We start from the raw sequence: 57671 nt of genomic DNA on the forward strand, positions 1-57671 counted from the left end.
AGATTCTAATACATTTTTCATGGGGATAACTATGATTTGTGCTGTGACATTCTTTATGGGCCGGAATATATGGGAGAAAAAAGAAATGAATAATGGAGTAACAGAATGAAATATACATGTCCGTGCTGCGGGTATAGAACAATAGAAGAAGAACCACCAGGTACATATGAAATTTGTAATATATGTTACTGGGAAGATGATGAGGTACAGTTTAACAATCCTGACTTTGAAGGCGGTGCAAATGAAGTCTCGTTAAGACAAGCACAGAAAAATTTTATTGTATTTGGTGCTTGCGAGGAATGTTTTATTGGATTAGTTAGAAAACCGACTAGTGAAGATGTGAAGGATGCTAGTTGGCAGCGAATTTGTTAAGTAAAATGTTATTACTCAATTCAATGGGAGTAATAACATTTTTTATTTAGTGCTGAAAGAATTACTGCCATCTTAAAGTAATAGGAAGGACTAAATCGGTAAATTTTATTAATGGATATATTAGGAATGAATATGAAAGTATAGATGTATAGTCAATGTTGTGTATTTGATGTTATCATATTGAATGATATGGAAATTTTTAATAGAATAAGTAACTAAAAATTCAAAGGTAATGAAGCTTTTGTTGTATAAAGAAAATACTTAGTAGTAATCAACAATATTAAAAATAAGATTCGTATTTATATAAATTTAGTAGAAATGGGGTTTTAAAAAGGAATGAGTATAAGCATAACGCGGCAAAAGATTTTGGCGGCCGCTTCTCAAATTGTGCAATGTAAAGGGGTTGCTAAATTAACCTTAGAAGCAGTGGCAAAAGAGGCGGGTGTAAGTAAAGGTGGATTATTGTATCACTTTTCAAATAAAGAAGCTTTAATAGAAGGTATGATAGTCAGAGGGGTAGAGGATTATGAGGGAGCCATTTACAATAAAGTAGCGGAAGACGCAGAGAAGAAAGGGAGATGGGTTCGCTCTTTTGTAGAGGAAAGATTAAATAATGAGAGAAGAACAGAAGAGTTATCTAGTAGTATGATGGCAGCATTCATGTTAAAACCTGAATTACTTGAGCCATTACAACAATCATTTCAGCAACTGCAAAAGAATATAGAAAACGATGAGATAGATGCAGTTTGTGCAACAATTATTAGATTAGCAGCAGATGGATTATGGTATTCGGAATATTTAGGGGTTGGAAGACTAAGCCCTGAGTTAAGAGAAAAAGTGATTCAAGCTCTTATTAGGAATTCATATAAATAGAATATACGAACTATATAATGTAAAAATAATTCACCGTTGCTTCTTTAATGTAGTGGTGAATTATTTTTTTTATTAGAAAAATAGAACAATTTTATAGAGTATTGAATTATAACCGTCCAGACGGTATAGTAATATTTGGTTTAAGAGGAAAATGAAACAAAAAAAGAATAAAAGATATTTTTAGCACACTATTCGAAAGGATAGGCCGCAAAGCTTAGAGTCTACGGTAATACATATTGGTTACTAAGATCGTCTGGTTGCACATTTTTGATGCAACCGGACGGTCTTTTTTTGTTATATAAATATAAAAAATAGGAGGGAACTATGCAAATGAAAAGTACTAAAAGACATATTTCAATGGTTTCATTAGTTTTTCTAGTATTATTTTCAGTGCTGAATGTGTGGGCTCCAGTTATTCAAGCTGCTGTGATGAAAAGTCCAGTGGACGAAATTAATATTTCCCGTACTGATGGCACGACATCTGAACCGTATCAAGCCTCAGATGGTATGAAAGTAGAAGTGAAGTGGTCAGCTAAAGAAAAAATAAAAAGTGGAGATCAATTCACAATTGATATGCCAAAAGAGTTTCGAAAAGACCTTATGAATATGAGTTTTCCTTTAAAAGATGCTGAAGGAAAAATAGTTGGTACATGTGAGATGAAAAAGGGTCTATTAACGTGTACTATGGGGGATTACGTAGAAGGAAAGAATAACATTAAAGGTTCTTTATTCGTAGAATTCTACTTTGGTCTAGAAGCATATGATGGTGTTAAAGAAATTCCATTAGAATTTAACGTTGATGGTCAAATCGTCAATAAAGAAGTAAATGTAAGTAATACGACAGAGAGACCGAAGCCACAGCCCAATACAGATAATCTATTGAAATGGGGTTCTTATAATCAAGAAGATCCTTCGATTGCTGATTGGCTTGTATATGTAAATGCAACTGGAACAGAAATGCAAGATCTTAAATTAACAGATACATTAGGACCTGGGCATGAGTTAATTACAGACAGCGTAGTATTAGAAGAGGCTGTATTTGAAGATGGTTATGCACCAACAAATATTAAGCCAGCAGATTTATCTAACATTAAAATTAATGCAACAAAGGCTGGATTTACAATTGAGTTTCCAGACAGTTCAAAAGGTTATATTTTAAGATATAAAACAAAGATTACTAATCCTTCTGCAAAGCCTCATAAAAATACTGTGAAATTAGAAGGTAAAAATATTAAAACTGAAGAAAAAGTAGGACAAGTATTCGTAAGTGGTGGAGGGGGAACCGGTTCAGGTGACGATAATCCACCTAGTATTGAAAAAAATATAGTTGATGAGAATGGCAAGCTTGTAGAGAATGAGCAGCTAACACAAATGGATCAAGTGATTCAATACCAAGTTGGTACACATATACCAAACGATCCTCCTAAATACACATCAATGGTAATTCGTGATGATTTAGAAGATGTTTTAGAAGTATTAGAGGCAAAAGTGTATGATCAAAATGGCCAAGATATTACTTCTAAAGGGACGTTAAAGATAGATAAGCAAAGAAGTGAAGTAACATTTACGTTTGGTGAGAATTTTGACTATAAGTCATATGAAGACCAGATAATTAATCTTAGTATTAAGGCGAAAATTAAAAATGATGCAGACTTATCTTCTTACGTAGATAAGAAGATTCCTAATAAAGCGGAATTACATTTTGATGATAAAACATTAACATCAAAAGAAGTAACTATTACGCCGCCTGAAGCTCCAAAAGATGGTACAGTATCGCTTCATAAAATAGATTCTGAGAATCCGAACAAAGGGTTAAAAGGTGCCGAATTTGAAGTCCGAAATAGTGCAAATGAAGTTGTTGCAAAACTGAAAACGGACGAAAAAGGTTTTTCAGTACCTCAACCTTTAGCTCCTGGGACGTATAAAGTATATGAAACAGTAGCACCAGAAGGATATCAAAAATTAACAAGTCCAGTAGAGGTTACACTTCAAGCTGGAGAAACAAAAACAATTGAAATTAAAAATACTATGCAAAAGGGTCAAATTGAAGTAAAGAAAATTGATTCGGAAAATGGTGAAAAACCATTAGCAAATGCAGAGTTTGATATAGTAAAAGACGGTGTAGTAGTCGAACATATTGTTACAGATAAAGATGGTAAGGCAATCTCTAAACCGTTAGCACCAGGGAAATATATTTTAAAAGAAACGAAAGCGCCTGAAGGCTACCAATTAAAAGAAGCAGAGTTCGAAGTAAATGTAACAGGGGACGGCATATTCCCAATACAAGTGGAAAATGCAATGGTAGACAAAGGTAATATAGAAATCACAAAAGTGGACAAAGAGAACGGGGCAGTATTAGCGGGTGTCGAATTTGAAGTCCAAGATGAGAAAGATGGAGTAGTAAGAAAAGTAGTAACAGATAAAGATGGAAAAGCAAACGTTTCAGATCTATCAGTAGGAAAGTACAAATTAGTAGAGACGAAAAGCTTACCAGGTTATAAAAAGCTAACAGAACCAGTACCATTTGAAATAAAAAAAGGTATGACAAAATCTTTAGCAATAAAAGTAGAAAATGAGCAGTTAGACAAAGGCTCAGTAGAAATTATAAAAATAGATAAAGATAGCCAAAAAGTACTAGAAGGCGTAGTCTTCGAAGTGCAAGATGAGCAAGGCAAAGTAGTAACAGAAGTAAAAACAGATAAAGATGGTAAAGCAAAAATCTCTGATTTATCAGTAGGGAAGTACAAATTAGTAGAGACGAAAAGTTTACCAGGCTACAAAAAGCTAACAGATTCAGTATCATTCGAAATTACAAAAGGTATGACAACAGTCCTATCGTTGAAAGTAGAAAATGAACAGTTAGATAAAGGTTCAGTAGAAATTACAAAAATAGATAAAGACAGCAAAAAAGCATTAAAAGGCGTAGTCTTTGAAGTGCAAGATGAAGCTGGAACAGTAGTAAAGGAAGTAAAAACAGATAAAGATGGTAAAGCAAAAATCTCAGATCTATCAGTAGGAAAGTACAAATTAGTAGAGAAAGAAAGTTTACCAGGCTATAAGAAATTAACAGAGCCAGTATCGTTTGAAATTACAAAAGGTATGACCGAGATCTTATCATTAAAAATAGAAAATGAAATGGTAGATACGGGAAATATAGAGATAACAAAGATAGATAAAGATAATAAAGCACCGTTAGCGGGAGTAACATTCATCGTACAAGATGAAAAGGGTAAGGAAGTTACGAAAGTAACGACAGATAAAGAAGGAAAAGCAAATGTTTCAGATTTACCTGTAGGAAAGTATGAATTAGTAGAGGTAGAAAGTTTACCTGGTTATAAAAAGTTAGAAAAACCAGTATCATTTGAAATTAAAAAAGGCATGACCGAGGTCCTATCATTGAAAGTAGAAAATGAAATGGTGGATACAGGGAATATAGAGATAACAAAAATAGATAAAGATAGTAAAGCTCCATTAGAAAATGTTGTATTTGAAGTACGTGATTCAAAAGGAAAAGTAGTTGCGAAAGTAAAAACGGATAAAGAAGGAAAAGCAAACGTTTCAGATTTATCTATTGGAAAGTATGAGTTGGTAGAAGTAGAAACACCGGCAGGATACAAACCACTAGAAAAGCCAATTTCATTCGAAATTGAAAAGGGTAGAGTAACAGCATTACAATTGACTGTAGAAAATGAATTAGTGGATACAGGAAATGTAGAAATTACAAAAGTAGATAAAGAAAATAAAGATGCTTTAGCTGATGCAGTCTTTGAAATTCAAGATGAAGCAGGACAAGTAGTCGCTAAAATAACGACAGATAAAAAAGGGCAAGCACAAGTTACTAATTTATCAGTCGGCACATACAAGGTAGTAGAAGTAAAAGCACCAAAAGGATATAAACAATTAGTAGATCCGATTACTTTCCAAATTGAAAAAGGTATGACAAAATCTCTTGCTTTAACAGTAGAAAACGAAATGTTAGACAAGGGAAATGTGGAAGTAACAAAAGTAGATAAAGATAGTCAAAAAGTATTAGAAGGCGTAGTCTTCGAAGTTCAAGATGAGCAAGGCAAAGTAGTAACAGAAGTAACGACAGATAAAGATGGAAAAGCAAACGTTTCAGATCTATCAGTAGGAAAATACAAATTAGTAGAGACGAAGAGTTTACCAGGTTACAAAAAATTAACGGAACCAGTATCATTCGAAATCAAAAAAGGTATGACGAAAGTTTTATCATTGAAAGTAGAGAACGAACTGTTAGATAAAGGTTCAGTAGAAATTACAAAAGTAGACAAAGAAAGTGGCGCAGTATTAGCGGGCGTAACATTCGAAGTGCAAGATGAAAAAGGCAAAGTAGTAACAAAAGTAACGACAGATAAAGAAGGAAAAGCAACAATTTCAGATTTATCAGTAGGAAAATATAAGCTAGTAGAGGTAGAAAGCCTACCAGGATATAAAAAACTAGCAAAACCAGTATCGTTTGAAATTAAAAAAGGCATGACAGAAGTTTTATCACTAAAAGTAGAGAACGAATTAGTAGATAAAGGCTCAGTAGAAATTACAAAAGTGGACAAAGAAAGTGGCGCGTTATTAAAAGGCGTAACATTCGAAGTGCAAGATGAGCAAGGCAAAGTAGTAACAAAAGTAACAACAGATAAAGAAGGAAAAGCGAAAATTTCAGATCTATCTGTAGGAAATTACAAACTAGTAGAAGTAGAAAGCTTACCAGGCTACAAAAAGCTAACAGAGCCAGTATCATTCGAAATCAAAAAAGGTATGACAGAAGTCTTATCATTAAAAGTAGAGAATGAACTAGTAGATAAAGGTTCAGTAGAAATTACAAAAGTAGATAAAGATAGTCAAAAAGTATTAGAAGGCGTAGTCTTCGAAGTACAAGACGACAAAGGAAAAGTAGTAACAGAAGTAAAAACAGATAAAAATGGTAAAGCAAAAATCTCAGACTTATCTGTAGGAAAGTACAAATTAGTAGAGAAAGAAAGTTTACCAGGTTACAAACAATTAACAGAACCAGTATCATTTGAAATTACAAAAGGTATGACAGAAGTTCTATCATTAAAAATAGAAAATGAAATGGTAGATACGGGAAATGTAGAAATTACAAAAATAGATAAAGATAATAAGGCACCCTTAGCAGGTGTAGTCTTTGAAGTACAAGACGACAAAGGCAAGGTAGTAACGAAAGTAACGACAGATAAAGCTGGAAAAGCAACAGTTTCAGATTTATCAGTAGGAAAGTACAAGCTAGTAGAAGTAGAGAGTTTACCAGGCTACAAAAAATTAGAAAAGCCTGTACCATTTGAAATTACAAAAGGTATGACAAAATCTTTAGCGTTCACTGTAGAAAATGAAATGGTAGATACGGGGAATGTAGAAATCACAAAAATAGATAAAGACAGTAAAGCACCATTAGAAAATGTTGTATTTGAAGTACGTGACTCAAAAGGCAAAGTAGTTGCGAAAGTAACGACGGATAAAGAAGGAAAAGCAAACGTTTCAGATCTATCAGTAGGAAAATACAAATTAGTAGAGACGAAGAGCTTACCAGGTTACAAAAAGTTAACGGAACCAGTATCATTCGAAATTACAAAAGGTATGACAAAAGTCTTATCATTGAAAGTAGAGAACGAACAGTTAGACAAAGGTTCAGTGGAGATTACAAAAATGGCCGCTGAAAGCAAGGAAGTCTTATCAGGAGCTGTGTTTGAAGTTCATGATGAAAAGGGAAAAGTAGTAGTGAAAGTAACAACAGATAAAGATGGAAAGGCAAAAATCACAGATCTATCTGTAGGTAACTACACACTAGTAGAAGTAGAAGCACCAAAAGGATATGAAAAATTAACTAATCCAATTCCATTTGAAATTACAAATGGAATGATAAATGCAGTTCAATTAGAAGTATTAAACAAATTGAATCATTTAGCACCACCAGGTCCAGAAACACCAGATCCAGAAAAGCCTGGAACACCAGATCCGGAGAAACCTGGAACACCGAATCCAGAAAAACCTGGAACACCAGATCCAGAAAAACCTGGAACACCGGATCCGGAGAAGCCTGGAACACCGAATCCAGAAAAACCTGGAACACCAGATCCAGAAAAACCTGGAACACCGAATCCAGAAAAACCTGGAACACCAGATCCAGAAAAGCCAGGGACACCGAATCCAGAGAAACCTGAAAAAGAATTACCGAAGACAGGGCAGAAAATGCCTGTGGAACCATATATGGGAGCACTTCTTGTAATGATGAGTTTTGGGTTACTCGTATTAGGTAGAAAACAGCAGAGATAATAAAGGTGAAAAGGTATCCTCAAAGTATTTGAGGATACCTTTTTTAGCATAAAAAAAGCATCTAGCAAAAGTACTAGATGCAAATAAAAACACAAGGGAAGACAAAATTCTTCCCTTTTCCCGTATGTAATTATATCAAAAAAATTATAAAAAACTAGCTATATTTAAAATATAATTTTTAAAAAAGTTATATACATAAATAATTGCAATACGCGCAGTTTTATCTTTCTGAAAAATCCATTTCTTTAATTTCGAATATTAAGACTAATGTTGATAAATCTTCAGATAATTAGAAAAAATAACCAAAAGGATATATAATATTGCTTAATAAATAATTTTAATGAATTACATATATTTCATTTGGTGTATTAATTGAATATCATAATTTAAAATTTTATTAAGCAAGAATCTCGGTTACTTATTGCATTTCTAACATAGGGTGAGATAGAAAAATACAATAGTGTGGAGGTTTTTATAATGACGTTTGTTCTTAGTAAAATGAATGGGTTTAGCATAGAAGAAAAGGTACATGAATTTGAATCTAAAGGATTCCTTGAAATCTCAAATGAAATCTTTTTACAAGAGGAAGAGAATCATCGTTTATTAACACAAGCACAGTTAGATTATTATAATTTGGAAGATGATGCGTACGGTGAATGCCGTGCTAGATCTTATTCAAGGTATATAAAGTATGTTGATTCACCAGATTATATTTTAGATAATAGTAATGATTACTTCCAATCTAAAGAATATAACTATGACGATGGCGGGAAAGTTAGACAGTTCAATGGCATAAATGATAGCTTTTTATGCAATCCTTTAATTCAGAATATCGTGCGTTTCGATACTGAATTTGCATTTAAAACAAATATAATAGATACAAGTAAAGACTTAATTATAGGTTTACATCAAGTAAGATATAAAGCTACTAAAGAAAGACCATCTTTTAGTTCACCTATTTGGTTACATAAAGATGATGAACCAGTAGTGTTTTTACACCTTATGAATTTAAGTAATACAGCTATTGGTGGAGATAATTTAATAGCTAATTCTCCTCGAGAAATTAATCAGTTTATAAGTTTGAAGGAGCCTTTAGAAACTTTAGTATTTGGACAAAAGGTCTTCCATGCCGTAACGCCACTTGGAACAGAATGTAGTACGGAGGCTTTTCGTGATATTTTATTAGTAACATTTTCTTATAAGGAGACAAAATGAGAGAGAATAAAATAATTATGATTTCTGGAGCCAATAGCGGTATAGGTCATGCTTGTATAAAATACTTTTTAGAAAAATCATTTCATGTAATAGCGCTTGATATTCATAATAATAATTTAATAGATTATATGAAAACAGATATGCCTTTGAAAGTAGTGCAAATTGATTTAAGTAATAGCGAAGCGATTCATAATCTTTTTACTCAATTAGATTTAGAAAAGCTTTCTCCTGATATATTAATAAATGCAGCTGGTATTCGAGAGATAACACCTGTTTTACATTTATCCGATGATATGTTTAAAAAAGTAATTGATGTAAATTTAGTAGCCCCATTTATCCTTTCTAGGGAAGTAGCTAAGCGATGGTGTGAATCGAAAATAAAAGGTTGTATTGTGAATATAGCATCGGTTTCTGGATTAATGGCTGAACCAGAGCGAGCTGCTTATGTTGCATCAAAGCATGCTTTAATCGGATTGACTAAACAGATGGCTATGGAATTTGGTAAGCAAAATATAAGGGTAAATAGTATTTCTCCCGGTGTTATTAGAACTGAACTTACAGAAGAATACTTTAGTAATAAAGCCTTGATGTCTATGATAAAAAGTAATCAATCTTTAGATACTTGGGGGTTGCCGCAGGATATTGTTTCATGTATTGATTACTTGATTTCTGATCAGGCCCGCTTTATTACTGGTTCTAATTTTGTAATTGATGGTGGTTGGACTGCTGGAAAAAATTTATAATTGAGTGTTTTTGAGGAAAAGCACCTGTCCTTTTTTTAGGCTGGTGTTTTTCTCACTATAAACCGAGTTTTTATTGGAGGGGGATTAATTTGCTTCAAAAGAGTTTTAAGCAAGAGAAAACGGTACCGGCCTTAAAGATGATAGCATCAATGGTTATCTTTGGATCAGTTGGCTTTTTTTCGGTTCAAACAAACTTACCTTCGTTTGAATTAGTGTTTGTAAGGTGTATTTTTGCGACAATATTTTTAAGTGTATGCTGGTTGCTTACAGGGCAATATAAACAAGATAAATGGGAACGAAAAGAAGTTATTCAAGTTTTAATATGTGGCTTTTTCTTAGTATTTAATTGGGTTTTCTTATTTAAAGCCTTTGAAAATATGTCAGTTACAATTGCTATCTCAGTTTATCATCTTGCACCAGTAATTGTACTGTTAATTGGAAGTATCGTCTTTAAAGAAAAATTAACATTCATATCTATCATTTCAATAATTGTGTGTTTTGCAGGAGCTTTATTAATTGCTGGTATCGATGGAAGCTTCTCTTTCGGTTCATTAATGTCTTCAGGTATGATATGGGGATTTCTTGCAGCTCTCTTTTATGCATTTACAACTTTATTTGGTAAAGGGATTAACAAAATGAGTGCGTATGCAATGACATTTTTACAAACATTCTTGGGGATATTTCTTTTAATACCATTTATAGATTTAGATGCTTTTAGTGGCCTCACTCAAAGTAATTGGACATATATTATAGCTACTGGTTTTATTCACACAGGGATAGTATATTATCTGTTTTTTGATAGTTTACGCTATTTATCTACAAAAACAATCTCAATATTAGTTTTTTTAGATCCGGCAGTGGCAATATTATTAGATACTGTACTTACTGGATTCCGTCCAACTTTAATGCAAATAACAGGAATTCTTTTTATTTTTATTGGCATGACTTTAACATTAAAAAAATCTAAAGATAAAAAACTGAGCCAAAAAGAAAAGCGAATTGAAAGCGATGCTAGTATATCTCAACAATAATGAAATATATTGTGTATAAAACGATAAACCTTACATGAATCATGTAAGGTTTATTTTAGTTCAATATAATTCATATTTATAATACATAATTTTCAAAACTGAGGTGTGTGTTTCTTTAATATGCTTTTGATTCAACTATTTTTATTTGACTATAAATTTACAAAAATGTATATGAAATCTTATTTTTTGATAATATATAAGTAATAAATTCATAGAATTGGAGTGATGAGATGCAGCCGTTAGAAAGGGAGATTCATTCTAATATGCTGAAAGTGTGGCGAATTCACGCTTTAATTGGGACGGCAGTTATACTAACAGTCGTAATTGCGTATTTCTTTTTTATGATTAACTTTAACTGGTGGGGCTGGTTGTTTGGACTATTAGTAACAGGAGCTATTACATTTATTCCACTTGATTATTTTGTGTTTCCAAATTTACGTCAGCGCTATTATAGTTACAGATTAAATGAAGAAGAGATTGAGATTCAAAAGGGAATGTTCGTTGTAAAACGCGTACTTATTCCGATGATCCGTGTGCAGCACGTAACGATTGAGCAAGGGCCGATCATGAGAAAGTATAATTTAGCAGAATTACATATTTCAACAGCCGCAACTTCTCATAGTATTCCAGGTTTAACGAAAGAAGAAGCAGAACAGCTGAAAAGACAAATTGGAGAACTTGCGAAAGTGAGTGATAAGGATGTATAAGAGGCAACATCCGATTACGATATTGTTAGGTATTAGGATTGCGAGTTTGTTGCCACTTATTATTCTTGTTTTATTTAAACCTGATGAACAAGTGGAACCTTGGTATTTATTTTATCTTTTTCTTCTGGTTGTTTTATTCATCATGGCTATTTTTTCAGCAATTAAATGGTATTTTAAAGTGTACTGGATTGAGAATAATATTTTACATATAAAGCACGGTGTTTTTGTAAAGAAGGAAAGCTATTTAAATAAAGAACGTGTGCAAAATATTAGTACGTCTTCTAACATCATTTATCAAATGCTCGGACTTATGAAGTTAAATATAGAAGTAGCCGGTGGTGGTAATGAACCAGAAGTGATGTTGGCTGGTATTAAAGAAGACGAGGCAAAACATTTAATTTCTTTATTACATAAGAAAGAAACTACTGTAAAAGAAGAAATAGAAGAGGAAGAAAGCAAGACGGTTTATCAGTTAACAGCGAAAGAGGTTTTAGCCGCAGCGATTACATCTGGTCGGTTCGGACTAGTGTTCTCTGGACTAGTACTTCTTTACACAAAGTTTGATTTTGTTCTTCCTGAAGGATTCACAAGTAAAGTAGAAGCGTATGTGATGGGAAACGGTGTTTATAAACTAATTGTAATTGCATTAATTTTAATGGGAATTTCGTGGATTATTTCCACGGCTGGATATGTGTTGAAATATGCAAACTTTAAAATTGAGCGAAAAGGGGAAGAGATTCGTATCGTTCAAGGATTATTTGAAAAGAAAGAGTTTGTCTTAAAATTGCACCGCATTCAAGCGATTACTGTAAAAGAAGGTATGCTTCGCCAGCCGTTTGGCTATTGTGCTGTTGAAGTGGAAGCAATTCAAAGTATTGGAGCAGCAAGTAACGAAGTAATGTTGCATCCATTTATGAAGAAAAAAGATGTACAGCACCTGATCACATATTTAGAGTTACCATATGAAATCGAAGCGGAGATCGTTCACTTACCAAAAACAGCGTTGCGTCGTTATTTCATTATGGGCTGGTTAATAAGTATCATACTCACAGTTCTAATTGCCAGCGTGAGTATATATTTTAAACAATATATTGCGTTGTTTTTTATTTTACCGTTATTTATCGTGTTTTCGTTATTTGCGTATGCTAGATATAAAAGTGGCGGTTATGAATTAAGAGAAAATCAACTAACGGTTGTATATCGTAATTTTTCGAAATATACAGGAATAATGCGAAGAAGACATGTTCAAGCAGTAGGTTATAATCAATCGTATTTTCAAAGAAAAGATGAATTATGTACAACTCTTGTAGCGGTAGCTGGGCGGGGTTATGAAGTAAAGCATATGAGAAAAAAAGATTCACTTCGTATATATAATTGGTACAAAGAAAAAGGAAACACCGGTGTGTAATGGTGTTTCCTTTTTGTCATTAAATTGATATCTTTAGTCGAATCGTTGATATATTTCAAGATATGATAGATATATTCGGAAAATCGTTGATATATTTCAAGATGTGATAGATATATTCGGAAAATCGTTGATATATTCAAAGATATGATAGATATATTCGGAAAATCGTTGATATATTTCAAGATATGATAGATATATTCGGAAAATCGTTAATATAATTTCACGTACTGTTAGTGTTGTATTATGTTTTAATTAAACTAACACATCAAAAGTAGTCACAAAAGATGGACGAGAGAAAATACTCTTTTGCTGTTCCGCATGTGGATGCGCTGGAGCTTGTCCTTCTGCTTGCGTGGGACGTTTTTTATGAGCGTTTTCGAATGAACGTGATTCTGTCCAGTCTTTAAAGTTTTGCTCTGTTTCCCACATCGTTAAGATGACGTATGTATCGTTACTTAATGGGCGTAGAACACGGATCGCTTGGAATCCTGGTTCGTTTTCAATAAGGCCTGCGCGGTTTTTAAAGCGGTTTTCGAATACTGGGCGACCTTCGTCTGTGACAGAAATGTTGTTACAAACGATATAGCCAGGTTGTCCTTTAAATTCACCGACAGCATCTAGTACGTCATACTGAAGTGAGCCTTCTATAGATTCTTCTGTATTTTCTTTATAAAACATATTTTTTTCATCATTTTTTGCAGTGAAATGTGCTTGTTCTAGAGGTGTTTCGTATGAAATAATAGCCTTCATTTTAATGCCCCCTTAATAGTTTGTTTCTATTATATCAACTCTCTTAAAAAACTTCGAAGATTATATACATAAAGATACTTCTTTTTCAAATAATAAATGTACCATCATTTGGAAAGAAGGACGATGTATGAAGAAAGTAAAGTGGACTTTATTAGGCGGCGTCGCAACGTTCGTAGTAGCGATTGTAATCTATAAACTTATCGTGTTAGCTGGTGGCTATATGATGGATGAAAAGCAGCTCGTTTTCCACTCTTCATCACGTATCGTTGACCAGAAAGGGAAAGAAATTACGAAATTATACGTAGAAAATAGAGAGCTCGTACCAATCGAGCAAATTCCGAAGTATGTGCAGCAGGCGTTTGTTGCGGTGGAAGATTCTCGTTTTTATGAGCATCAAGGGATTGATTATCCGTCTATATTCCGTGCTCTTTATAAAGATACGTTAGCTAGAGAGAAGGTAGAGGGCGGTAGTACCATTACGCAGCAACTCGCTAAAAACGTCTTTTTAACTCGTGAAAAAACATTTACGCGCAAATTGAAGGAAGTCGCAATTTCTCTTCAATTAGAGCAAAAATATACGAAGCAACAAATTCTTGAAATGTATATGAATCATATTTATTTTGGTCATGGGGCTTACGGCATTCAAGCGGCAGCAAAGTTGTATTTTAATAAAAATGTTGAGGATTTAACAGTAGAGGAAGGGGCAATGCTTGCAGGCCTTCCGAAGTCACCAAACGGATATTCACCGTACTATTCTGCAGAGAAGAGTAAGGAACGCCGTGATCTAGTGTTGTCACTTATGCATAAACAAGGCTATTTGACTGCAGAAGAAAGCGTTCGTTATCAAGGGAAGACAATTGCTCTATATAAAAATTTAGATGAGAATGAGCTTGCATATATGCCGTATATTGATATGGTCATAGATGAAGCCGCTCGTTTATACGGATTGTCTCATCAAGAAGTACTTCGCGGAGGATATACGTTTGTCGTACCTATGGATGAAAAGATTCAAAAGGTAGCATATAACCAGTTTCAAGATGCAAGGAATTTCCCTGGGAAAGAAGAGGGGGCGCAAGGTGCTTTCTTATTAATGGATAATCGTACGGGAGGGATTAAAGCGGCGATTGGGGGAAGAAAGTACGTCCCGAGAGGATTTAATCGTGTTTTTGCCAAAAGGCAGCCTGGATCTGTTTTAAAACCACTTATCGTTTATGCACCAGCACTAGAAACGAAAAAGTATAATCCGTATTCTTTATTAACGAATGAAAGAAATTCTTTTGAAGGGTATGAACCTCGAAATTATAATCATGAGTATTCAAAAGAAATGACGATGTATGATGCGATTTTAGAGTCGGCAAATGTACCGGCAGTTTCTTTATTAAATGAGTTAGGGGTAGAAGAAGGAAAGCAATATTTAGAAAAAGGAAATGTTCATATTGCAGATGCTGGTTTAAGTACAGCGCTTGGCGGATTGAAAAATGGCGTTTCAACATTTGATCTTGTAAAAATGTATCGTTCATTTTTAGCAAATGGAAATATTATCGAGCCGCACGTTATTGATAAAGTATTAAATAGACACGGTGCAGTCATTGGGGAATCTCCAAAAGTAGAGACAAAAATCTTCTCGAAGCAGACAGCATGGTATATGACGAAAATGTTAGAAGGAGTTGTGAAGGAAGGAACAGCGAGAGTTGGTGTATATAACGGTGCGTTAGCTGGAAAAACGGGTACAACTTCATTGCCAAATGACGATAAGGGAGCAAGAGATATGTGGTTCGTTGGTTATACACCGAACTTAGTAGGCGCTGTTTGGATTGGTTATGACCGTACGGATAAGGAGCATCAGTTGCAAGGAGAAAGTGCATCTGCGACAAAATTGTTTAAGAAAATTTTAACGAAGGCTAATGTAGAACATAAAGAGAAGTTTATGAAGCCTGAAGGTGTGGAAACAATCGGCGCTCCGATTCGGCTGCGCAAAATTGAAGATGTAAAAATGAAATTATCATTTAGCCCTTTCGGTTTATTTAAAGCAAAATTAAGCTGGACACCACTTCCAGATAACAGAATTATGTACCGAATCTATAGAGTGGAGAATGGAATTCATACGCATGTTAGCACTGTAAATGGTGCTGGGGAATATGAGGAAAAGTTCATTAACATATTTTCAAAACCGAGCTTTTACGTTGTACCATATAATACACAAACGAATCGTGAAGGAGAAAAGTCAAAAGTAGCTAAACCATAGTTTTTCTCTGTGTTATAATAAGAATGTTGTGAAAATAGTAAGCGTTTTTACGAATGTTTGTGTCAATTTAATGAACAACGTACATAATATTATGCATTTTGTTTTTACAAGCTGTATAGTAAAAAAAGATAAATATCGAACGTATTCGAAGCATTGGTAAGGAAGGGAGCAAGGGTCTTGGTAAGAACTATAAATGAGACATTTTTAAAAGCATGTAGGGGGGAACGTACTGATTATGTACCAGCATGGTATATGCGTCAGGCAGGTCGTTCGCAGCCGGAATATAGAAAGATAAAAGAAAAGTATTCTTTATTTGAAATTACACACAATCCAGAGTTGTGTGCTTACGTGACAAAGTTGCCGGTTGATCAATATAACGTAGACGCAGCAATTCTTTATAAAGATATTATGTCACCACTACCTGCAATTGGTGTGGATGTAGAAATTAAATCAGGTATTGGCCCAGTTATCGATAACCCAATCCGTTCTTTACAAGATGTAGAAAAACTAGGGGAAATCAATCCAGAAGATGACGTACCGTACATACTAGATACAATTCGTTTATTAACGACAGAAATGTTAGACGTACCGTTAATCGGTTTTTCAGGAGCTCCATTTACATTAGCGAGCTATATGATTGAAGGCGGTCCATCTCGTAACTACCATAATACGAAAGCGTTCATGTATGCAGAGCCAAAAGCTTGGTTTGCTTTAATGGATAAACTAGCAGATATGGTTATTACATATTTAAAAGCGCAAATTAACGCAGGAGCAAAAGCAGTTCAAATTTTCGATTCTTGGGTTGGAACAGTAAATGTAGCGGATTATCGCGTATTTATTAAACCAGCAATGGAGCGTATTTTTGCAGAAGTTCGTAAGATGGGTGTTCCAATGATTATGCACGGCGTAGGAGCTGCACACTTAGTGAATGAGTGGCACGACTTACCGCTTGATGTAGTCGGCTTAGACTGGCGCTTACCGATTGAAGAAGCACGTGCACGGGGCGTTCATAAGGCGGTACAAGGTAATATGGACCCTTCATTCTTACTTGCACCATGGTCTGTTATTGAAGAACATGTAAAAGGTATTTTAGATCAAGGGATGAAACAGCCGGGTTATATCTTTAACCTAGGTCACGGTGTATTCCCAGAAGTAAATCCAGATACATTAAAACGTTTAACTACATTTATTCATGAATACTCTAAAGGGCAGTTAGCGAAGTAAAGGAGCATTGCTGTATGAAAAAGAAAATTGGTTTGCTTGTAATGGCATACGGAACGCCATATAAAGAAGAAGATATTGAACGTTACTATACACATATTCGCAGAGGAAGAAAGCCAAGTCCTGAAATGCTGGAAGATTTAACAGAGCGTTACCGTGCAATTGGTGGTATTTCTCCTTTAGCTACTATTACATTAGAGCAAGCTAAGAAGTTAGAGAAGCGTTTAAATGAAGTACAAGATGAAGTAGAGTACCATATGTATCTTGGCTTAAAACATATTGAACCGTTTATTGAAGATGCGGTGAAAGATATGCATAACGACGGAATACAAGATGCAATCGCACTTGTTCTTGCACCTCACTATTCTACGTTTAGCGTGAAATCGTACGTTGGACGAGCACAAGAAGAAGCTGAGAAACTTGGAAACTTAACAATTCACGGCATTGATAGCTGGTATAAAGAGCCGAAATTCATCCAGTACTGGGTTGATGCAGTGAAAGGTATATATAACGGTATGTCAGATGCAGAGCGTGAAAAAGCAGTATTAATCGTATCTGCACATAGCTTACCAGAGAAAATTATTGCAATGGGCGATCCATATCCAGATCAATTAAATGAAACAGCGGATTATATCGCGCGCGGAGCTGAAGTAGCAAACTATGCAGTAGGCTGGCAAAGTGCAGGAAACACACCAGATCCTTGGATTGGTCCAGATGTACAAGATTTAACGAGAGAACTAAATGAAAAGCACGGTTATACTTCATTCGTATATGCACCAGTTGGATTTGTTGCGGAACATTTAGAAGTTTTATATGACAACGACTTTGAGTGTAAAGTTGTAACGGATGAAATTGGTGCAAAATATTATCGTCCAGAAATGCCAAATGCATCGGAGGCATTTATTGATTGTTTAACAGATGTTGTATTAAAGAAAAAAGAATCTGTACTGTAAGAAGAAAGGAGGAGCCTGCTTGAGGAAAAAAGTTGTGATCGTCGGCGGAGGCATCACTGGATTAACAGCAATGTATAACTTACAAAAAAATATTCATGAAAAAAACTTGCCGATTGATACATTACTTATAGAAGCATCGGGTAAACTTGGCGGAAAAATTCAAACCGTTCGAAAAGATGGATTTACAATTGAGCGCGGACCAGATTCTTTCTTAGCACGAAAAGAAAGTGCAGCTAGATTAGTGAAAGAATTAGGTCTTGGCGATGAACTTGTAAATAATCAAGCCGGTCAATCATTTATCCTTGTAAACAATCGGTTACATAAAATGCCGAATGGATCAATGATGGGAATTCCAACGCAAATTACGCCGTTTCTATTTTCCGGGCTGTTCTCCCCAATTGGTAAACTAAGAGCTGGCTTTGATCTATTAATGCCGAGGTCAAAGCCAGTATCTGACCAATCACTCGGACAATTTTTCAGACATCGTCTTGGAAACGAAGTGGTTGAAAACTTAATAGAGCCGTTACTATCGGGTATTTATGCAGGGGATATTGATGAAATGAGCTTAATGTCAACATTCCCGCAAATGTATCAAATTGAGCAGAAACATCGCAGTATTTCACTCGGTATGCGTACGCTCGCTCCGAAAGAAGAGAAAGCTGAACCGAAAAAGGGAATGTTCCAAACAGTGAAAACAGGTTTAGAATCTATCGTAAAATCTCTCGAAGCAAAGATGCATGAAGGTACGATAATAAAGGGAACTCGCATTGAAAAAGTTGCGAAACAGGGTGATGGTTATACGATTACTCTTAGTAACGGAAAAGAAATAGAAGCGGACGCCATCGTAGTGGCAACTTCGCATAAAGTATTGCCGTCCATGTTTGCTCAGTACAAGCAGTTTCGTTTCTTCCGTAATATTCCATCCACATCCGTTGCGAATGTGGCACTTGCTTTCCAAAAGTCTGCAATCCAGCGCGATATTAATGGTACAGGATTTGTCGTATCACGAAATAGCGATTACACCATTACAGCATGTACGTGGACGCATAAAAAATGGCCACATACAACGCCAGAAGGAAAAACACTCCTTCGCTGTTACGTTGGACGTGCTGGTGATGAAGCGGTTGTAGAACAAACTGAAGAAGAACTCGTTCAGCTCGTACTAGAAGATTTAAGGAAGACGATGGATATTACAGAGGATCCAGAGTTTACAATCGTAAGTCGCTGGAAAGAAGCGATGCCTCAATATACAGTGGGCCATAACGAGCGAATGAAAAAGCTCACAACATTTATGGAGAAAGAGTTGCCAGGTATATACTTGGCAGGTAGCTCCTATGCTGGTGCTGGACTTCCAGACTGTATGAATCAAGGTGAGGAAGCTGCAAAGCGTGTATTATCTCATTTGGAGAAAGTAATAGATGCTGAATTAATCGCACAATAAATTATAAGAAACGCCTTCAATCATATTGAAGGCGTTTCGTTTATTATATAAAATACTTATTCGCCAATAAACATATATAAGTTATTTGGCTTTATAACAGCATCTCCTGCATAAATAACCCAATCTGTTAAGTTATCAAAATCTAAATGATAACTATTTCCTTCACTCATATCTTCTATAAAATATGGTTCATTGATGAGTATTCCTTGAATGAAATCTTCCGTAATGTTTTGCATTTCAAACCACATATGTTCGCTTTTACCCTCTTCATAGGAAACACCAAACTTAGCGAGAAAACGAAACTCTTCATTTGATTTTTCAATTTGAAAAATGTTGCTGAAATACCCGAAAGTATTTTTCGCATTATAAGCCATACGATCGGTTTCACTATTTGTTTTATAGAACATGAGCCCTGTAGCTTCCTCGTTTTCTTTGAAAAAACTTTCAATATATTCTTCTGAAGTATTAAATTTGAATAAGAGAACGGATGGAGATTGATGGTATTCATCTCGGGCATCCATTCCGCCTAAGAATGTATTTTGTGCATCTATTGGCTGTAATTTCACTTCTTCATCCTCGATTGAAGATAATTGGTCCATACTCGTTTTATGCCCTATATAAGATAATCCTTTCTCCCACGGAACAGCGACTGTATGTATAGAACCTTGCTGACTATGCGCGATAACGATAGGCTCATTCATAGGGACTTGTCCATTCTCAACGGCATTATTAGCAAATGTTTGAAAGAGATCGCCAATGCCGTAGTAGGAAGAAATGCGATTTGGAATAATTAACTCTATTTCAGTTACGCCCGCTCTTAAAAGGCCGTGTGTATGAAACCAATATTGCGTAGGCTCACCTTCTTTATCGTCTTCATAAACGGAATGAATAACGTATAAGTCAGGAATGTCAGGTAATAATTCATTTTCAACGTGATATTCAATATAGTTTCTAGATATCACTTTCATTGCTGCACTTGAATCGATTACAAATAACAAATCTGGGGCGAGGTTCCATAAAAATTGTATTTGCTGGAAAAAGCAGTCGAGTACATCGCCTACAAATAGCGTACGAGTGAAAATTTCAGTACCGAAAGCCGCATCTTCAAAATTACGATCTACAATTGTAGAATCTTGTCTATTGTACATTTTATATTCTTCTGGGTCATTCGCCTCATCAATATGCAGTTCATACGGTATGATTGTTTCATCCATATGTAACTCAACAATAAGGCTTGTCTCATCACTATAAACAATTTTTAACTCATCAACTTTAGTAGCGATATTTTCTAGCCGTTGTTTTAACTGCTCAATTGTAATTCTAGTTGGTATAACAGCAATCATATCTGAAAAATGACGTTCTAATGTTCCATTCATAGCTGCGCGGTATGTTTCTGTTTGCACTTCCATCCAATCACTCCTATTCAAATGAATCCATTTTACATGCCAATCAAATGTCGATATTTTCTGTTTTCTCTCTCTAACATTATAGAGTGCATTTGTAGAAGGTGTAAAATTATTATTTTGTATTATAGTTTGAAAGCTTGTAAATTAAATAAATCTTTTGTAAAATTTGTCGAAAAATAGTTCTATATAACGAATCATTTGTTATGATAGAAATGCTGAGAAAATATGAAATAGGGAGAGGAAAATGGCTGTGAAGAAATTGTTAAGTGTCTTTTTATCATTCTTGCTATTGCTTTCATTTACTGGAACTTTAGCGCAAGCAGAAGAAACTGCTTCTATGTCAGTAGAAAAAGCAATTCAAGTATTTAAGCAGCAAGGGAAAACGAAGGGGATTGTGGAAGGATATATTGTCGGATATACGCAAAGTTCTTCTAAATATACGAAGGATCCAGCTAAGTTTGATGATACAAACGTAGCAATTGCAGATTCGCCAAACGAAACGAATCCAGACAAAATCATGCCCGTTCAGTTGCCAAAAGGTGATGTGAGAACGGCAGTGAATGTAAAAGATCACCCTGAAAATATCGGGAAGAAAGTTAGTTTGACTGGGACTCTTGAATTATATTTTAGTAACCCAGGTTTAAAATCAGTAACAGCTTATAAGTTTCAAGGTGAAGGACAAAACCGTGTTAGCGATGTAGTAGCTTCACCGAACGGTGGAGAAGTTGCTAAAGGAACAGCGGTAACATTAACGACGAATACAGAAGGTGCAACGATTTACTATACGTTAGATGGCTCTAATCCTACTAATAAAAGTGTTCTTTATAATGGACAAATTATAGTGAATGAAAATAGTGTAGTGAAAGCAATCGCAGAAAAAGAAGGACTTACTTCTTCAGCAATTTCGACATTTTCATTTATTATCGTAAATAATGAACCAGTTCGTATTCATGACATTCAAGGAAAATCACATATGTCTCCTTACAACGGGAAGAAAGTAAACAATGTGGAAGGCGTTGTCACAGCGCTTGATAAAAACGGCTTTTATATAGAAGACAATCAGCCAGATAATGATCCAGCTACTTCAGAAGGTATGTACGTATATAAAAAAGATGCGAATGTAGCAGTAGGAGATCTTATTCAAGTTGATGGAGTAGTAGAAGAATATGTTGGACCAGGATATGCAGAGCGATTTGAAACAGACTTAACGACGACAGAAATTAAGGCGAGTCGCGTTGCTGTAATCGCAAAAGATCAATCTTTGCCAGCACCGATTGTACTTGGGGAAAACGGTGTGAAAATCCCGGACCAGATTATTGATAATGATGCATTCGGTTTATTTGATCCAAATGAAGATGCAATCGACTTTTATGAAAGTATAGAAGGCATGCGTGTTACGATGCCAACACCAAAAATTATTGCACCTCAGAAAAATGGAAATTTATATGTAACAGTAAAAAATGGTGGAGATAAAATAGTAACACAATATGGCACACCTCTATTAGATGAAAACCAGTTAAACCCAGAGCGTCTTTCTGTAAAAGTACCTCGCGATTATGTAGCAAAAGTAGGAGATACTTTCACTGGAGATATAACAGGGGTAGTAGGATATGATTACGGTTCTTTCCGTATTTCGCCAATAACAGAACTGCCAGCTGTAGTGGATGGTGGATTTAAGCAAGTAGGCGCAAATATTCAGCCACGTCTTGATAAGTTAACGGTTGCTACATATAACATTGAAAACTTCTCAGCGAATAAAAAAGAAACAACAGATGAAAAGGTAAAAGCGTTAGCGTATTCTATTAAATACAACTTAAAAATGCCAGATATTATCGGTGTAGAGGAAATGCAAGATAATAACGGATCAATTAATGACGGTACAACAGATGCGTCATTAAGCGCAAAACGTATCATTGATGCAGTGCTAGAAATTCGTGGACCGAAGTATGAGTATGTAGAAATCGCTCCAAACAATAATCAAGACGGAGGAGCACCAGGAGCGAATATTCGCGTCGGCTTCTTCTACAATCCATCACGCGTGAAATTAGCGACGGTACCAAAGTTACTTGATAAAAATGTTGTTCGTATTGGAGACGAAAATCCATTATTTGAAAGTACACGTAAACCGTTAGCGGCAGAATTTACGTTCCAAGGACAAAACATTGTTGTCGTTGCAAATCACTTAAACTCAAAACTAGGAGATGCAACGCCATTTGGAAAAGTGCAGCCGCTCGTATTAAAAAGTGAAGACAAACGAATTCAGTTAGCACAAGAAGTAAATCATTTCGTGCAAGGAATTCAGAAAAAGAATACGAATGCACCAGTTGTCGTGTTAGGTGATATGAACGATTTCGAATTCTCTAAACCACTAAAAACACTAGAGGGAACAATCTTAAAAGATATGTTAAACACAGTGCCAAAAGAGAATCGTTACACGTACATTCACGAAGGAAATGCACAAGTGTTAGATCATATTTTAGTAACAAATAATATCGCACCACACACAATTGTAGATCCAGTGCACTTAAACTCAAATATAATGAAAGAGCACGGACGTGTAAGCGACCATGACCCAGTACTTGCTCAAATTGATTTGAAGAAAGCTTCTTAAAGAAAGGAACGCTTAGGTGACTAAGCGTTCTTTTTTTGCATCGTTATAGAATAGTATAAAGAGATGATTCCTTTTTTTGTAATCTAATGATAAAATTGATTGAATATTTAGTTTTTGAAAAGGAGGACAACAATGCAGTTACAAATAAATGGAAAGGTAATGAATCAGTTTGCAATTTTTTTTAGTACGATCGTCATGCTTCAGTTTGTAGCTGATATAACAGGACTTATAAGCAATCTAGATATTACGTATAACTTAATACATACAGCAGCTTCTTATATAACATTTAGTTTGGCGGTTATTTTCACTTTAATAGGTGCAAGAAGAGAATTAAGTAAATATGCAATTGTTTCATTATGTTTAGTAGTAGCGATTAAAGCGATTTATTTTGTAGCGGTTGTTATTTTATGGGGATTGGCAGGTACACCGTAAGTGAATAGTAAATAAAACCCTAATTTCCAATATAGTAAGGAAATTAGGGTTTTATTATACTTGAAACGCCTTTCTACACCGCTCTCTTTTTTGCAACCTTCTTCTATATTTTTTTCTATCACGTTTTACTCCTTGTATATACATGATTAAGCCAACGAGGAGGAAGAAGGCACATTGTATTGTCAAAATATATGGTGACATGCCATGCAGCGGCTGCCTTGGATCATATAAATGAATAGGCGCTCCACCTATTGTAGGGAGTACCGTATTTAGCAGGACGTAAGGAATAGAGGTAGTTGCAAATGGAAATAGAAGCGCCATATAGTCCTTTTGGGACCATGCAGATGCAGCAAGTCCTAAAAGAGCCATCAGACCTGCAAATAAAAAATTAATTCCGATATATACAGCAATGTAAGTGATGGGAGAAGTTTCATATAAGTTTGCGAACATTCCGTTATCATTTATAATGCCTGAACCAGCCGTTGGTACTCCGTCTGGAATGGTTAATTTGCAAAATAATAACGATAAGATGAATGGAAATGTATAAAGAAGTCCGCCGCAAAAAAATGTAACGATATATTTCGTTACTGAATAAGAAAATAAAGAAATTTCTTTACTGACAAACGGTTTAAAACCATCGGACTTATCCGAGTTATAACTTGTACTAAAGGGAAGACTTGCAATAACTGGCATTAATAATAAATAAACATCCATTTCATTTCCACGAAATCCAATCCATTTAATATCCGTCGATATAGGTCCATTCGCAGCGTCTCCTAAATAACGAATTACATAATAATAATGATAAATACAAATAAGAACAAATCCACTAAACATAATAATTAAAGAAACACGATTACAAAAAGCTTGCTTTATATTTAAACGAAGTGCACGCATCATGACTGAAAAAGCCTCCACTGTTTTGATAAACTTGTCTATTTTCTATATTACTATTAATTGTAAAGATTTTCTTGTTTTTTTATTTGATTATTTGAAAAAGAGGAATTTTGTTGTTGTGAAGTAAGGTTTAGTTGTATATCTCTAGAACATCTTTTCCTTTTCTCTTTTCTTCTGATAAACTATGGAAAGTATGATATAACTTGACTGAAATTTTTTTATACTGGAAATAATAAAAAGAGAACTTGTATAGAATGTAAGCGTGTGGTAATATCAAAGATGTACTGATTGACTATATTATCCAATTGGTCATTTTTGGAGGTGACAATGTGGCGATAGATCGAAAACGTTCTATTATTGAAGCTGCAACAAAGTCTTTTTCAGCGTTCGGTTATAAAGCAACAACGATGGATCAAGTAGCGAAGTTAGCGAATGTAGGAAAAGGAACGATTTATACTTTTTTCAAAAATAAAGAAGAGCTATTTGGTGAAATTATTTCTAATTTAATTACAGAAATGAAGCAAGTTGCAGAAAGTGCAATTCGTTCAGATGTTTCATTTTTTGAAAATGTACATAGAGCATTATATAGCATCTTGGAATTTAGAAAAGAACATCAGCTCATGATTAAATTAATTCAAGAAGAGCGCGATATGGGAACGAAAGAAGTACAAGAAGTTATGCAGCAAGTTGATGTGGAAATCGTTTCTGTTATTCAATCGTATTTAAAGATTGCGATTGAAAAAGGTGAAATTAGCAAATGTGATCCAGAAATTACAGCATTTATTATGCTTCGTCTATATGTATCGCTTATTTTTGATTGGGAAAAAAATCATGAACCGCTAGAAAAAGAAAAAATTGCAGAGTTATTTGAACTTTATTTACTAAAAGGATTGTCAAACTAAGATAATCCTTTTAATTTTATAAAAAAATGACCGAATGGACAATGTGGTCATATATTTAAGTTAAGGGGGGATATAGAAAAAATATAATCATAATGAGAAAAAGTTGCATAGTAATAAATTCGGGAATAAGGCATATGTATGAACAAGTATAGCCTTTTTGTTTGGGTAAAAATGACTATATGAACATTTTGGTCATTTTATAAAAGGGGGAGAAATTATGAAAGGGAATCAGTTACTTCGGAAAGAGTTCACGGAAATTATAAAAAGTAAAAAAATATTAATTCCAATTATTGCGGTCTTATTCGTACCGATTTTATATGCAGGGATGTTTTTGTGGGCCTTTTGGGATCCGTATAAACAGTTAGATGACTTACCAGTTGCAGTAGTCAATTTAGATAAAGGCGCAGTATTTGATGGGAAACCAATTGAGGTCGGAAAAGGGCTCGTTGATAATTTAAAAGATAATAAAAGTTTTAAATGGGAGTTCGTAAGTGAAAAAGAAGCAAAGAAAGGAATGGAAGGTAGAAAGTATTACATGTTAGTGCGCATTCCAGATGACTTCTCAAGTAACGCTACAACGTTACTAAAAGACAATCCAAAGCCATTAAACTTAGAGTACATTCCAAACGAAAGTTTAAACTTCTTATCTTCACAAATTGGAGGAACAGCCATTGAAAAGATTAAAACTGAAGTATCAAGCACGTTAACGAAAACATATGCAGAGAAAATGTTTGATTCCATTCAAGACGTCTCAAAAGGATTAGCAGATGGGGCGGAAGGAGCAAGTAAACTACACGACGGATCAAGTGAGCTGCATGATGGTTCAAGTAAAGTGACGGATGGCCTTCATACACTTCAAGGGAAGTCTGGGGAGATGAAGGATGGAGTAGGGAAACTAGCAGATGGATCTAATAAGTTAGTAGATGGATCAGGCAAAGTAACAGATGGTTTAAATACGCTAAATAACAAAACCGGTGAAATGCAGATAGGTATTGGGAAATTAGTAGATGGATCAGGCAAAGTAACAGATGGTTTACATGTATTAAATAGCAATGCAGGTATTGGGAAACTAGTAGATGGATCAGGCAAAGTAACAGATGGTTTACATGCATTAAATAGTAATACAGGTATAGGGAAATTAGTAGACGGCTCGGGCAAAGTAACAGACGGTTTAAATACGTTAAATAGCAAAACAGGTGAATTACGTGATGGATCTGAGAAAGTGACCGGTGGTTTGAACCAATTAGTAAGTAAATCCGGTGAATTAAAAACAGGAACAACTGATCTATCAAATGGTATAGGAGAACTTGTTGAAGGACAAAATCAATTAGAAAAAGGGTCTCAAGAAATTCAAAAGGGATTACAAGATTTAAATAGTAACGTACAAAAGTCTGCTGCAGGCTTAGAGGAAATACAGTCGAAAATTCCTTCTATATTGAATACAGTAAATGAGAAAATAGATGCGGCTGGGGCGAATGTAAATCAGTTAAATGAACTTACGCAATCAACAGCAGGAGATGCAAAAAATGCAGCGCAAGAGGTAGTAAATTTACAAAAGCAAATTGAAAGTTTACCAAAAGAATATCAAGAGCAGTTACAACCATTCATAGCAAGTGCTGTAAAAAGTACAGGGACAGTTCAGCAAAAAGCTACCGGAGTAGCAGGTGGAACAAATAAATTAAATGAAGAAGTAAAACAAGTAAAAGGCGAAATACATCAAACAACAAATGGACTGCAAAACAAATTACCAAATCCAGAAGGGATGAAAATTCTAGCAGGTGGTATTCAGAAACTAACGAATGCACAAAATGAATTTGTTAGTAAGTTTCATGGATTTGGTGAGGGGTTAGATAATGCAAAAATAGGTGCCGATAAATTAAAAGATGGATCAGTTCAATTAATTGATGGCGTAACGCAATTACAAAGCGGCTCTGGAAAAGTGACAGCAGGATTAGGTCAATTATCTGCAGGAGTAAATCAATTAGCAGATGGGTCTGGTCAAGTAACAGGTGGTTTAGGAACATTATCTGTAGGAGTATCCAAATTAGCAGATGGATCTGGTCAAGTAACAGGCGGTTTAGGAACATTATCTGTAGGAGTATCCAAATTAGCAGATGGGTCTGGTCAAGTAACAGGTGGTTTAGGAACATTATCTGTAGGGGCAAACCAAATGGCAGGTGGCGTAAATCAATTAGCAGATGGCTCAAATCAAGTAACAACAGGTCTGGGCGATCTAAATGGTGGTCTAAATAAAATGTCAACAGGCTCAACCCAGCTAATCGATGGAGTAAATAAACTAGCAGACGGATCAGGCAAAGTAACAGATGGCCTCGTAAAAGTAAACGACGGTTCAGGTGAACTTGCTGAGAAGCTTGGCGAAGGGGCAGAGAAAACTGGTGAAGTAAAAGGAACTGATAAAACGTACGATATGTTTGCAAGTCCTGTAAAAGTGAAGACAGAGAAAATGGCGGAAGTTCCTAACTACGGAACTGGATTTACGCCGTATTTCTTATCACTCGGTTTATTCGTTGGGGCATTATTATTATCGATCGTATACCCATTACGCGATACAGTCGGCGTTCCAAAATCAGGGTTTAGTTGGTTTATTAGTAAGTTCGGCGTATTACTATCAGTCGGTATTATTCAAGCTGTAGTAGCAGATGTTATATTACTGTTCGGATTAGGTGTAGAAGTACAAAGTATTCCGTATTTCATACTCTTTAGCATCGTTACAAGCTTAGCGTTTATCGCATTAATTCAATGTTTAGTAACAGCATTTGGTGATGCAGGACGTTTCATCGCCATCATCACATTAATTATTCAGCTTACAACGAGTGCCGGAACATTCCCACTAGAATTGATTCCGAAGTTTTTACAACCATTCAATGCTTGGTTACCGATGACATACTCTGTATCTGGATTGAAGGCAGTCGTATCAAGCGGAGACTTTAACTTCATGTGGCAAAACATTGGAATGCTTATGATCTTCATCGTTGTATTATCACTTGGAACAATCGCTTCATTAACTTGGATGCATAAACGACAATTTAGAAATATTGCTGAAAATCAATCGGTTGAAGCGTAAATAAGGAACATAAAAAAGGTACCGAAATGGTGCCTTTTTTATTGGTCTTTTTTTATCACGCTATTTGTGGGCAGTAAGGCTCCCACCTCAAAATTTGGTTAGAGAAAAGAAGTTAGGTGGGAGATAGACTGCCAATAAACGCCTGATTAGTGTGGGCTAATAATCAGTGAGGCTGAACAAAACACCTACTGATTAAAGTTTCACTTTATAGGCTGAGAAATTTCATTTGTTTTTCTATTTTTACGGAAGAAGTATATAGCAATACTTATAAGGATAATTGTAGCTACAATCCAAACAAATGGACCATATTTTTCAGCAAAAGTATATAGTTTCATGTTGCTGGAAATGTCCTCTTTTGTTTTTCCTATTAGAATTTCAGAGCCACTATAACCTTCAAGTGTATCTCCTTTTTTTATGCCAAAAATAAGAACGTCTGATTTGTTTTCTATTCCGGTGTATCGGTATCCTTTACCTTTAATTGTTAATTGGGTATCATCCTTTTTTAGTGAATAGTCTTCGGCAGAAATATCTTTGCCTGACAGTGTAATTGGTTCCATTGAGAAGCGGATTTCTTTTAATGCAGGAAGAGTCTCATTGTTTAGTAAGAGTTGCTTTGCAATATGCTGCTCAGTATTAATGTTTATCCAATTTGCTTTTCGTCGTTTATATGTATTAATTTCAAGGAGTGCGAATTCTTTATTTTGAAGTTTTTCCTCTGTAATAGGTTGCGCGGTAGTTAATGTTCCTTTTAATAAAATCACACCGTCTTTTGCAGATTGAAAGGAAGTGGTTTCCTTTGTTTTCTTTAATGTATTGATAGTCCCTTTATAATCCTCTTTTCCTAAAAGAACAGCTCCTGTATGTACGGTTAAAATAAGATATAGGATGCTGAATACGATAATAGCTTTTTTCACTATTTCCCCTCCAAAGTATGTATAATTAAATTATAACATAATTTACCATAATGAATTTATTAATTTGAATAAAAAGTTACAGACGTAAAAGTAATAAATACATTAAGAGAAGTGTAGATGAGAGGAGTAAAAATGAAAAAGAAATACAGTTGTAAGAAAGTTGTACAACTGTACTTAAAGTGGATAAAATATTTTCTTCATAATGTAATGGTTGTTTTGTATCCCTTTTTCTCCTTAATTTCATCATATTTCATGTATAGCTAAATAAAAGGACAGGAATTACAACAATTTACAGAGAAACATAGAGTAGAGGGGCTGGTATGATGAAAGGAAATCTTACTTATTATTTTATCTTAAATCCGCTAATCATCTTTCTTGTTTACGCCCTTTCACCTATCTTGTTTCATAAAGAAAAATATATAAATATGAAAGATGCACTAGGAATACTTGTAGTTTACTATGTGCTAATTAGTGGGTATTACTTTATGGATGTTATTAGTAAAAGAATGAAGAAAAACGGTAAAGACAAATAAAGAGTTTTAGTACATAAAAATCGATGGAGGACAACAAAATGACTGAAAGTGAAATGAAATTTAGGGATACGACCATTCGTAACTTTTTTGATAAAGAGGACCGTCTAAAATCGATTCCAGGTCAAAAGAAGAAAAAAACTAGTATTGTTAGAGCATTTAATCAGCAAATTAAATCCAGAAAATCAGTATACGGAAAAAGAAATGAATACATTCATAAAACAATATTACGATGATTTTTGTACGATTAGACGTGAGTTTATTGTGCACGGGTTTATGGATAGAGAGGATAATATGTACCGTATAAACGGGAGAGAAGTTTGGACGAAGTGGGAGGAGTTAAAATAATGAATCAGCGAGGGGATCCCCGCTGATTATAAGCCTGTGCTAGTCTTGCTGTTTCTTTGTAGTAAGTCTATGAACGCTTCAACATTCGAACTTGTAATGTATCCAAGCGTTATATATTCATCTTCATAGTAAAATATTATTTTTTTGTCAAAGATTCTTCTCTTTGTTTCTATGGATAGAATTTTTTCATAATCAAATTCGGCAATGAATGTGTTTTTATATTGGCTAAAAAAGAGAAGTCTTCTATTAGTAGCAAGTAACATGCCAGGATACGGGACTTTATGCGTAATCATATAGCCAGTAAGTGAACATTTTAAAGTAGATAAAACCTTTTCTTCTTTATGTAATAGTTGTTTTGCAGCTGTTAAGATTGGATTCATTGCATACATTCCTTTTATTTTGATGTATGAATATTGTATCAAGAGTAAAAAGATTCTCAATATGTAATATTGCATATTGGCCGTTTTATAGTTTTAATATTATTTTTAAAAAGAAAAAGTACGAGGTGATTCAATGATACGGTTAGTAAAAGAGACTGATGCAGAAGCAATTATGAATATTAGAAAAGAAATTATATTATCGGAAACTACTACAAAATTTTTCATAGTATCCCCAAAGAAGTTACCGAATGATATGAATGCAGAAAGAGAAAAGATACGGAAAAGTAATGAGAAAGGTAATCTTTATATCGTGTATGAAGTAGATGGGAAGGTAGTTGGCTTTTTACTTTTCAACCGATATGAACTAGAACGGTTACAACACGCAGGCACAATGGGAATGGGGATTAAAGAGGCGTATTGTAATCAAGGCATAGGCACGAAATTAATTGAATTTCTTATTAGTTGGGCGAAAGGGCAGAAAGGTTTAGAAAAAATTTGTTTAGGTGTAGTTTCTGTTAATGATCGGGCAATTAAAGTGTACAAACGTATGGGCTTTGTAGAAGAAGGCAGACAACGAAAGTAAATTAAATATGAAGATGGATCATATGGAGATGACGTATTGATGGGGTTTTATATTGAATAAAGGATATATGGTATTAAGAAAAGGAATGTACATAACGTAAATTTCTAAAAGCAGTATATTGCCCCTGCATTAACAGACTTTTACCTATGTATAATATTAATATAGTAAAATCATAACAACCGATATTGCAGTTTCCAATAATATACTATATAATCAATTTAAGAAAACGTTTTCATGCAAAGGGGGAGAATTTCGTGTCGACTATAGAGGACGTGGCGAAATTAGCGGGGTTATCAAGGACAACGGTTTCTAGGGTGATTAATAATCATCCATATGTTTCAGATGAGAAGAAAAAAAGGGTTCAATTAGCAATGAAGCATTTAGGCTTCGTTCCTAATTCTGCGGCGAGAAGGCTTCGTAAACAAAAAACGGAAACAATTGCGGTGCTAGTTCCAAGGATTACAAATCCTTTCTTCAGTAGATTTATCGAAGCAATCGAGATTGCTGCTTCTGAACATAAATATAAACTGATTATTTGTCAAACAAGATATTTACCGGAAAAAGAGATGGAGTATTTACAATTATTATCTACGAAGCAAGTAGATGGGATTATTCTATGTTCACTAGAAAATCCGTGGGAAGATGTAGAGCCATACTTACAGCACGGTCCAATCGTGTTGTGTAATGAATATATTGAGGAAGCAAATATTCCAACAGTGAAGTTTGATCATGCGCAAGGAGCATACATAGCTGCGAAGCATGTGTTAGATCAAGGATATCGTAATCTTATTTTTTGCCGTGGTAACGAAACCAAAGTCGTTAGCCAGCAGCGAAAAATGGGCTTTTTACGTGCAATAACTGAGAAGAGCCGCCAAGTAGAAGCGATTGACTTTCTTGAAAACGCTTTCTCTTGGGAGGATGGAAAACGAATATTCCATGAAGTATTAAAGGACAAAAAAAATCCTACCGCGATTTTGGCAGGAGGCGATGAGGTAGCAGCTGGAATTATCTCAGAGGCGAAACGCCATAACTGGAGCATTCCAGATGATCTCGCTGTTATCGGTTTTGATAATCAAATATTATCGCAGATTACAGAACCAGGTATTACGACTATTGAACAGCCAATTGATGAAATGGCCCGAAAAGTTGTCGACCTGATGATGGATAAAATCCATACGAAAAATTATCGAAAAAAAGAATTGTATGAGTTTGAACTGGAGCTCTTGGTGAAAGGTTCAACGATGAAGGATAAGATGTTATTAGCCTAGTAGACTATGTCTGCTAGGTTTTTTTATGTTCACAAACTACTATTCTTCGTGAACGCAATCGTCACATTTGTTATGGTATGCTTCGTGTTGCTCATCAATTTCTTTCCCGCAGTGCGCACAAGTTTTCGTCGGTAAATTTCTGAAAAACTCCATTGGTTGATCGATCATGTCAATCCCTCCATTTCCATTTCTTACTATCATTGTATTAGTACAAAAAATAAAAGTCAACAACTGTTTTATAACAAAATTGAAAATTAATGAAAAAGTTTAGGAAATGGATTATAGTTAACAATGTAGGATGTAAGCAAAACATGCATTTCTACTCGGTTTTAGAAAGGATGGATACATATGAAAATGACTGTTGTCGGCTTTTGGGGCGGCTTTCCAGAAGCGGGAGAAGCAACGTCGGGGTATTTGTTTGAACACGATGGTTTTCGTTTACTTGTAGACTGTGGTAGTGGTGTACTAGCACAGCTTCAAAAATATATAACACCGTCTGATATAGATGCAGTTGTACTGTCGCACTATCATCACGATCATGTTGCAGACATTGGGGTATTGCAATATGCGAGATTAATTACGAGTGCGACAACAAGGCAACTACCAGAACTACCAATATACGGTCATACATTTGATGAGAATGGATTCCATTCTTTAACGCATGAACCGCATACGAAAGGAATCCCGTACAATCCAGAAGAAACACTTCAAATTGGACCGTTCTCGATTTCATTCTTAAAAACTGTTCATCCTGTTACATGCTTTGCGATGCGTATTACAGCTGGAGATGATGCTGTAGTATACAGCGCTGATTCAAGTTATATTCCTGAATTCATTCCATTCACAAAAGATGCTGATCTTTTCATTTGTGAGTGTAATATGTATGCACATCAAGAGGCTGCAAAAGCAGGGCATATGAATAGTACAGAAGTAGCAAGTATTGCAAAAGATGCGAATGTAAAAGAACTTTTATTAACGCACTTACCGCATACAGGCAACCCATCTGATTTAGTAACAGAAGCAAAACAAATTTTCAGTGGTCACATTACGCTAGCGCATAGTGGCTACGTATGGAACTCATGAGGTGATACGATGTTATTTATTGATAATAAAGGAATTACAGACCCTAGAATAAACTTAGCGATTGAAGAATATTGTGTGAAAAATTTAGATATTAACGAAACATATTTACTGTTTTACATTAATGAGCCTTCGATTATCATTGGTAAAAACCAAAACACAGTAGAAGAAATTAATGCAGATTACGTAAAAGAAAAAGGTATTCATGTCGTTCGTCGTCTATCAGGCGGAGGCGCAGTATATCATGATTTAGGAAACTTAAACTTCAGTTTTATTACGAAAGATGATGGAGACAGTTTCAGCAACTTCAAAAAATTCACAGAGCCTGTAACGAAAGCGCTTAGTAAATTAGGCGTAAATGCAGAACTAAGTGGTCGTAACGACATTTTAGCTGAAGGTAGAAAAATTTCAGGTAACGCACAGTTCGCAACGAAAGGTCGTATGTTCAGCCACGGTACGTTACTATTTGACTCTGAAATCGATCACGTCGTATCAGCGTTAAAAGTAAAAATGGATAAGATTCAATCAAAAGGAATTAAGTCAATCCGTAGCCGCGTTGCGAACATTACAGAGTTCCTAAACGAAGAAATGACGACAGAGGAGTTTAGACAACTTCTTCTAGAAACAATTTTCGAAGGAGAAACAGAAATCCCAACGTATGAATTAACAGAAAATGATTGGAAAGAGATCCACAAACTGTCTGAAGAACGTTACCAAAATTGGGATTGGAACTACGGAAAATCACCGAAGTTCAACTTACAACATTCACACCGCTTCCCAGTTGGACAAGTTGATGTTCGTCTTGAAGTGAAAAAAGGAACAGTAACAGAATGTAAAATTTACGGCGACTTCTTCGGTTCATTAGATGTTCATGATATCGAAGAGCGTCTAACAGGCGTTCAGTTCGATAAAGATGCATTCACTGCAGCTTTAGAAGGCGTAGATATTGCACGCTACTTCGGTAACATTACAACAGAAGATTTCTTACATTTATTCTTCTAAAAATGAGGGAGGCTTCCATAACGGGCAGCCTCTTTCTTTTTGCGTAGATTGTCAGGTTTTGTCGGTAAGTCGATATATTTGAAAAATCGCCGATATAAACCGAGTTGCGCTGATATATTTAGAAAATCGCCGATATAAATTGAGTTGCGCTGATATAACTGAAAAATCGCTCATATAATTTCATTTACCAAAAAACATAAAATCACAGGACATTTGCCCCTCGTAAAGGAATATATATATTCAAAAGGAGGCGAATCGAAATGAAAAGGGTAATGTACGTTGTATTATTACTCAGCTTCGTCGTCGGAATGACAGCGTGTAGCAGTGGATCGCCCTCAAGTCGTACAATTTTGTCTATCGGAAAACCAGCGGAGGATAATGTTATATATTTTACGCATACAGATAACAAACGAAAGATACATGATATACAAGACATGTTTCAAAATAAGAAGTGGAAAAGAAATGAAACATTCAGCACTGTTAATAAAACACCAGATGTCATCTTATCAATAGATGAAGACAATACAGGGTTACCGACATTATATGTTACCGTTTATTTTCATGAAGATGGAGCGGACGCTCTTAACTTGCACGGCGAGCATACGACGTTAAATAAAGAGGAACTTAATAAACTTAGAGAAAAGATGAATGCATATTATCCTAAAATGATTTCTGGTCTAGTTTCATAAATTACTTACAAATAAAATCCCCTTATTTTTCCAAAGTAAACTAAGAGAAGGTGGTCTGTCTATATGCAGTTAATAGAATATCACTTGCTACTTTAATTTTCTTTTAATATAATTAATTTAGAATTTTTAAATATTCTAAATTTTATAAAGGTGGGGTTTTTGTGAATCTCGTTCAATCTTTGGCTGAAACGGCAAAAAAGAAGGGGGATAAACCGGCTTATATATTTATGGATCAGTCGGTCTCGTATGACCAATTAAACAAAATGGTCACAAGGTTTTCTAGCAATTTAGCAGAAATGGGCATTGGAAAAGGGGACAATGTCGCATTAGTTGTTGGGAACTCACCACATTTTTTGGTCGGTTTATACGGAACAATGAAAGCCGGAGCAACTGTTATTCCAGTTAATCCAATTTATACAGCAGACGAAATGCATTATATTTTACAAAATGGAGATGTAAAAACAATCATCGTACTCGACGTCCTTCTACCTGTTATACAATCTCTTACAACAAGACTTCCTTCATTAGAAAACATCATCATATGCGAAACCTCATCAGATTTTAACCATACAGAAACCGAAAAAATGAAAACGTTTACTAGTTTTGTGGGGACTGGAGATACAACTTACGAAGGTCCTGAACTAGATGAAGAAGATGTAGCGGTTATCCTATACACTTCGGGCACAACTGGAAAACCGAAAGGCGCTATGCTTACACATAAAAATTTATATAGTAATGCGAGCGATGTGGCTTCGTATTTACAATACACGGCTGATGACCGTGTTGTTGCGGCACTGCCTATGTTCCATGTATTCTGTTTAACAGTTGCGGTAAATGCACCGATTGTGAACGGGGCAACGATTTTAATGTTACCGAAATTTAGTCCGAAAGAAGTATTCCGTATTTGTCGTACGTACGAACCAACGATCTTTGCTGGCGTACCGACGATGTACAATTATTTATATTTATTTGAAGAAGCAAGCGCAGAAGATGTGAAGACGCTTCGTCTTTGTATTTCCGGTGGCGCATCGATGCCTGTTGCTCTTCTACAAAACTTTGAAAAACGTTTTAACGTTATTGTTTCAGAAGGATACGGTTTATCAGAAGCATCACCAGTTACTTGTTTCAATCCGCTAGATCGTCCTCGTAAACCAGGGTCGATTGGCACAAATATTTGGCATGTAGAAAATAAAATTGTAAATGAACTTGGGGAAGAAGTACCTGTCGGCGCAGTCGGCGAATTAATCGTTCGCGGACCTAACGTTATGAAAGGATACTATAATGCACCAGAAGATACAGCTGCGACATTGAAAGACGGCTGGCTATATACAGGTGACTTGGCGAAAATGGATGAAGAAGGTTACTTCTATATCGTTGATCGTAAAAAAGATATCGTCTTAGTTGGCGGTTATAACGTATACCCTCGTGAAGTAGAAGAAGTATTATATACGCACGAATCAGTAGCGGAAGTTGTTGTAATCGGTGTTCCTGATGAAAACTTAGGAGAAGCAGTGCGAGCTTACGTCGTTCTGAAACAAACGAACGTAACAGAAGAAGAACTAATGCATTACTGTACGTTACATTTAGCGAAATATAAAGTGCCGAAAAGTATTGAGTTTTTAATAGAATTACCGAAGAATACGACTGGTAAGTTGTTAAGAAGAGCATTGAGAGAGAAAGCGATGCAAGTGTAAAAATGAGGCAACCATCTTTGAAGGTGGTTGCCTCATTTTTTGTGCATTGATTAAGCTGTGGTGCCATATATTTAAAGCTTCATATGACCAACAAGGAGGAGATATACATAGAACAGAAGGGATTAACGCTTATGGCGAGTGCAATATCTTATTTGTGAAATTATGGATGAACTCTGAAAGTGATAAGAACGGTAATTTTAATCCAAATGGAGTAATGAACCGTGAATCAATGGCTACGGTGTTAGTAAATGCATATAAATTAGAATGGAATGAAAATAGTAAGTTACCAAAAGAATTTGCTGATTTGAAAAATCATTGGGCTCGAAGTATGCCAATATTTTAGTTTAGCAAGAAAATTCAAAATCCAAGTTGACACATATGAATTACAGAATTAAAATGAAAAGAAATCGAATACAATACATTAGAAGCTAATCAGATAAACTGAAGGCGCACAATGTTCACATTTGTGAATATATTGTGTGCCTTTTTCTATTGTATAAACTAAGGGGGCTTAACGATGAAAAAGTGGGGTAAGACAGCGTTTATGAAAAGTACAGGTGTTTTATTATCAGCAGTTGTACTTTTATCAGGGTGTGGTTCGGCAACATCCACTAGTAATTCTGAAGGAAGTGGAGATAAAAAAACAGTTGAGCTTTTAAATGTTTCTTATGATCCAACTAGGGAGTTATATCAAGATTTTAATAAAGATTTTGCGAAGTATTGGAAAGAGAAGCATGGGCAAACAGTAAATGTAAAACAATCACATGGGGGATCTGGAAGTCAAGCGCGCTCTGTTATTGATGGCTTAGAAGCAGACGTTGTTACACTAGCACTTGCTTATGATATTGATGCCATTAGCAAGAAAAAACAACTAGCAGAAGATTGGCAGAAGCGACTTGCGAATAATTCCACTCCATACACGTCAACAATTGTATTTCTTGTTCGAAAAGGAAACCCGAAAGGAATTAAAGACTGGGATGATTTAACGAAAAAAGGTGTGTCTGTCATTACACCAAATCCAAAAACATCAGGCGGAGCACGTTGGAACTATTTAGCGGCGTGGGGATACGCATTGAAAAAATATAATAATAGTGAAGATAAGGCGAAAGAGTTTGTTAGCCAAATTTATAAAAACGTAGAAGTATTAGATTCAGGAGCGCGCGGAGCAACGACAACATTTGTTGAAAAAGGAATTGGAGACGTATTAATCGCGTGGGAAAATGAAGCGTTATTATCCCAAAAAGAGCTTGGAAAAGATAAATTTGAAATTGTAACCCCTTCTATTAGTATACTTGCAGAACCACCAGTAGCGGTTGTAGATAAAGTCGTTGATAAAAAAGGAACGAAAAAAGTAGCAGAAGGATACCTGGAATATTTGTACTCAGAAAAAGGGCAGGAAATTGCGGCGAAAAACTTTTATCGCCCGCGCAATGAAAAAGTAGCAGAAAAATATGCATCCCAATTTCCGAAAGTTCAATTATTTACAGTAGATGAACTATTTGGTGGCTGGAAAAAAGCACAAGAAAAACACTTTAATGACGGCGGCGTATTCGATAAAATTTATCAAAAATAATGCGTACTGCTAAAGGGGGATGAGGTGAAAGAGGATGAGGAAGAAGCGTGTTTTACCAGGGTTTGGATTATCGCTTGGATTTACAATGTTGTACATGAGCTTATTCGTACTTATACCACTTTCTATCGTATTTATTCAAACTTCACAGTTAGGTTGGAAGAAGTTCGCTGGGGTTATAACGAACGAGCGTGTGTTGCATTCCTATCAAGTTAGTTTTACAACTTCATTTGCAGCTGCTATTGTAAATGCCATTTTCGGTTTATTAATAGCTTGGGTGCTCGTACGCTACAAATTTCCAGGGAAACGACTATTAGATGGACTCATTGATTTACCGTTTGCACTTCCGACAGCTGTAGCTGGTATTACACTTACAACGCTTTATGCGGAAAATGGATGGATTGGGAAAATATTTAGTCTGTTTCATATAAAAGTAGCTTTTACACCACTCGGAATTATCGTTGCGCTTACTTTTATCGGTTTACCATTTGTCGTTCGAATGGTGCAACCAGTGCTGCAAAATATTGATAAAGAAGTAGAAGAGGCAGCTTCGAGTTTAGGTGCATCCCGCTTACAAATATTTGTGAAAATCATTTTACCAGAAATCTTTCCCGCTCTTCTTGCCGGTTTTTCACTCGCATTTGCAAGAGCATTAGGAGAATACGGATCTGTCGTTTTCATCGCAGGTAATATGCCGATGAAAACAGAAATTGCACCACTGATGATTATGACGAAACTAGAACAATATGATTATGCGGGGGCAACAGCTGTAGCGACCGTGATGCTTATTATTTCTCTCCTTTTCCTTCTTCTTATTAATATGATTCAAAGCTGGAGTAGAAGGCATGAACTAAAAAGTGAATAGGAGGAGAGAAAATGGAACCAACATTATTAGAAAAGAAAATAGTAAAAAGCGTATCAGCTAAAAAAGAATCTAAGCTTGTACCAGGCATATTAATTACGATTACAGTTTTATTTTTATCTCTCTTTCTATTACTGCCACTCATAACTATTTTTCTAAAAGCCTTTGAAAGAGGGATGGATGTATACATTGCCGCTATTACAGATCAAGAAGCATTTTCAGCAATTAGATTAACGCTTCTCGTTGCGTTAATCGTTGTGCCGCTTAATACGATATTTGGGGTAGCGGCCGCATGGCTTATTACAAAGTTTCAGTTTAAAGGAAAACAAGTATTACTCTCTCTTATTGAACTGCCGTTTGCTGTGTCACCAGTTATCGCAGGATTAGTATTCGTTTTACTTTTCACACCGAGGGGTGCTCTTGGCGAATGGTTACTTGAACATGGAGTGAAACTCATTTTCTCTGTACCAGGCATTATTATCGCAACAATCTTTGTAACCTTCCCGTTCGTTGCACGTGAATTAATTCCCATTATGCAGGCGCAAGGGAAAAGTGAAGAAGAGGCAGCTTTATCACTTGGCGCAAGTGGCTGGAAAATGTTTTGGCGCGTTACGCTTCCAAATATAAAATGGGGTCTTTTGTACGGCATGATTCTATGTAATGCCCGTGCTATCGGTGAGTTTGGAGCCGTTTCTGTCGTATCAGGTCACGTGCGCGGTATTACGAATACGATGCCGCTCCATATTGAAATTTTGTACAATGAATATCAATTTTCAGCAGCATTTGCAGTAGCGACGTTAATGTCATTAATTGCAGTGTTTACACTCGTTATAAAAAACTGGATTGAATGGCGAATGGAAAAACGACAATAAGAGGGGGATTACGGTGAGTATTCAAATTCAAGGTGTATCAAAGCAATATGGTACATTTCAAGCACTAACAGACATTCATTTGGATATTCCAAAAGGTGAACTTGTTGCCTTATTAGGCCCGTCAGGTTCTGGGAAAACGACGTTATTACGCATTATTGCAGGATTAGAAGAAGCGGATGGAGGCTCTGTTTCATTTGATGGGGAAGATCTAACAGACATTCACGTGAAAAACAGGCAAGTCGGTTTCGTCTTTCAGCACTATGCGCTCTTTAAACATATGAATGTATTTGAGAATGTCGCTTTCGGTTTAAAAGTAAGAAAGAAAAGCTTAAGACCGTCAGCAGAAGCGATAGAAGAAAAGGTAACAGAATTATTAAAGCTCGTAAAAATGGATGGCTTTGCTAAACGTTATCCAGCGCAATTATCTGGTGGACAACGTCAACGTATTGCACTAGCCCGGGCACTTGCAGTCGAACCGAAAATTTTATTACTTGATGAACCGTTCGGTGCACTCGATGCAAAGGTGAGAAAAGAATTACGAAGATGGCTCCGAAAATTACATGACGAATTTCAAATTACGAGCGTATTCGTAACGCATGATCAAGAAGAAGCGTTAGACGTTGCAGACCGCATCGTTGTAATGAATGAAGGTTGCATTGAACAAATGGGAACACCGGAAGAAGTATATGAAAACCCAGCAAGTCCGTTTGTATATGACTTTTTAGGAAATGTAAATTTATTTCACGGGCGCGTTCATAAAGGAAAGCTAAATGTAGGGTCGGTCGAACTAGAAGCACCAGAGCATAAGCACGTTTCCAACGTAGACGGAATAGCCTACGTAAGGCCGCATGACTTATCAATCTCTCGTACGAAACAAAGCATAGATGCAATCCCGGCAAAAGTATCTTATTCTCACGCAGTCGGAAATATCGTATATGTAGAATTAAAACGAGACGGAACAGATGAATATTTAGAAGCAGAAATTACGAAAGAACAGTTCAAGCAGCTGAACATTCAAGCGGGTGATTTCGTATACGTACAGCCGAAAGAAGTGAAAGTGTTTATTCCGGAGGATTTTGTAATTTAAGAGTGTTCACTCTTAAATTACAAAATCTATTAATAAGAAAAGGTCTCCTAAAAGATATTTTAGGAGACCTTTTCTTTGTTTATCGTAATAACTTTTTCTCATATGAAATGTAGTCGGAAGTTTGCATATATAATAGCGGAGCGTGTTCACACAACTATTTGGTACGAGTAGTAATGAAGATATTCTTCCTACGTTCTTACATAAAATTTTTAATTTTGGATATTTGTATCATATGTTTCTGCGACAAACACAAAGTCTACATGCTCTTTATCAATAAAAATACTTGTTTTAGATGGAAGACCTGTTATGGTAGAAACAATATCAACCTCAACAAGGTCAAATCCTACACGATAAGCATCTTCAATTTCAATTCCACCAGTTAGAAAATGCAATCCATCCCCAAATGACTTAAATACAAATACATTTTCTTTCAAACTTTTATTATCCATTTCAATCCATTCTTCGTTAATATAAATCTTAAATGTTGTGCACTTTGGAACACACTCGATGTGATGTATCCCTTTATAACTATTAAGTGAAAACATATAGGTATGAGTTTCTTTAAAGTTAATATCTATCCCGTATTTAAAAGCAAAAGTTTTATATACCATCTCATAAAACAATGGCATTACAATATCATCCCATGCGTCATAGGCAAAAGCATGAATTGGTATTAGATGAGGATATAAACTTACAATCGCTTTTTGAAAATTAAGTAAGATGGTTGTATCTGTAATTTCTTTTAAAGAATCATCTATTTCATGATCATAATCTTTCGAAATTCTGTTATCAATCATATGACAAACTCCTTACATAGTCTTCTATATACTACGTTTTTCCGCATCATCAGTTTGTTCCTTCTTCAACTAAATTGCAAGTTTAACCGATGATTCCAAAAAGGCCCTTGTCTTATTTTATCAATCGTTAAATCGGATTGGGATACTACAAGCATAAATGAGAAAAGAAATCGTCTTTTCTTTTTTATGATAGATGTATTTATTTTTAAACTGTATTTACTTTACTCTTTATTTTATTTAGATTTGGATATGTAACATTATTGTGTTAAAAAATATTTCAGCGAGGTGAGTTTATGAAAGAAAAGAAATGGTATAGGCAATTAGTCGTAATGGTGTAGGAGTATCATCTAAGGCCATTTTAAATGCCGTTAAAACTGGCGAAAAAGTTATACAAAGTGGTGGTAGAGCTAAATCTACTAGTAAACAGGCTGTAGTAGTTTTAAATAAAAAAGGTAAAGTAATTACAACTTTTGCTAAGGGTTCAAAATAAACTGGGAAAGGAGAAGATAAGGTTGTTTAAATTAAATAAAGAGATGCAGATTTTATTGAAACAGACATTAGAATCACAAAATAAACATTTACTATGGTTAAATGTTTATGAAGACTTAAGTATGATAGAAACTGAAAAAATAAATAAATTGAGAGATATTATAGTACATGAATTAATGGAGAAAGGTTTTGATGAACGAGACAATATAAACGATTTGGGAAGAGCATTAGAAGAGCTAATTGATATCTTAGGAAATTTAATACCTTAGAAAATGTTAAGCTGTATGGCAATGTTTTTAGCAGATGGAAAGTTCCGTTAATTACAGAATGAAAGATTATATAACTTTTAACAATGCGCTTAATACGAGCGTAGCTATGATTAGAGAGTTTTGTATGTGTAAAATAACTCCCAAAATATAAGGATATATTTTGAGGGCGTATGATTATATAGTATATTTATTGATTCGAATCTTTAAAAGGAGGGGAAACAGGGGGAAAATAATAGGAATTATTCTGATTATAGGTGGTATGATTCCATTAATTTATGCAATGATACAAATCTATCGGCAATGGAAAGAAAAAGGGCCTTCTTTTGCTCTTAAATCAATAATTTTTCTAGCCGTAAGCATTTTGCTAGATACTGCAACAACTATTATATTGTGTATAGTAGCAGTATTCATTGGTATTTGTTTAATCATCTACACATAATAAGTTCAAGAAGGCTAACTTATCGGTTGTGACTAATTGGAGGGATTGGATGAACTTCATTTTATATGGATCTAAACATACAGTTTTAGCTTCCGTTTTTGACTCATTTCAAGGTAGGGAAAAAGAGTTTAATTGGCTTATAACAGACATGGAGATTGTCGCACATCAGGAGGAGAAACTTATCCGAAATTATCCTAAAATGTCGCATCCAATAGTTTGGATAGCAGGTGAAGATCTTTCAAATCTCGTAAAAAAATATAATCCTCAATTTATTTGGGGCGTACTATCTGCGTTTGATAAGTCTATAAACATTGATATTCATAATTTGCTTGTAGAGCCCTATGCAAATGGAAACGAAGGGCTCTGGGTACCAAGTCCAAATATTCAGCACCCTCAAGCAAAACTTGAAATTGTTTGTTGGGATTCGTATGTAACGCTTTTTTTAAGTAAAGATGAGGACATCGATGATAAATTTCAAGACTATTTCAAGTCTGTTAAAAAATTGGATTTTTAAATAGGTCGTCCTTGAGTAATAAAATGAATGTATGAATAATAATCTCTTTGATGATTATTGGAATATTAGCTAGTATTTTTGAAAAAGTAGCTTGTAAAATTTCGGAGTGAATTGTTAACTTTTGATGCGATAGGAAATCGCAAATAAATTTATGAAGGAGAATTTAGAGTTGGTAGAGTTTTTTGAATATTTATTAATTTTGGTTTTAAATATGCTAGTAGCATCTATCGTATTTTTACAAGAGTACTGCATAGGTAGTATAAGACTGTCTCATTATAGGAGAATCTTTGCTACGGTCATGGCTATACGTTCATTGGTGAGTATATGGATCATTTACCCTATGACAGCTACTCTGTTAGGGACGCTAAATATTTTAGTGATTCAATCAATTATATTACTTTTCCTTTGGGGGCTTATGCAGTGTGTAAAGAAGTACAGAGGAAAGTGGTATATTACAATGATTGCACTTATTATTTATGGTCTTAGCTGTTATTTTCATATTATGTATGCGAAAACTGTATAGATAATGAGAGGGTATTTGTAGACCTAGTTACATGATAGTAAGAATCTTTAATGAAAATTATAATAAAATGATGTCAAAAGGGAGACTAAAAGTGCTTATAGAATTTTTAGAATTCATTTCTATCTTGGCTTTAGTAGTTGTATTAACATTAACTGTTATGTTGCAAGATATATTTTTTATAAATATAAATAAACAATATACTGAAACACGTATTGGGGCGATTATTTTTTGTATTCGGATGTTGTTCGGGACATGGGTAGTATTTGTTACAGAAACTACTATAATTGCTGTCTCAAAAGTGACTGCAATTCAATTAATTATTTTACTTCTTTTTTGGGCATGCTCGAAGTATGTACAAAAAAATCGTGAAAATTGGCTAATTACTATAGTTGCTTTTGTTATTTATGGTGTTGGTACATACATGTATATTCAGTTTGCTTTTAGAGGCTATTAATATATCATCAGAAAAGTTAGTGGTTAGAAAGATGCATTTATTAAATGTTTGTATGAAGGAATAGCGAATATAGGCTCTTTTTTCTTTATATATAGGATAGGACATGTATCTAATCCTCGTGGGATAAATCAAAATAGAGAACGGAAGGAATTATATGAACAAAAAAGAATTAAAATTAAAGCTACTGCAAGGTCTAGGTGAAGAGTTAAAAGAAGACGGTTATAAGATTAGGATTACACAACAAGACCTGGTGAAAAAATTTGATAAAGGAAAAATCGGTATACATTTAGCCTTTATCAATCACCCAGAAGATTTTCATGTGACGGTGGATGTGGGAATTCGGTTTGACGAATTAGAAAATATGAAAAATCAATGGGATGAAGGTTTAACAAGTAAAGAGAAAAAGGAAACCTATACGATTGGGGTTGAGTTAGGGAATTTAGTCCATAGGGAGCAAAAAAGATGGTGTGTTGAAAAGGAAACCGATATTTTGCCTGTTACCATAGATATATTAAAAGAGGTTAAACAGTATTTCATTCCATATATTGATAAGTATGTAGATATGGAAAATGTATTTGATTTATGTGTAAGAGATGACGATGAGGCTGGATTAATAGGGACAATATTTGATGGGACTCGAGCACAAAATGCTATTGGATTAGCTTTGTTATTAAATAAAGAAGAGATGTTAGAACAAATCATTGAGAAAAAGAAAGAGTATTTAAAGACGAGGGATAAATTTGAATTGGAGTTATTTGAAAACTTTCTTTTTAATATGGATCTAGGATAAACAAGGTTAGTTATTCATTTTCTTGATTATAGTAAGTTTAATCAGGGGAATAACTTGTATAAACATACAAATCCAAAACCTAAAAGATTTTAAATTGGGTACTCTGGAGGGATGATATGATTTTAAGAGATATTAAATTTGTATTAGAATTTAATCCGAATAAATACATTTCGGAAATTCGAAAGGTTATGAAAGAAAAAAAATTAAATGAAGAACAAGCTACACAGTTTTATTATAAAGAGGAATTTCAAGATAAGGCTGTACAAATTCGCGATGAATCCAGATGTATATCAGGTTTATATATTAGTTGTTTAGGGAAATATCATACATCTGAAACTAAAGAAATAATAATTCATTTAGTGGATGAATTATCTGAGGCTAGTTTGATAAATGTTGATGGCTTTATAGAAATTCAAATTATTTTCAACTTAGAACAATATATTTCTTTGACCAATCACCAAAAGAATCAAATGCTTCTCAATATAATACAGAGAGCTACTAAAAGTGTCGGAGATATCTTTGAGTGGGAATATCAACCATTCCAAGAAGCTTATAATAAAGTAATTGAAAAAAATTATGAAAATAATTATGTATGGAAAAAGAAAGTAAGTCCTGGAAGGAAATATATAGCGGAGGTATTTTGCATGCATGGGATTAATGAATATCTTATTTATATGATTGTAAAAGATTACCGTGATAAGAATGAGTTAAAGAGGGAACTACTGCACAGAGTTAGTCCACATGAGTTTATGTTCGCGCCATATTTAGGAGATTTAAAATGGCTCTCTAATGATAGTGTTGCATTAATTGGGGAGAATCCTCGTAGACAATGGGCTGTAAATGTATAAATAAAAAGAAGGTGTCCATATGATTAAACTGATTAAGCAAGAAAAGGATAAACTGTTGTACTGGGAAGTATGGGAAGAAGATAAGAAAACTTTAATTGTACATTGTGGCTGTGTTGGTGATACAGGTGAAATGTATGAAATAGAACTGTATCCATTTCAACGTGTTGAAAAAGAAATGAAAGAGTTAGCGGATGAACAGTTGGCGGATGGCTATAAGGTACTCGATGAGGAAGAGCTAATAGAATTTGTTTTGCAATATGATTACACAGAAAATCAGTTGGAAGAAGTATTGGAAAAACGAAACCAAGTTCAAGAGATAATGGATGAAGCGTTAGGGTGGTCTGGAAATGGCCATTGTGATGGTGGAGATATTGGTAGCGGGACGATTAACATATTTAACTTTGTAATTGACGTTGATAAAGCGTTGAAAACAATTCTAAATGAATTAGAAAATCAGCAGTTGTTAGATGGTGTGAAGATTGCTTATGTGAACGATGAGGAAGATTATGTGCAGGTTTATCCTAGTGAAGGTGAATTTAATTTACTATAAATCTACTGAGTAGAGGTGCCGAATGTATGTATCAGGAGTAGGTATTTTTGAAGATAATCTATCTGAAGATATAAAGTTTGATTTCCAAGATTTGATTAGTGAAGGCTATAGCTCAGAAGAAGCTAATGAGATGATGGTGAATACATATATTTCATCTTTACGAAAACATGAGGAAAATATTTTTTGGCTAGCGTTGGCTGCAATTCAATGGGAACTAGGAAGATTGAATCCTCAAGTTAAGGAAAAAGCCATTTGTATTATTGAAAGTAAATCAGATTTAAAACGATGGTGGAGAGAACCAGAATTAAAGAAGAAAAGAGAGCTTGTTTTGGAGAAATTAAAAAAAATTTAGTTTCACCTTTGCCAGAACCGAAAAAGGTAAAAAGAAGAGTGGTTCTAAAAACTGAGCTTGAAATTGGAGATGTCATTACGTATCGGTTATTAAGCGGGCAGTACATTATACTAAAAGTCGTGGGTGTGAATGAGTATGCTGGAAATGCATATCCAATATTGATGTTATGTGACTGGATTGGACGAGATATTCCTGATAAAGATGAAATTCTCACGATGGAAATGAAAGAAGGATTAAATCAATATTTTCAAAAAGGATTTCAGTACATAGAAGTGTTTCCATTAAAGAAAAAGAGTTATCCAAAAGAACGTATTCGCCTTGTATATAAAAATATAGAGGTACCGTCAAGGGATGCATATCCAATTATGTCTATGGCATGGGATGAGTTTGATGATGATATTGAAGAATATTATGAATTAAAATAAAAAAAGATAAAACATGAAATATAAAATGCACCCAAAGTATTGAGTGCATTTTTCTACAATCTTTATATATTTTGCTGCATTAATTCCAAAATGTGCATCACAATATAACATGTGAAATTTTAAAATACCAGTTAATACCCGATTGATTTAACTAATAAAATAATGAGTGGAGGATGAAGCCCCTCACTCATTAAAGTTTCACTTTATTTTTTCTCTACCAATTTCTTATTCTTCCAATCTAGTGTGAACAATTTATTAAATGTTTTTTGATCAACGTCTTTTACGTTGTTTCCAACCCAGTTTGCAGTTCCGAATGTGTAGCCTGGACGAAGTTGGTAATCGTCGGCGTGTTTTGTATAAGCGACTTGTAAGTTAGATTGATCTGTATTTTTTTCAGAGATAACAACAGCAATCATACCAGGAGAGAAACCGCTATTTGTTAATGCTGGAAGTTGATCCATCGGTATTAAATTACCTTTTGCATCAGATTCATATAGGTATGTGCGAGAGTACATGAAAAGTTGGTTTCCATATAAAGAATGATAGGAGTCACGTGTGTAAATACCCCAGTTTTGATTGTTATATCCGTTAAAGAATACGTTCCATTTTACGTTTTTGTTCGTTTGGTCAATTAAATTTGTTTTATAACTAGTTTGTTTATAGCTTACAGAGTCAGACCAAGTGACTTGACCAGTTGCACCAGCTTCACCGCTAGGGCCATTAGGCGTTACAGAAGCTTTAACAGAGCCACCAAGTTGATAAGATACGCTAGATGTTACAGTCGTTTCTTCTACAGCATTTGTAGGCGCTACGTTAAAGAAACGAGCGCTGTTATCTTGAAGGTTAAATGCAACATCATATTGTGAAGGATAACGTAATGTTGCACTAGCGCCAGGGATTGGGTAGTTATCAATAGGTGCATCACTTATAGTAGGATTTGCTTTTAGAAAACTACCAGTTGTATTAATAACGGCAATCTGTTTATCAGCGCTTGGATCATCGATAAAAGTTACCTTTAAAGACATTGTCATATTATCAGCTTGATCATTATTAAATGTATTATAGCTCGTATGTGTTTTTGCATTTTGCCCGATATCTGTTACAACTTGTGACGTCGTTTGAGCGTAAGTAGCAGGTGTTGAAAGAGTTACAGCACTACTAGCAAAAACAGCGGATAATGCTAAACATTTTAAGTAGGTTTTAGAACGTTTCATACAATCACTTCCTTTTATCTTTGTCGATATATGTCGTATTACATTTATATCGTAACATGAAAATAAAACGGAATGGATGGTTATGCATAATTGCATAGATGAGTTTTGAACGATAAAGATAATAGAATTTCATCCAACACTTAAGACTCGAAAATGTCCATTACAGCCGTTCTTAAAAATTTTAAGACAATATGTTTATCAATGTTCTTATTCTGAAGATTGAAGCGCTTAATATTTACGTTATAAGTGCATAACAAGTTATAATAAAAGAAATCAATAAGGAGGCTGGCTGTGAAGAATCTTCGTTATCTCAATATATTTACCATATTAATTATATACACACTACTTATGTTTTACATCGGCTGGAACGGATGGGTTTGGCTTCATGCGGTATTTGGCTGGGAATCTTGGGGATATTATGCTTTTATAGTCGCATTTATTTCATATGCGTACATTCTCGTGCAAGTGTTTAAGTTTTTGCCATTTCTACGAACGATCGGTTCAATTTGGTTCGCGGTCATACAATACGCGCTTATGTTGTTGCCATTAGCTAATATTATGGTCTTTCTTTTACAGTTTTCAGTAGAGAAAGAAGCGGCAATTATTTGGACAGGGGCGGCTGTGATAGCTGCATTTATCTTTATCTTTGCGTATGGAGTATTTAATGCGTATAGTCCGGTAGTAAGAAAGTACGAGGTGCACATACCGAAAAAGGTAGAGGGGCGTAAAAGTTTACGCATTGCGATGGCTTCTGATATGCATTTCGGTAAACTGTCTGGCGTTTCGCATTTAAAAAGACTTGTTCGTCATGTAAATGAGATGGAACCTGATATTATTTTACTGCCAGGTGATATTATCGATGATCATCCAGGTGTGTTCATTCAAAAGAATATGGGACCAATCATGAAACAAATGAAAGCACCATTAGGCGTATATGGCGTATTAGGAAACCATGAATACTACGGCAGAGCGGTTCCAGAGTTTTTACAAGAGATGGATAAGATTGATATTCGTATTCTTTTAGATGAAGTAATTACAATTGAAGATGACTTTTATCTCGTTGGAAGAAGAGATAAAACAGAGCGAGATCGTCAAAGCTTTGAACAATTAATGAGTACGGTAGATAAATCGATGCCTGTTATCGCAATGGATCACCAGCCATTTGAGTTGAAACAAGCAGCAGCGGCAGGTGTAGATTTATTATTATCCGGTCATACGCACCGCGGACAAATGGCGCCCAATCATATTGTAACGAGAAGAATGTACGAGCTAGACTGGGGATACGCACAAAAAGGCGCGTTCCACGCAATTGTTTCTTCTGGATTTGGATTTTGGGGACCACCGCTTAGACTTGGAAGTAGGTCGGAGATTGTGCAGGTAGAAGTTACATTTGAATAGGGGTTATGAAATAGAGAGCTGATGGCTCTCTATTTTTTCAATAAAAACAAATAACAATAAATATTTATGTTGGTGCTAATTTCATAAAAGAGATAAGATTATAAGACTCGATTAAAATAAAGGGGGATTGTAAGTGATCATATCAGATGTACTATACGGAGAATTTGAAGTGGATCAAGTAGTAGAAGAATTAATTTCAAGTAAGTCTATGCAAAGACTAAAGGGAATTCATCAAAATGGCGCAAGTTACTTAGTGAACGAGAAATGGAATGTAACGCGCTTTGATCATTCAGTTGGTGTTATGTTATTAGTTAAAAAACTAGGTGGTTCAGTAGAAGAACAGATCGCTAGTTTACTGCATGACGTATCGCATACTGCTTTTTCCCACGTGATTGATTACGTTTTTGATAATGAAGATGAAAGTTATCATGAAGAGATATTTAGTTCTGTTGTGAAAAACTCAGAAATTCCAGCGATCCTTGCGAAGCATGGTTATAACTATGAAGATATTTTATTAGATGATTCGAAGTGGACATTACTGGAAAGGTCAGCGCCCGAATTATGCGCAGATCGAGTAGATTATACGTTACGAGATATGTATACATACGGATATATTTCTTTAGAAGAGGTTCATAGATTTTTAGAGGATATTATCGCAGTAGAGGGGAAAATGGTTGTTCAAAGTGTCGAAATGGCAGAATGGTTTACAGAAACGTATTACAAAGAAGTAATTGATTTCTTTATGAAACCAATGAATATTTACGGAAACGATATGTTAGCGAAAACGTTAAAGTTATCTCTTCATAAAAAGGTTATTCATGCAGATGATTTTCTTCTTGAAGATGAGGAGCTTATTTCGAAATTGCAGCAATGTAATGACCCCGAAGTAGAAGCTTTATTAAGCAAAGTTCATCCAAATGTAAAGGTAAAAGAAGATAGAAACGATTATGATTTACATCAGAAAAATAAAGTGCGTCTTATTGATCCGCCGTTACTTCGTGAAGGGAAAATCGTTCAGTCATCTGTTGTGTCAGAAAACATAAGACAGATAAGTGATATTGCTTATGAAAAAGCGGTGAGAGGGATGTATGTGAAAGTGATTTCGAATTAAAAAAGAAGTAGCGCATCGTTTTTAGAGCGCTACTTCTTTTTTATTAATGATCAAACCAATTCCAAATCTCAATATCTCCAAGAGTCGCATAACGTACGTGCGGGGAGTTTTGTAATTTTACTAACTCTTTCGATGGGCCAGTAATAACAATTCCGTATACTTTTACACCGTTGTCCTTTACATATTGATAACGTTTATCTAAGTTTAGTTCTTTCTCAGAAAGCGCTGCTATTTTGCTTACCGTTTTTTTATGGATAGAAAGGATGCGCATCATTTCGGTTACTTTGTCTTCTTGCGTTTTCTGCCCGTCATTTTCATTAGCGAGGAATCTTACATGTTCTGGAAACCCTATAGCTTCTCCGCCATGTAGGATATAGTCATCTACATTTTTTCTTTCTTGTCCTGTATCTAAAGCATACCATAAAGGAGTTGGAGGGAGTTCTTGTGCCTCAAATATGCTATATAAAAGCGGTTCTAATTCTTTTAAAGTGTAAGCTTTATCAAAAGAAATTGCTACTTCTGCAACGGTTCCATCATGTACTTTTGCAAGTGTATCCCATACTTTTTTTGATGAATCCTTTAAATAATCACCCTGCTCTGTTTTTGGATGAACAAAGAAGAGTTTTGGTTGATAGAACGGATTCATCCAAGTTCGCTTCGTAACATCTACAGATGATAAGAAGCTTTTTGTTTCTATTGTACCGAGGGGCATTTCTTTTTTACCGACGGTTCGTACTAAATCAAATTGGCTATTCGTACGGAAAAAAGCTTCTACACTTGTTCCGCCTCCCATAACACGGCTATTTGGGATCGTTGCTTCAAGTGCAAGCGAAGGAACCTCTCTAATTTCTTCTAGCCTTTTATCATTATTAGCTTGAAAATAAAAGGCTGATAATACCCCGCCGATTATATATATAACGATGCAAATTGATAATATAAAACCAAACGTTTGTAAACGATGTTTCCACTTAATCCTCCAAAAAGGAACTTTAAAATCTTTTGGAGGTAACTTTTTCTTAATTGGTTCTGTTTTTGTTAACAGCTCATCTAAGTAAGCTTCACACGCTTCACATGACTCAATATGACTTTCTAACAGTTCTTGTTCATCATGCGTGAGCGTTCCATTTTCATACTTCTTCCATAGTTTTTTAAATTCTGTACAACCCATCCGTATCACTCCTTTATGCTTTTCATTTCTTTTCGTCCGCGGTGTAATTCAATTTTTACTTTCGCTAATGAGAGACCAGTCATTTCTGCTATTTCCTTATAGGAGAATCCATAGTAATCTCGTAGTAGCAGGACATTTCGTCTTTCGAGCGGAAGAGAAGATAAACTTTCTAACCAACTAGCAATCTCAAATTTTACGAAATATTCATGTTCTGTACTTGGAACGTTTGGTAAATGGAATTCTGCAACTTCTGTTGTTTTATATTTCTTTTCTTTACGATACCAATCGATAAAGGCATTGTAGGCAATTGTAAATAACCACGGCCTAATTTCTTCTCCTTTATAATAGTCAATATGGACGAGCATTCGGTAAAAGGTTTCCTGCATGAGATCTTCAGCAAAATGAGAATCTCCGGTTAGGGAGAGAAGATAGCGAAATAAATCATGCATATGATCTGAATAAATGTCTTCTAATGATTGTTTACGTTTCACTACATTTCCCTCCCTTCATACATAACAACGAAATACATATAAAAAAGTTACAATTTTTTATGGAATTATAGTAAAAAACGTCAAGAATTGGATTGCGTTCTCTTTTATCATAATACATATAAGGCGGGTGAACAGAGATGGAAAGCTATGAAACACAAATTCAAAGGTCAATTGATTATATTGAGGAAGATGTAATGGAAAAACAAACGCTGCGTAATTTAGCGCGGGTTGCAGGTTTTTCTGAGTCTCATTTTCATCGTGTATTTCAGGCGTTAGTAGGTGATACGGTAATGGAGTATGTTCGAAAGAGGAGGTTAGCCCGGGCAGCTTATCAACTTTCTCATACGGATGAAAAAGTTATTGATATCGCGTTTGAACATGGCTTTCAATCTCACGAAACGTTCACGAGAGCCTTTAAAAAATTATTTCAAATGACACCGAGTGAATATCGAAAACAAGAAATCGAAACACCGATGTATTACAGAGTAAATGTAAAGCAAAGAAAATTAAATCCGTATTTAGGAGGCATACAAATGGAATATCGTATTGTAAATAAACCAGAATTTTTAGTGGCGGGTTATGAACTGAAGACGACAAGTAAAGAAGGGAAAAACCATCAAGACATTCCAGCATTTTGGCAAGAATATTTACAAAAAGATCTTGGAACGACGATTCCGAATCGTAAAGATACGAGCCAATGGGTAGAGCTTGGATTATGTACTGATTTTAATTTAGAAACAGGAGACTTCACTTATATTATCGGAATGGAAGTTACAGACTTTGAAAATGTACCAAATGAAATTGCAAAGCGTACTTTCCCGGCAGCAACATATGCAGTATTTACAACGCCAAAAGTTCCTCATGAAGAAATGGTATCGTCTATCCACCAAACTTGGAATGCAGTATTCTCAGAATGGTTTCCGCATTCAGGCTATGAACATTGCGGCGTTACAGAGTTTGAATTATACGATGAGCGTTGCCACGAAGATAAGAGTGAGTTTGCACAAGTAGAGCTTTGGATACCGGTGAAGAAAAAATAATAGGGTAAGAGCGAATCATTGGGAGATGGTTCGCTTTTTTTATAAGTGGATTGTTAAATTTGTATTGTTTTATCTGTAATACATATGAAAATGGTAAAATAAAGTAGCAATTAAATATTGCGGGTGGAAGGTTATGCCCTTTCTTCATTTTGTGAAGAAAGGAGGTGTAGTCGTATGGAATTTCTTTTGCAAATTTTGTTGGAAATTACAAAAACTATAGCTAGAGAAGGTATAGTTTTTGGATTTAAGAAATTAACGGCAAAAAAGCGCAAAAAGAAGACCACCCGTCTGCCTGCGAAGCGTGGGAAGTCTTCTAAGCGCAAATAAGCTTTAGTTGCAACCTTCCACCTTGCGGTAATTAGTTGCAGTGACGGGGTGTTGGAAGCACCTCGTCTACTTCATTTTATGCAAAACTTAGTTAGTTTATACTTCTATTTATAGTATAACAGTTTAGAAATGTATTTGTTAATAGTTTTATTTTTACTTTGTATAGTAGGGAAGCAGGTTAGTATTGTCGGTTTTTGTCGGTAAGTCGATATATCTAGAAAATCGCTGATATAATTCGAGTTGCGCTGATATATTCAAAAAATCGCTGATATAATTCGAGTTGCGCCGATATATTCAAAAAATCGCCGATATAATTTCATATACCGCTAAAACACCCCAAAAAAACGATCTGCATAATTTCAATTACCGCAAAACTCTCCCAGAAAAGAAAAAAAGACGCCACATAGCGTCTTTCCTACGAACGAAACGGAAACACAAGAATAATCGTCGTTCCTTTTCCGAGTGCACTATCAACGGAAATTGTTCCGTTATGAGCATGAACGAGCTGTTTTGTAATGGCTAGGCCAAGTCCAGTTCCGATGTTGCTTTCTTCTGTGTTTGTTCCGCGGTAATATCGTTCAAATAGAAGTTCTTTCGTTTTTTCATCCATTCCTTTTCCGTCATCTGAAATGGAGAGTGTAAAGGAATTAGCGTTTTGTGATAACTTTACGATGACAGTAGTTGTTTCGTTATTATGTTTTACAGCATTTACTAGTAAGTTTTCGATAATACGCTGGAACCATTTTTCTTCAATGAAATATTGAATTTTATTTGAGCTCGGTACGAATTCAATATTTTGATTTTGAAGTGTTGGATTATTAATAAATTGCAATAATACTTTTTGGACGAACTGATTGATTTCAACGTTTACGTGTTGAGCAGGAAGGCTGTTATTTTTTAATTGATACGTTAAGCTTAAATCATCAATTAATGTCGTCATATATTGAGATTTCTCTTTCATAACACTACCAAATTGCTGAATATCACGATCAGTCCAGTTATATTGATTCGATTCGAGTAATAATGCGTAGCCATATATAGAGCTAAGTGGTGTTTTTAAGTCGTGTGTTAGACCGGTAATCCATTCTTCTCGTGTTTGCTGAAGTACTTGCCTCATCGCATCATTTTTTTTGAGTGTAATAGAAAGGTGTTCTAGTGAACTTGTTACATCTCTAAACAAACGAAATGACCATTTTTCTTTACCAGATCGCCGGAACCTGACAGGTTTTCCTTTTTTACTAATAGGTTCTTCATACTTTCCACCAGCGATATTTTTAAGCCAGCGCATCGCATGTAATAACGGTTTCCCGAATTTATTACCGTACCAAATAGAAAGAATGACTAAATAAACAAATACGATAAGAAGGATTAATCCGCATCCAATGAGAAACTTCTTAGTAAATACATCTTCAATTTCGTCATCTGGATAGTAGTGCTCATTTTTTGCAGTTACAACGAGAAGGTTGCCACTATTTGCATCGTAAAAGCTAGACGTGTTTTCTTTATGATTCCACGGTTCTTTTTCATTAAGGGCAATTTGTATTGCTGAAAATGTTTTTTTCTTTCCAGTTGGATAGGAAAAAACCTCTTCGCCATTTTGATTAAATATTTGAAGTGTTGCTTTTTCTTTAGACAGTAACTGTTTTTCATGATCTGTTAATGCGAACGAATCCATCGTTAAAGAGGAATGCTCCTTTTGAATTGCTGTCAGTAACGCATTGCTTTTTAACATACCACCATAAATAACAAGTGCTTTCTTTTCTTCTAATTCAATTTCCCAATATGTAAATTTATAATTGCTTTCGATATGATGTTGTATATATGCGACTAAAGATGTCTTCGTATAAGCATCCGGAACATCATTTGGTGTATTAAAGTGGTAGAGGATCTTTCCGTTTTCATCTACAACTTGGAGCCAATCATTTTTCTCCTTTATTAAATCTTGCACTTCAGATTGTAACGAAATATGCCCATCCTCTGAAGAGATGTATCTTGAAATTGTAAAACTATCAGAATCCGGAATGTTAGGTTCGTATAAAGTACTAGTAAGAAGAAAAATTAAATAAGTAAAAGCAGCAACTACAGCGATAAGTAATGTAACTAAAACAAAAACGTGTTGCATGATAAATTGAATAATAAGTCGTTTATTAAAATTCATATCGTCACCCTACTTTGTAACGAACTTATAACCAAGCCCGCGAACGGTTTTTATATATTCTGGTTTACTTGGATCATGTTCAATTTTTTCACGTAGTTTTCGAATGTGGACCATAACAGTGTTGTCATCGCCATTATAGGCAGGTGCTCCCCAAACTTTTTCATATATTTCCTCTTTCGAAAATACGTAGTTCGGATTCTCGCAAAAGAAGAGTAGTAGTTGAAAGAGTTGAGCAGAACATTCGACAATGTGCCCATCTACTGTTAGTTCTGCAGAGTGCTGATCAATTTCAAATCTTCCAAATGAAATTGAGTGTGGTTTTTGTTCGTGTGGTACGGTTTGTTTCATATGTCTCCGAAGCTGTGCTTTCATACGTGCTACTACTTCTAATGGATTAAATGGTTTCGTAATATAATCATCTGCACCGTATGAAAATCCGGATATTTTATCTAAATCAGATGCTTTTGCTGATAGGAAGAAAATTGGACAATCTGTTTGTTGGCGAATGATTGGACAAATATCAAAACCAGATTGTCCAGGAAGCATCACATCTAAAATAATTAAATCGTAATTGTTTTGCTTAGTTAGAGATAAAGCCATTTCAGCTGATGTTGCAGTTGTAATATGAGAAAAGCCTTCTTTTTCAAGAATGGTAGTTAGTAATTGTAAAATTGCTGTTTCATCATCAACGAGTAAAATATTTGCTTGGTACATAAACATCCCTCCTAATTTCCTCGAATATCATATCATCATTTTGTAACTTATGGAATTTTTAAGGAAATTTTAAGGTTTTCTTTCGCAAAAAATTAAGAATCAAATGATATGATAAAAGTAACA

General features: G+C 35.0%; 55 protein-coding genes, 2 pseudogenes and 1 riboswitch (1 of these 58 only partly in view). Of the genes and pseudogenes, 44 read left to right on the plus strand and 13 right to left on the minus strand.

All coding sequences use genetic code 11. From position 1 onward, the window contains the following. The 9 genes from DN399_RS05315 to DN399_RS05355 all read left to right on the plus strand — a co-directional run. Positions 1-109: the final stretch of a hypothetical protein gene (locus DN399_RS05315; RefSeq protein WP_149149389.1), read on the plus strand. The gene continues 329 nt to the left of window position 1, outside the view; 109 of the gene's 438 nt are visible here — the last part of the coding sequence; its start codon lies off the left edge, out of view; its stop codon occupies positions 107-109. Beyond that, positions 106-372 carry a CPCC family cysteine-rich protein gene (locus tag DN399_RS05320; protein ID WP_000877842.1) on the plus strand — a complete coding sequence of 89 codons (267 nt, stop codon included), beginning with the start codon at positions 106-108 and terminating at the stop codon, positions 370-372. The genes DN399_RS05315 and DN399_RS05320 overlap by 4 nt, the downstream gene beginning before the upstream one ends. Positions 373-708: 336 nt before the next feature. Continuing rightward, a complete protein-coding gene (locus DN399_RS05325; protein WP_000028016.1) occupies positions 709-1245 on the plus strand; it encodes a TetR/AcrR family transcriptional regulator in 537 nt (178 codons plus the stop codon). 172 nt (positions 1246-1417) lie between these two features. Then, positions 1418-1510: riboswitch (cyclic di-GMP riboswitch) on the plus strand. Positions 1511-1569: 59 nt separating this feature from the next. After that, positions 1570-7551, plus strand: a complete 5982-nt coding sequence (locus DN399_RS05330) for a SpaA isopeptide-forming pilin-related protein (RefSeq protein ID WP_149149390.1) — start codon at positions 1570-1572, stop codon at positions 7549-7551. Between the two features lie 477 nt (positions 7552-8028). After that, a complete protein-coding gene (locus tag DN399_RS05335) occupies positions 8029-8766 on the plus strand; it encodes a 2OG-Fe dioxygenase family protein (protein ID WP_000144812.1) in 738 nt (245 codons plus the stop codon). Further along, complete coding sequence (locus tag DN399_RS05340) at positions 8763-9509, plus strand: SDR family NAD(P)-dependent oxidoreductase (RefSeq protein WP_139849529.1); 747 nt, start codon at positions 8763-8765, stop codon at positions 9507-9509. Before DN399_RS05335 ends, DN399_RS05340 begins: the two co-directional genes overlap by 4 nt. Before the next feature lie 89 nt (positions 9510-9598). Then, positions 9599-10540 carry a DMT family transporter gene (locus DN399_RS05345; protein WP_000939621.1) on the plus strand — a complete coding sequence of 314 codons (942 nt, stop codon included), beginning with the start codon at positions 9599-9601 and terminating at the stop codon, positions 10538-10540. 230 nt (positions 10541-10770) lie between these two features. Then, a complete protein-coding gene (locus tag DN399_RS05350) occupies positions 10771-11247 on the plus strand; it encodes a PH domain-containing protein (protein WP_001182725.1) in 477 nt (158 codons plus the stop codon). Beyond that, on the plus strand, positions 11240-12655 hold the full coding sequence (locus DN399_RS05355) for a PH domain-containing protein (RefSeq protein WP_033692706.1): 1416 nt from the start codon (positions 11240-11242) through the stop codon (positions 12653-12655). Before DN399_RS05350 ends, DN399_RS05355 begins: the two co-directional genes overlap by 8 nt. A 252-nt stretch (positions 12656-12907) precedes the next feature. Here the strand turns inward: DN399_RS05355 and hmoB are convergent, their stop codons facing one another. Then, positions 12908-13405 carry a heme-degrading monooxygenase HmoB gene (gene hmoB / locus DN399_RS05360; protein WP_016122062.1) on the minus strand — a complete coding sequence of 166 codons (498 nt, stop codon included), beginning with the start codon at positions 13403-13405 and terminating at the stop codon, positions 12908-12910. A 127-nt stretch (positions 13406-13532) separates the two neighbouring features. Between hmoB and DN399_RS05365 the strand changes: the two genes are divergently transcribed. From DN399_RS05365 to hemY, 4 genes are all read left to right on the plus strand, one after another. Further along, entirely contained in the window at positions 13533-15650 is a 2118-nt protein-coding gene (locus tag DN399_RS05365; protein ID WP_000756287.1) for a transglycosylase domain-containing protein, read from the plus strand. A 177-nt stretch (positions 15651-15827) separates the two neighbouring features. Next, a complete protein-coding gene (gene hemE / locus DN399_RS05370) occupies positions 15828-16874 on the plus strand; it encodes a uroporphyrinogen decarboxylase (protein ID WP_000252605.1) in 1047 nt (348 codons plus the stop codon). Between the two features lie 14 nt (positions 16875-16888). After that, positions 16889-17824, plus strand: a complete 936-nt coding sequence (hemH, locus tag DN399_RS05375) for a ferrochelatase (protein ID WP_000726779.1) — start codon at positions 16889-16891, stop codon at positions 17822-17824. A 19-nt stretch (positions 17825-17843) separates the two neighbouring features. Next, positions 17844-19265: a protoporphyrinogen oxidase gene (gene hemY, locus DN399_RS05380; RefSeq protein WP_001228101.1), complete on the plus strand. Its 1422-nt coding sequence runs from the start codon at positions 17844-17846 to the stop codon at positions 19263-19265. A gap of 56 nt (positions 19266-19321) precedes the next feature. Here hemY and DN399_RS05385 read toward each other — a convergent pair whose 3' ends face one another. Next, a complete protein-coding gene (locus DN399_RS05385) occupies positions 19322-20674 on the minus strand; it encodes a DUF4026 domain-containing protein (protein ID WP_000453706.1) in 1353 nt (450 codons plus the stop codon). A 241-nt stretch (positions 20675-20915) separates the two neighbouring features. On the opposite strand from DN399_RS05385, the gene DN399_RS05390 reads away from it, so the two are divergent. Then, complete coding sequence (locus DN399_RS05390; RefSeq protein WP_046392434.1) at positions 20916-23282, plus strand: DUF6359 domain-containing protein; 2367 nt, start codon at positions 20916-20918, stop codon at positions 23280-23282. Between the two features lie 132 nt (positions 23283-23414). Further along, positions 23415-23714: a hypothetical protein gene (locus tag DN399_RS05395; protein WP_001176847.1), complete on the plus strand. Its 300-nt coding sequence runs from the start codon at positions 23415-23417 to the stop codon at positions 23712-23714. 54 nt (positions 23715-23768) lie between these two features. Here DN399_RS05395 and DN399_RS05400 read toward each other — a convergent pair whose 3' ends face one another. After that, positions 23769-24614 (minus strand): hypothetical protein, encoded by an 846-nt coding sequence (locus DN399_RS05400; protein WP_149149391.1) that lies wholly within the window; start codon positions 24612-24614, stop codon positions 23769-23771. Between the two features lie 326 nt (positions 24615-24940). Between DN399_RS05400 and DN399_RS05405 the strand changes: the two genes are divergently transcribed. Together DN399_RS05405 and DN399_RS05410 are read left to right on the plus strand one after the other, a co-directional pair. Next, entirely contained in the window at positions 24941-25513 is a 573-nt protein-coding gene (locus DN399_RS05405) for a TetR/AcrR family transcriptional regulator (protein WP_000963381.1), read from the plus strand. 217 nt (positions 25514-25730) lie between these two features. Beyond that, the gene (locus DN399_RS05410) at positions 25731-28598 is read left to right on the plus strand and encodes a YhgE/Pip domain-containing protein (protein WP_086389244.1); all 2868 of its coding nucleotides are present in this window, start codon (positions 25731-25733) and stop codon (positions 28596-28598) included. A gap of 200 nt (positions 28599-28798) precedes the next feature. Here DN399_RS05410 and DN399_RS05415 read toward each other — a convergent pair whose 3' ends face one another. Next, a complete protein-coding gene (locus tag DN399_RS05415; protein ID WP_000709140.1) occupies positions 28799-29512 on the minus strand; it encodes a hypothetical protein in 714 nt (237 codons plus the stop codon). A 320-nt stretch (positions 29513-29832) separates the two neighbouring features. On the opposite strand from DN399_RS05415, the gene DN399_RS05425 reads away from it, so the two are divergent. After that, a complete protein-coding gene (locus DN399_RS05425) occupies positions 29833-30045 on the plus strand; it encodes a hypothetical protein (protein ID WP_071723796.1) in 213 nt (70 codons plus the stop codon). 38 nt (positions 30046-30083) lie between these two features. Further along, a pseudogene (locus DN399_RS05430) lies at positions 30084-30390 on the plus strand (DUF2087 domain-containing protein). Positions 30391-30416: 26 nt separating this feature from the next. On the opposite strand, the gene DN399_RS05435 reads toward DN399_RS05430, so the two are convergent. Then, positions 30417-30770, minus strand: a complete 354-nt coding sequence (locus tag DN399_RS05435) for a PH domain-containing protein (protein WP_088361824.1) — start codon at positions 30768-30770, stop codon at positions 30417-30419. A gap of 133 nt (positions 30771-30903) precedes the next feature. On the opposite strand from DN399_RS05435, the gene DN399_RS05440 reads away from it, so the two are divergent. Both DN399_RS05440 and DN399_RS05445 read left to right on the plus strand, forming a co-directional pair. Then, positions 30904-31353: a GNAT family N-acetyltransferase gene (locus DN399_RS05440; RefSeq protein ID WP_149149392.1), complete on the plus strand. Its 450-nt coding sequence runs from the start codon at positions 30904-30906 to the stop codon at positions 31351-31353. A gap of 254 nt (positions 31354-31607) precedes the next feature. Further along, a complete protein-coding gene (locus tag DN399_RS05445; RefSeq protein ID WP_000103715.1) occupies positions 31608-32621 on the plus strand; it encodes a LacI family DNA-binding transcriptional regulator in 1014 nt (337 codons plus the stop codon). 39 nt (positions 32622-32660) lie between these two features. On the opposite strand, the gene yhfH is transcribed toward DN399_RS05445, so the two are convergent. Then, on the minus strand, positions 32661-32789 hold the full coding sequence (yhfH, locus tag DN399_RS05450; protein WP_000567010.1) for a protein YhfH: 129 nt from the start codon (positions 32787-32789) through the stop codon (positions 32661-32663). A 180-nt stretch (positions 32790-32969) separates the two neighbouring features. Here yhfH and DN399_RS05455 point away from each other — a divergent pair, with 180 nt between their 5' ends. The 9 genes from DN399_RS05455 to DN399_RS05495 all read left to right on the plus strand — a co-directional run bounded on the left by DN399_RS05455 (position 32970) and on the right by DN399_RS05495 (position 41477). Beyond that, on the plus strand, positions 32970-33704 hold the full coding sequence (locus DN399_RS05455) for an MBL fold metallo-hydrolase (protein ID WP_016122068.1): 735 nt from the start codon (positions 32970-32972) through the stop codon (positions 33702-33704). A 9-nt stretch (positions 33705-33713) separates the two neighbouring features. Further along, positions 33714-34703, plus strand: coding sequence for a lipoate--protein ligase (lplA, locus tag DN399_RS05460; RefSeq protein WP_000897277.1), 990 nt, complete (start codon positions 33714-33716; stop codon positions 34701-34703). A 260-nt stretch (positions 34704-34963) separates the two neighbouring features. Continuing rightward, positions 34964-35392: a hypothetical protein gene (locus DN399_RS05465; RefSeq protein WP_000832638.1), complete on the plus strand. Its 429-nt coding sequence runs from the start codon at positions 34964-34966 to the stop codon at positions 35390-35392. Positions 35393-35553: 161 nt separating this feature from the next. Then, positions 35554-37086 carry a fatty acid--CoA ligase family protein gene (locus tag DN399_RS05470; protein WP_001055178.1) on the plus strand — a complete coding sequence of 511 codons (1533 nt, stop codon included), beginning with the start codon at positions 35554-35556 and terminating at the stop codon, positions 37084-37086. A gap of 166 nt (positions 37087-37252) precedes the next feature. Then, the gene (locus tag DN399_RS05475) at positions 37253-37429 is read left to right on the plus strand and encodes a hypothetical protein (protein ID WP_006916062.1); all 177 of its coding nucleotides are present in this window, start codon (positions 37253-37255) and stop codon (positions 37427-37429) included. Between the two features lie 174 nt (positions 37430-37603). Then, positions 37604-38659 (plus strand): sulfate ABC transporter substrate-binding protein, encoded by a 1056-nt coding sequence (locus tag DN399_RS05480; protein WP_000758701.1) that lies wholly within the window; start codon positions 37604-37606, stop codon positions 38657-38659. Positions 38660-38693: 34 nt separating this feature from the next. Then, positions 38694-39521 (plus strand): sulfate ABC transporter permease subunit CysT, encoded by an 828-nt coding sequence (gene cysT, locus DN399_RS05485; RefSeq protein WP_001227879.1) that lies wholly within the window; start codon positions 38694-38696, stop codon positions 39519-39521. 11 nt (positions 39522-39532) lie between these two features. Next, entirely contained in the window at positions 39533-40390 is an 858-nt protein-coding gene (cysW, locus tag DN399_RS05490; RefSeq protein WP_000433826.1) for a sulfate ABC transporter permease subunit CysW, read from the plus strand. A 13-nt stretch (positions 40391-40403) separates the two neighbouring features. Beyond that, the gene (locus tag DN399_RS05495) at positions 40404-41477 is read left to right on the plus strand and encodes a sulfate/molybdate ABC transporter ATP-binding protein (RefSeq protein ID WP_000027102.1); all 1074 of its coding nucleotides are present in this window, start codon (positions 40404-40406) and stop codon (positions 41475-41477) included. A 209-nt stretch (positions 41478-41686) separates the two neighbouring features. On the opposite strand, the gene DN399_RS05505 is transcribed toward DN399_RS05495, so the two are convergent. Further along, the gene (locus tag DN399_RS05505; protein WP_000566764.1) at positions 41687-42274 is read right to left on the minus strand and encodes a hypothetical protein; all 588 of its coding nucleotides are present in this window, start codon (positions 42272-42274) and stop codon (positions 41687-41689) included. A 512-nt stretch (positions 42275-42786) separates the two neighbouring features. On the opposite strand from DN399_RS05505, the gene DN399_RS05510 reads away from it, so the two are divergent. The 10 genes from DN399_RS05510 (at position 42787) to DN399_RS05555 (ending at position 47927) form a co-directional block, all read left to right on the plus strand. Further along, entirely contained in the window at positions 42787-43032 is a 246-nt protein-coding gene (locus DN399_RS05510; protein WP_000475565.1) for a hypothetical protein, read from the plus strand. Between the two features lie 259 nt (positions 43033-43291). Then, positions 43292-43471, plus strand: a complete 180-nt coding sequence (locus DN399_RS28590) for a hypothetical protein (RefSeq protein ID WP_149149393.1) — start codon at positions 43292-43294, stop codon at positions 43469-43471. Between the two features lie 49 nt (positions 43472-43520). Then, the gene (locus DN399_RS05520; RefSeq protein WP_149149394.1) at positions 43521-43985 is read left to right on the plus strand and encodes a hypothetical protein; all 465 of its coding nucleotides are present in this window, start codon (positions 43521-43523) and stop codon (positions 43983-43985) included. Positions 43986-44154: 169 nt separating this feature from the next. Beyond that, positions 44155-44508 (plus strand): hypothetical protein, encoded by a 354-nt coding sequence (locus DN399_RS28700; protein WP_000229075.1) that lies wholly within the window; start codon positions 44155-44157, stop codon positions 44506-44508. 91 nt (positions 44509-44599) lie between these two features. Next, positions 44600-44962 (plus strand): hypothetical protein, encoded by a 363-nt coding sequence (locus tag DN399_RS05530; protein ID WP_006916081.1) that lies wholly within the window; start codon positions 44600-44602, stop codon positions 44960-44962. Between the two features lie 154 nt (positions 44963-45116). Further along, positions 45117-45752 (plus strand): hypothetical protein, encoded by a 636-nt coding sequence (locus DN399_RS05535; protein ID WP_006916085.1) that lies wholly within the window; start codon positions 45117-45119, stop codon positions 45750-45752. Between the two features lie 116 nt (positions 45753-45868). Continuing rightward, positions 45869-46600 (plus strand): hypothetical protein, encoded by a 732-nt coding sequence (locus DN399_RS05540; protein WP_149149395.1) that lies wholly within the window; start codon positions 45869-45871, stop codon positions 46598-46600. 19 nt (positions 46601-46619) lie between these two features. Beyond that, on the plus strand, positions 46620-47150 hold the full coding sequence (locus tag DN399_RS05545; protein ID WP_006916087.1) for a hypothetical protein: 531 nt from the start codon (positions 46620-46622) through the stop codon (positions 47148-47150). Positions 47151-47172: 22 nt separating this feature from the next. Then, complete coding sequence (locus tag DN399_RS05550; RefSeq protein ID WP_149149396.1) at positions 47173-47502, plus strand: hypothetical protein; 330 nt, start codon at positions 47173-47175, stop codon at positions 47500-47502. Positions 47503-47540: 38 nt separating this feature from the next. Beyond that, positions 47541-47927: a hypothetical protein gene (locus DN399_RS05555; RefSeq protein ID WP_149149397.1), complete on the plus strand. Its 387-nt coding sequence runs from the start codon at positions 47541-47543 to the stop codon at positions 47925-47927. Between the two features lie 203 nt (positions 47928-48130). On the opposite strand, the gene cytK2 is transcribed toward DN399_RS05555, so the two are convergent. Next, on the minus strand, positions 48131-49141 hold the full coding sequence (cytK2, locus tag DN399_RS05560; protein ID WP_000830633.1) for a beta-channel forming cytolysin CytK2: 1011 nt from the start codon (positions 49139-49141) through the stop codon (positions 48131-48133). A 143-nt stretch (positions 49142-49284) separates the two neighbouring features. Next, positions 49285-49398, minus strand: a pseudogene (locus DN399_RS28595) (TetR family transcriptional regulator); the annotation flags it as partial. A gap of 34 nt (positions 49399-49432) precedes the next feature. Between DN399_RS28595 and DN399_RS05570 the strand changes: the two are divergent. Beyond that, a complete protein-coding gene (locus DN399_RS05570; protein WP_000793735.1) occupies positions 49433-50539 on the plus strand; it encodes a metallophosphoesterase in 1107 nt (368 codons plus the stop codon). 133 nt (positions 50540-50672) lie between these two features. Further along, on the plus strand, positions 50673-51650 hold the full coding sequence (locus DN399_RS05575; protein WP_149149398.1) for an HD domain-containing protein: 978 nt from the start codon (positions 50673-50675) through the stop codon (positions 51648-51650). Positions 51651-51693: 43 nt separating this feature from the next. Here the strand turns inward: DN399_RS05575 and DN399_RS05580 are convergent, their stop codons facing one another. Beyond that, on the minus strand, positions 51694-52818 hold the full coding sequence (locus tag DN399_RS05580; RefSeq protein WP_102956179.1) for an anti-sigma factor: 1125 nt from the start codon (positions 52816-52818) through the stop codon (positions 51694-51696). A 5-nt stretch (positions 52819-52823) separates the two neighbouring features. Then, positions 52824-53309, minus strand: coding sequence for an RNA polymerase sigma factor (locus DN399_RS05585; RefSeq protein ID WP_149149399.1), 486 nt, complete (start codon positions 53307-53309; stop codon positions 52824-52826). Between the two features lie 137 nt (positions 53310-53446). On the opposite strand from DN399_RS05585, the gene DN399_RS05590 reads away from it, so the two are divergent. Then, entirely contained in the window at positions 53447-54349 is a 903-nt protein-coding gene (locus DN399_RS05590; protein ID WP_000446855.1) for an AraC family transcriptional regulator, read from the plus strand. Between the two features lie 174 nt (positions 54350-54523). Then, positions 54524-54676 carry a hypothetical protein gene (locus DN399_RS27990; protein WP_000394943.1) on the plus strand — a complete coding sequence of 51 codons (153 nt, stop codon included), beginning with the start codon at positions 54524-54526 and terminating at the stop codon, positions 54674-54676. 415 nt (positions 54677-55091) lie between these two features. Here DN399_RS27990 and DN399_RS05595 read toward each other — a convergent pair whose 3' ends face one another. Both DN399_RS05595 and DN399_RS05600 read right to left on the minus strand, forming a co-directional pair. Then, positions 55092-56834, minus strand: coding sequence for a sensor histidine kinase (locus DN399_RS05595; protein WP_006916100.1), 1743 nt, complete (start codon positions 56832-56834; stop codon positions 55092-55094). Between the two features lie 9 nt (positions 56835-56843). Beyond that, positions 56844-57548, minus strand: coding sequence for a response regulator transcription factor (locus tag DN399_RS05600; RefSeq protein WP_000283870.1), 705 nt, complete (start codon positions 57546-57548; stop codon positions 56844-56846). Positions 57549-57671 lie beyond the last annotated feature (123 nt).

The sequence above is a fragment of the Bacillus sp. AR4-2 genome, from assembly GCF_008274865.1.
Classification (GTDB): Bacteria; Bacillota; Bacilli; order Bacillales; family Bacillaceae_G; genus Bacillus_A; species Bacillus_A cereus.

Coding starts and splice junctions, on each gene's coding strand:
- DN399_RS27990 (WP_000394943.1), top strand. CDS start 54,524: ATGGAATTTCTTTTGCAAATTTTGTTGGAAATTACAAAAACTATAGCT.
- hmoB (WP_016122062.1), bottom strand. CDS start 13,405: ATGAAGGCTATTATTTCATACGAAACACCTCTAGAACAAGCACATTTC.
- DN399_RS05340 (WP_139849529.1), top strand. CDS start 8,763: ATGAGAGAGAATAAAATAATTATGATTTCTGGAGCCAATAGCGGTATA.
- hemH (WP_000726779.1), top strand. CDS start 16,889: ATGAAAAAGAAAATTGGTTTGCTTGTAATGGCATACGGAACGCCATAT.
- cysT (WP_001227879.1), top strand. CDS start 38,694: ATGAGGAAGAAGCGTGTTTTACCAGGGTTTGGATTATCGCTTGGATTT.
- DN399_RS05365 (WP_000756287.1), top strand. CDS start 13,533: ATGAAGAAAGTAAAGTGGACTTTATTAGGCGGCGTCGCAACGTTCGTA.
- DN399_RS05480 (WP_000758701.1), top strand. CDS start 37,604: ATGAAAAAGTGGGGTAAGACAGCGTTTATGAAAAGTACAGGTGTTTTA.
- DN399_RS05440 (WP_149149392.1), top strand. CDS start 30,904: ATGATACGGTTAGTAAAAGAGACTGATGCAGAAGCAATTATGAATATT.
- DN399_RS05580 (WP_102956179.1), bottom strand. CDS start 52,818: ATGGGTTGTACAGAATTTAAAAAACTATGGAAGAAGTATGAAAATGGA.
- DN399_RS05455 (WP_016122068.1), top strand. CDS start 32,970: ATGAAAATGACTGTTGTCGGCTTTTGGGGCGGCTTTCCAGAAGCGGGA.
- DN399_RS05590 (WP_000446855.1), top strand. CDS start 53,447: ATGGAAAGCTATGAAACACAAATTCAAAGGTCAATTGATTATATTGAG.
- DN399_RS05475 (WP_006916062.1), top strand. CDS start 37,253: ATGAACTCTGAAAGTGATAAGAACGGTAATTTTAATCCAAATGGAGTA.
- DN399_RS05385 (WP_000453706.1), bottom strand. CDS start 20,674: ATGGAAGTGCAAACAGAAACATACCGCGCAGCTATGAATGGAACATTA.
- DN399_RS05550 (WP_149149396.1), top strand. CDS start 47,173: ATGTATGTATCAGGAGTAGGTATTTTTGAAGATAATCTATCTGAAGAT.
- DN399_RS05320 (WP_000877842.1), top strand. CDS start 106: ATGAAATATACATGTCCGTGCTGCGGGTATAGAACAATAGAAGAAGAA.
- DN399_RS05350 (WP_001182725.1), top strand. CDS start 10,771: ATGCAGCCGTTAGAAAGGGAGATTCATTCTAATATGCTGAAAGTGTGG.
- DN399_RS05335 (WP_000144812.1), top strand. CDS start 8,029: ATGACGTTTGTTCTTAGTAAAATGAATGGGTTTAGCATAGAAGAAAAG.
- DN399_RS05505 (WP_000566764.1), bottom strand. CDS start 42,274: ATGATTGATAACAGAATTTCGAAAGATTATGATCATGAAATAGATGAT.
- DN399_RS05330 (WP_149149390.1), top strand. CDS start 1,570: ATGCAAATGAAAAGTACTAAAAGACATATTTCAATGGTTTCATTAGTT.
- DN399_RS05600 (WP_000283870.1), bottom strand. CDS start 57,548: ATGTACCAAGCAAATATTTTACTCGTTGATGATGAAACAGCAATTTTA.
- DN399_RS05355 (WP_033692706.1), top strand. CDS start 11,240: ATGTATAAGAGGCAACATCCGATTACGATATTGTTAGGTATTAGGATT.
- DN399_RS05325 (WP_000028016.1), top strand. CDS start 709: ATGAGTATAAGCATAACGCGGCAAAAGATTTTGGCGGCCGCTTCTCAA.
- DN399_RS05595 (WP_006916100.1), bottom strand. CDS start 56,834: ATGAATTTTAATAAACGACTTATTATTCAATTTATCATGCAACACGTT.
- DN399_RS05535 (WP_006916085.1), top strand. CDS start 45,117: ATGAACAAAAAAGAATTAAAATTAAAGCTACTGCAAGGTCTAGGTGAA.
- DN399_RS05435 (WP_088361824.1), bottom strand. CDS start 30,770: ATGAATCCAATCTTAACAGCTGCAAAACAACTATTACATAAAGAAGAA.
- yhfH (WP_000567010.1), bottom strand. CDS start 32,789: ATGATCGATCAACCAATGGAGTTTTTCAGAAATTTACCGACGAAAACT.
- DN399_RS05520 (WP_149149394.1), top strand. CDS start 43,521: ATGAACTTCATTTTATATGGATCTAAACATACAGTTTTAGCTTCCGTT.
- DN399_RS05545 (WP_006916087.1), top strand. CDS start 46,620: ATGATTAAACTGATTAAGCAAGAAAAGGATAAACTGTTGTACTGGGAA.
- DN399_RS05425 (WP_071723796.1), top strand. CDS start 29,833: ATGATGAAAGGAAATCTTACTTATTATTTTATCTTAAATCCGCTAATC.
- DN399_RS05395 (WP_001176847.1), top strand. CDS start 23,415: ATGCAGTTACAAATAAATGGAAAGGTAATGAATCAGTTTGCAATTTTT.
- DN399_RS28590 (WP_149149393.1), top strand. CDS start 43,292: ATGATTCCATTAATTTATGCAATGATACAAATCTATCGGCAATGGAAA.
- DN399_RS05410 (WP_086389244.1), top strand. CDS start 25,731: ATGAAAGGGAATCAGTTACTTCGGAAAGAGTTCACGGAAATTATAAAA.
- DN399_RS05540 (WP_149149395.1), top strand. CDS start 45,869: ATGATTTTAAGAGATATTAAATTTGTATTAGAATTTAATCCGAATAAA.
- DN399_RS05400 (WP_149149391.1), bottom strand. CDS start 24,614: ATGATGCGTGCACTTCGTTTAAATATAAAGCAAGCTTTTTGTAATCGT.
- cytK2 (WP_000830633.1), bottom strand. CDS start 49,141: ATGAAACGTTCTAAAACCTACTTAAAATGTTTAGCATTATCCGCTGTT.
- cysW (WP_000433826.1), top strand. CDS start 39,533: ATGGAACCAACATTATTAGAAAAGAAAATAGTAAAAAGCGTATCAGCT.
- DN399_RS05465 (WP_000832638.1), top strand. CDS start 34,964: ATGAAAAGGGTAATGTACGTTGTATTATTACTCAGCTTCGTCGTCGGA.
- lplA (WP_000897277.1), top strand. CDS start 33,714: ATGTTATTTATTGATAATAAAGGAATTACAGACCCTAGAATAAACTTA.
- DN399_RS05390 (WP_046392434.1), top strand. CDS start 20,916: ATGGCTGTGAAGAAATTGTTAAGTGTCTTTTTATCATTCTTGCTATTG.